The organism is Acinetobacter sp. MF4640, from assembly GCF_002018895.1.
Lineage (GTDB): Bacteria > Pseudomonadota > Gammaproteobacteria > Pseudomonadales > Moraxellaceae > Acinetobacter > Acinetobacter johnsonii.
This window is the reverse complement of the sequence record NZ_MVOM01000009.1, coordinates 1-57,671: the sequence shown is the minus strand read 5'-3', so window position 1 is coordinate 57,671 and position 57,671 is coordinate 1. Positions and strand designations below refer to the sequence as shown.

Annotated in this window: 59 protein-coding genes (1 of these 59 running past the window's edge); 31 read left to right on the top strand and 28 right to left on the bottom strand. The window is 40.1% G+C overall.

Annotated elements, in window-relative coordinates; translation table 11 throughout:
- Together MF4640_RS04710 and MF4640_RS04705 are read left to right on the top strand one after the other, a co-directional pair.
- On the top strand, nt 1–42 hold the end of the coding sequence (locus tag MF4640_RS04710) for a hypothetical protein (RefSeq protein WP_004696964.1). 192 nt of this gene lie to the left of the window's left edge; 42 of the gene's 234 nt are visible here — the last part of the coding sequence; its start codon lies beyond the left edge, outside the window; the stop codon is at nt 40–42.
- Nucleotides 43–295: 253 nt separating this feature from the next.
- Nucleotides 296–523, top strand: coding sequence for a hypothetical protein (locus MF4640_RS04705; protein WP_004696967.1), 228 nt, complete (start codon nt 296–298; stop codon nt 521–523).
- Between the two features lie 62 nt (nt 524–585).
- Here MF4640_RS04705 and MF4640_RS04700 read toward each other — a convergent pair whose 3' ends face one another.
- Nucleotides 586–1,305 (bottom strand): UDP-2,3-diacylglucosamine diphosphatase, encoded by a 720-nt coding sequence (locus MF4640_RS04700; protein ID WP_078388847.1) that lies wholly within the window; start codon nt 1,303–1,305, stop codon nt 586–588.
- Between the two features lie 118 nt (nt 1,306–1,423).
- A complete protein-coding gene (locus MF4640_RS04695) occupies nt 1,424–1,933 on the bottom strand; it encodes a peptidylprolyl isomerase (protein ID WP_004696971.1) in 510 nt (169 codons plus the stop codon).
- Between the two features lie 235 nt (nt 1,934–2,168).
- Here MF4640_RS04695 and MF4640_RS04690 point away from each other — a divergent pair, with 235 nt between their 5' ends.
- The 3 genes from MF4640_RS04690 (at nt 2,169) to MF4640_RS04680 (ending at nt 5,460) form a co-directional block, all read left to right on the top strand.
- The gene (locus tag MF4640_RS04690; protein WP_078388846.1) at nt 2,169–3,887 is read left to right on the top strand and encodes a glutamine--tRNA ligase/YqeY domain fusion protein; all 1,719 of its coding nucleotides are present in this window, start codon (nt 2,169–2,171) and stop codon (nt 3,885–3,887) included.
- A gap of 80 nt (nt 3,888–3,967) precedes the next feature.
- Nucleotides 3,968–4,879 carry a bestrophin family protein gene (locus tag MF4640_RS04685; protein ID WP_004696975.1) on the top strand — a complete coding sequence of 304 codons (912 nt, stop codon included), beginning with the start codon at nt 3,968–3,970 and terminating at the stop codon, nt 4,877–4,879.
- A 119-nt stretch (nt 4,880–4,998) separates the two neighbouring features.
- The gene (locus tag MF4640_RS04680; RefSeq protein ID WP_004696977.1) at nt 4,999–5,460 is read left to right on the top strand and encodes an SRPBCC domain-containing protein; all 462 of its coding nucleotides are present in this window, start codon (nt 4,999–5,001) and stop codon (nt 5,458–5,460) included.
- On the opposite strand, the gene MF4640_RS04675 is transcribed toward MF4640_RS04680, so the two are convergent.
- From MF4640_RS04675 to putA, 5 genes are all read right to left on the bottom strand, one after another.
- Nucleotides 5,454–5,993, bottom strand: a complete 540-nt coding sequence (locus MF4640_RS04675; RefSeq protein ID WP_004984706.1) for a lecithin retinol acyltransferase family protein — start codon at nt 5,991–5,993, stop codon at nt 5,454–5,456. The two genes, MF4640_RS04680 and MF4640_RS04675, sit on opposite strands and share 7 nt — an antisense overlap.
- A 201-nt stretch (nt 5,994–6,194) precedes the next feature.
- Nucleotides 6,195–6,443 (bottom strand): hypothetical protein, encoded by a 249-nt coding sequence (locus tag MF4640_RS04670; protein ID WP_004696981.1) that lies wholly within the window; start codon nt 6,441–6,443, stop codon nt 6,195–6,197.
- Between the two features lie 207 nt (nt 6,444–6,650).
- Nucleotides 6,651–6,875, bottom strand: a complete 225-nt coding sequence (locus MF4640_RS04665) for a hypothetical protein (protein ID WP_004984703.1) — start codon at nt 6,873–6,875, stop codon at nt 6,651–6,653.
- Between the two features lie 242 nt (nt 6,876–7,117).
- Nucleotides 7,118–8,200 carry a tRNA (uridine(54)-C5)-methyltransferase TrmA gene (gene trmA / locus MF4640_RS04655; RefSeq protein ID WP_078388845.1) on the bottom strand — a complete coding sequence of 361 codons (1,083 nt, stop codon included), beginning with the start codon at nt 8,198–8,200 and terminating at the stop codon, nt 7,118–7,120.
- 267 nt (nt 8,201–8,467) lie between these two features.
- Nucleotides 8,468–12,223 (bottom strand): trifunctional transcriptional regulator/proline dehydrogenase/L-glutamate gamma-semialdehyde dehydrogenase, encoded by a 3,756-nt coding sequence (putA, locus tag MF4640_RS04650; protein WP_078388844.1) that lies wholly within the window; start codon nt 12,221–12,223, stop codon nt 8,468–8,470.
- Between the two features lie 117 nt (nt 12,224–12,340).
- On the opposite strand from putA, the gene MF4640_RS04645 reads away from it, so the two are divergent.
- Complete coding sequence (locus MF4640_RS04645; RefSeq protein WP_004696989.1) at nt 12,341–12,835, top strand: Lrp/AsnC ligand binding domain-containing protein; 495 nt, start codon at nt 12,341–12,343, stop codon at nt 12,833–12,835.
- Between the two features lie 62 nt (nt 12,836–12,897).
- Here MF4640_RS04645 and putP read toward each other — a convergent pair whose 3' ends face one another.
- Nucleotides 12,898–14,421 (bottom strand): sodium/proline symporter PutP, encoded by a 1,524-nt coding sequence (putP, locus tag MF4640_RS04640; RefSeq protein ID WP_078388843.1) that lies wholly within the window; start codon nt 14,419–14,421, stop codon nt 12,898–12,900.
- Between the two features lie 1,121 nt (nt 14,422–15,542).
- On the opposite strand from putP, the gene MF4640_RS04635 reads away from it, so the two are divergent.
- The 4 genes from MF4640_RS04635 (at nt 15,543) to MF4640_RS04620 (ending at nt 21,695) form a co-directional block, all read left to right on the top strand.
- Nucleotides 15,543–15,908, top strand: a complete 366-nt coding sequence (locus MF4640_RS04635) for a hypothetical protein (protein ID WP_078388842.1) — start codon at nt 15,543–15,545, stop codon at nt 15,906–15,908.
- Nucleotides 15,909–16,048: 140 nt separating this feature from the next.
- On the top strand, nt 16,049–19,507 hold the full coding sequence (mfd, locus tag MF4640_RS04630; protein WP_078388868.1) for a transcription-repair coupling factor: 3,459 nt from the start codon (nt 16,049–16,051) through the stop codon (nt 19,505–19,507).
- Nucleotides 19,508–19,738: 231 nt separating this feature from the next.
- A complete protein-coding gene (locus MF4640_RS04625; protein WP_004696995.1) occupies nt 19,739–20,173 on the top strand; it encodes an HIT domain-containing protein in 435 nt (144 codons plus the stop codon).
- A 58-nt stretch (nt 20,174–20,231) separates the two neighbouring features.
- Nucleotides 20,232–21,695 carry an adenylate/guanylate cyclase domain-containing protein gene (locus MF4640_RS04620; RefSeq protein WP_058869684.1) on the top strand — a complete coding sequence of 488 codons (1,464 nt, stop codon included), beginning with the start codon at nt 20,232–20,234 and terminating at the stop codon, nt 21,693–21,695.
- 74 nt (nt 21,696–21,769) lie between these two features.
- Here the strand turns inward: MF4640_RS04620 and fdx are convergent, their stop codons facing one another.
- The 8 genes from fdx to MF4640_RS04580 all read right to left on the bottom strand — a co-directional run bounded on the left by fdx (nt 21,770) and on the right by MF4640_RS04580 (nt 27,958).
- On the bottom strand, nt 21,770–22,108 hold the full coding sequence (gene fdx, locus MF4640_RS04615; protein WP_004697000.1) for an ISC system 2Fe-2S type ferredoxin: 339 nt from the start codon (nt 22,106–22,108) through the stop codon (nt 21,770–21,772).
- A 16-nt stretch (nt 22,109–22,124) separates the two neighbouring features.
- Nucleotides 22,125–23,984 carry a Fe-S protein assembly chaperone HscA gene (hscA, locus tag MF4640_RS04610; RefSeq protein WP_078388841.1) on the bottom strand — a complete coding sequence of 620 codons (1,860 nt, stop codon included), beginning with the start codon at nt 23,982–23,984 and terminating at the stop codon, nt 22,125–22,127.
- A 37-nt stretch (nt 23,985–24,021) separates the two neighbouring features.
- Nucleotides 24,022–24,537: a Fe-S protein assembly co-chaperone HscB gene (hscB, locus tag MF4640_RS04605; RefSeq protein WP_004697004.1), complete on the bottom strand. Its 516-nt coding sequence runs from the start codon at nt 24,535–24,537 to the stop codon at nt 24,022–24,024.
- 119 nt (nt 24,538–24,656) lie between these two features.
- Entirely contained in the window at nt 24,657–24,977 is a 321-nt protein-coding gene (gene iscA / locus MF4640_RS04600) for an iron-sulfur cluster assembly protein IscA (protein ID WP_004697006.1), read from the bottom strand.
- Between the two features lie 36 nt (nt 24,978–25,013).
- On the bottom strand, nt 25,014–25,400 hold the full coding sequence (iscU, locus tag MF4640_RS04595) for a Fe-S cluster assembly scaffold IscU (RefSeq protein ID WP_004697007.1): 387 nt from the start codon (nt 25,398–25,400) through the stop codon (nt 25,014–25,016).
- Between the two features lie 104 nt (nt 25,401–25,504).
- On the bottom strand, nt 25,505–26,722 hold the full coding sequence (locus tag MF4640_RS04590) for an IscS subfamily cysteine desulfurase (RefSeq protein WP_004697009.1): 1,218 nt from the start codon (nt 26,720–26,722) through the stop codon (nt 25,505–25,507).
- A gap of 1 nt (nt 26,723) precedes the next feature.
- Nucleotides 26,724–27,197 carry an Rrf2 family transcriptional regulator gene (locus MF4640_RS04585; protein ID WP_004697011.1) on the bottom strand — a complete coding sequence of 158 codons (474 nt, stop codon included), beginning with the start codon at nt 27,195–27,197 and terminating at the stop codon, nt 26,724–26,726.
- Nucleotides 27,198–27,310: 113 nt separating this feature from the next.
- Entirely contained in the window at nt 27,311–27,958 is a 648-nt protein-coding gene (locus MF4640_RS04580) for a hypothetical protein (RefSeq protein ID WP_078388840.1), read from the bottom strand.
- 193 nt (nt 27,959–28,151) lie between these two features.
- Here MF4640_RS04580 and MF4640_RS04575 point away from each other — a divergent pair, with 193 nt between their 5' ends.
- The 3 genes from MF4640_RS04575 (at nt 28,152) to MF4640_RS04565 (ending at nt 31,057) form a co-directional block, all read left to right on the top strand.
- Entirely contained in the window at nt 28,152–28,619 is a 468-nt protein-coding gene (locus tag MF4640_RS04575) for a phasin family protein (RefSeq protein ID WP_078388867.1), read from the top strand.
- A gap of 168 nt (nt 28,620–28,787) precedes the next feature.
- A complete protein-coding gene (locus tag MF4640_RS04570; protein WP_004697018.1) occupies nt 28,788–29,060 on the top strand; it encodes an HU family DNA-binding protein in 273 nt (90 codons plus the stop codon).
- A gap of 131 nt (nt 29,061–29,191) precedes the next feature.
- Nucleotides 29,192–31,057: a SurA N-terminal domain-containing protein gene (locus tag MF4640_RS04565; RefSeq protein ID WP_078388839.1), complete on the top strand. Its 1,866-nt coding sequence runs from the start codon at nt 29,192–29,194 to the stop codon at nt 31,055–31,057.
- A gap of 82 nt (nt 31,058–31,139) precedes the next feature.
- Here the strand turns inward: MF4640_RS04565 and MF4640_RS04560 are convergent, their stop codons facing one another.
- Complete coding sequence (locus MF4640_RS04560) at nt 31,140–32,009, bottom strand: DUF2797 domain-containing protein (RefSeq protein ID WP_078388838.1); 870 nt, start codon at nt 32,007–32,009, stop codon at nt 31,140–31,142.
- A gap of 34 nt (nt 32,010–32,043) precedes the next feature.
- Between MF4640_RS04560 and MF4640_RS04555 the strand changes: the two genes are divergently transcribed.
- Nucleotides 32,044–32,511, top strand: a complete 468-nt coding sequence (locus tag MF4640_RS04555) for a DUF6231 family protein (RefSeq protein ID WP_004697025.1) — start codon at nt 32,044–32,046, stop codon at nt 32,509–32,511.
- Nucleotides 32,512–32,618: 107 nt separating this feature from the next.
- Nucleotides 32,619–33,239, top strand: a complete 621-nt coding sequence (locus MF4640_RS04550) for a YidB family protein (protein WP_062032773.1) — start codon at nt 32,619–32,621, stop codon at nt 33,237–33,239.
- 103 nt (nt 33,240–33,342) lie between these two features.
- Here the strand turns inward: MF4640_RS04550 and MF4640_RS04545 are convergent, their stop codons facing one another.
- The 3 genes from MF4640_RS04545 to MF4640_RS04535 all read right to left on the bottom strand — a co-directional run bounded on the left by MF4640_RS04545 (nt 33,343) and on the right by MF4640_RS04535 (nt 35,426).
- Nucleotides 33,343–34,440: a porin gene (locus MF4640_RS04545; protein ID WP_078388837.1), complete on the bottom strand. Its 1,098-nt coding sequence runs from the start codon at nt 34,438–34,440 to the stop codon at nt 33,343–33,345.
- Nucleotides 34,441–34,712: 272 nt separating this feature from the next.
- The gene (locus MF4640_RS04540) at nt 34,713–35,126 is read right to left on the bottom strand and encodes an HIT family protein (RefSeq protein ID WP_004697031.1); all 414 of its coding nucleotides are present in this window, start codon (nt 35,124–35,126) and stop codon (nt 34,713–34,715) included.
- Between the two features lie 30 nt (nt 35,127–35,156).
- A complete protein-coding gene (locus tag MF4640_RS04535) occupies nt 35,157–35,426 on the bottom strand; it encodes a YARHG domain-containing protein (protein ID WP_004697032.1) in 270 nt (89 codons plus the stop codon).
- A 693-nt stretch (nt 35,427–36,119) separates the two neighbouring features.
- On the opposite strand from MF4640_RS04535, the gene MF4640_RS04530 reads away from it, so the two are divergent.
- Complete coding sequence (locus MF4640_RS04530) at nt 36,120–36,839, top strand: SDR family NAD(P)-dependent oxidoreductase (RefSeq protein ID WP_078388836.1); 720 nt, start codon at nt 36,120–36,122, stop codon at nt 36,837–36,839.
- A gap of 72 nt (nt 36,840–36,911) precedes the next feature.
- Here MF4640_RS04530 and MF4640_RS04525 read toward each other — a convergent pair whose 3' ends face one another.
- Nucleotides 36,912–37,217 (bottom strand): putative quinol monooxygenase, encoded by a 306-nt coding sequence (locus MF4640_RS04525; protein ID WP_078388835.1) that lies wholly within the window; start codon nt 37,215–37,217, stop codon nt 36,912–36,914.
- 207 nt (nt 37,218–37,424) lie between these two features.
- Between MF4640_RS04525 and MF4640_RS04520 the strand changes: the two genes are divergently transcribed.
- Entirely contained in the window at nt 37,425–38,138 is a 714-nt protein-coding gene (locus MF4640_RS04520; protein ID WP_078388834.1) for a transglutaminase-like domain-containing protein, read from the top strand.
- Nucleotides 38,139–38,211: 73 nt separating this feature from the next.
- Here MF4640_RS04520 and MF4640_RS04515 read toward each other — a convergent pair whose 3' ends face one another.
- Together MF4640_RS04515 and MF4640_RS04510 are read right to left on the bottom strand one after the other, a co-directional pair.
- Nucleotides 38,212–39,084, bottom strand: coding sequence for an NAD(P)-dependent oxidoreductase (locus tag MF4640_RS04515; protein ID WP_078388833.1), 873 nt, complete (start codon nt 39,082–39,084; stop codon nt 38,212–38,214).
- Nucleotides 39,085–39,099: 15 nt separating this feature from the next.
- On the bottom strand, nt 39,100–40,191 hold the full coding sequence (locus MF4640_RS04510; protein ID WP_078388832.1) for an alpha/beta fold hydrolase: 1,092 nt from the start codon (nt 40,189–40,191) through the stop codon (nt 39,100–39,102).
- Nucleotides 40,192–40,333: 142 nt separating this feature from the next.
- Here MF4640_RS04510 and MF4640_RS04505 point away from each other — a divergent pair, with 142 nt between their 5' ends.
- The 9 genes from MF4640_RS04505 (at nt 40,334) to trpB (ending at nt 48,012) form a co-directional block, all read left to right on the top strand.
- Nucleotides 40,334–41,521: an O-succinylhomoserine sulfhydrylase gene (locus MF4640_RS04505; RefSeq protein WP_010326779.1), complete on the top strand. Its 1,188-nt coding sequence runs from the start codon at nt 40,334–40,336 to the stop codon at nt 41,519–41,521.
- A 28-nt stretch (nt 41,522–41,549) separates the two neighbouring features.
- Complete coding sequence (locus tag MF4640_RS04500; RefSeq protein ID WP_004697049.1) at nt 41,550–41,879, top strand: YbaB/EbfC family nucleoid-associated protein; 330 nt, start codon at nt 41,550–41,552, stop codon at nt 41,877–41,879.
- A gap of 16 nt (nt 41,880–41,895) precedes the next feature.
- Nucleotides 41,896–42,492 (top strand): recombination mediator RecR, encoded by a 597-nt coding sequence (recR, locus tag MF4640_RS04495; RefSeq protein ID WP_005401228.1) that lies wholly within the window; start codon nt 41,896–41,898, stop codon nt 42,490–42,492.
- A 207-nt stretch (nt 42,493–42,699) separates the two neighbouring features.
- Nucleotides 42,700–43,842, top strand: coding sequence for a ribonuclease D (locus tag MF4640_RS04490; RefSeq protein ID WP_078388831.1), 1,143 nt, complete (start codon nt 42,700–42,702; stop codon nt 43,840–43,842).
- A 129-nt stretch (nt 43,843–43,971) separates the two neighbouring features.
- The gene (locus MF4640_RS04485) at nt 43,972–44,280 is read left to right on the top strand and encodes a YcgL domain-containing protein (protein WP_078388830.1); all 309 of its coding nucleotides are present in this window, start codon (nt 43,972–43,974) and stop codon (nt 44,278–44,280) included.
- Between the two features lie 22 nt (nt 44,281–44,302).
- Entirely contained in the window at nt 44,303–44,686 is a 384-nt protein-coding gene (locus MF4640_RS04480) for a hypothetical protein (RefSeq protein WP_004697064.1), read from the top strand.
- A gap of 22 nt (nt 44,687–44,708) precedes the next feature.
- Nucleotides 44,709–45,560 carry an AAA family ATPase gene (locus MF4640_RS04475; protein WP_004697065.1) on the top strand — a complete coding sequence of 284 codons (852 nt, stop codon included), beginning with the start codon at nt 44,709–44,711 and terminating at the stop codon, nt 45,558–45,560.
- Nucleotides 45,561–45,573: 13 nt separating this feature from the next.
- Nucleotides 45,574–46,761, top strand: coding sequence for a vWA domain-containing protein (locus MF4640_RS04470; protein ID WP_078388829.1), 1,188 nt, complete (start codon nt 45,574–45,576; stop codon nt 46,759–46,761).
- Between the two features lie 42 nt (nt 46,762–46,803).
- Nucleotides 46,804–48,012: a tryptophan synthase subunit beta gene (gene trpB / locus MF4640_RS04465; RefSeq protein WP_078388828.1), complete on the top strand. Its 1,209-nt coding sequence runs from the start codon at nt 46,804–46,806 to the stop codon at nt 48,010–48,012.
- Between the two features lie 138 nt (nt 48,013–48,150).
- On the opposite strand, the gene MF4640_RS04460 is transcribed toward trpB, so the two are convergent.
- From MF4640_RS04460 to MF4640_RS04450, 3 genes are all read right to left on the bottom strand, one after another.
- The gene (locus MF4640_RS04460; protein ID WP_078388827.1) at nt 48,151–48,582 is read right to left on the bottom strand and encodes a CBS domain-containing protein; all 432 of its coding nucleotides are present in this window, start codon (nt 48,580–48,582) and stop codon (nt 48,151–48,153) included.
- A 131-nt stretch (nt 48,583–48,713) separates the two neighbouring features.
- On the bottom strand, nt 48,714–49,094 hold the full coding sequence (locus MF4640_RS04455) for a DUF2750 domain-containing protein (RefSeq protein ID WP_078388826.1): 381 nt from the start codon (nt 49,092–49,094) through the stop codon (nt 48,714–48,716).
- 140 nt (nt 49,095–49,234) lie between these two features.
- Nucleotides 49,235–49,468, bottom strand: coding sequence for a hypothetical protein (locus tag MF4640_RS04450; RefSeq protein ID WP_004697075.1), 234 nt, complete (start codon nt 49,466–49,468; stop codon nt 49,235–49,237).
- 217 nt (nt 49,469–49,685) lie between these two features.
- Here MF4640_RS04450 and MF4640_RS04445 point away from each other — a divergent pair, with 217 nt between their 5' ends.
- Entirely contained in the window at nt 49,686–50,045 is a 360-nt protein-coding gene (locus MF4640_RS04445; protein WP_004984633.1) for a hypothetical protein, read from the top strand.
- A gap of 376 nt (nt 50,046–50,421) precedes the next feature.
- Here MF4640_RS04445 and MF4640_RS04435 read toward each other — a convergent pair whose 3' ends face one another.
- Together MF4640_RS04435 and MF4640_RS04430 are read right to left on the bottom strand one after the other, a co-directional pair.
- Nucleotides 50,422–52,014, bottom strand: a complete 1,593-nt coding sequence (locus MF4640_RS04435; RefSeq protein WP_078388824.1) for a M16 family metallopeptidase — start codon at nt 52,012–52,014, stop codon at nt 50,422–50,424.
- Nucleotides 52,014–53,393 (bottom strand): M16 family metallopeptidase, encoded by a 1,380-nt coding sequence (locus tag MF4640_RS04430; protein ID WP_078388823.1) that lies wholly within the window; start codon nt 53,391–53,393, stop codon nt 52,014–52,016. Before MF4640_RS04430 ends, MF4640_RS04435 begins: the two co-directional genes overlap by 1 nt.
- A 194-nt stretch (nt 53,394–53,587) precedes the next feature.
- On the opposite strand from MF4640_RS04430, the gene ftsY reads away from it, so the two are divergent.
- The 4 genes from ftsY to MF4640_RS04410 all read left to right on the top strand — a co-directional run bounded on the left by ftsY (nt 53,588) and on the right by MF4640_RS04410 (nt 57,203).
- Nucleotides 53,588–54,694 carry a signal recognition particle-docking protein FtsY gene (gene ftsY, locus MF4640_RS04425; protein WP_078388822.1) on the top strand — a complete coding sequence of 369 codons (1,107 nt, stop codon included), beginning with the start codon at nt 53,588–53,590 and terminating at the stop codon, nt 54,692–54,694.
- Between the two features lie 359 nt (nt 54,695–55,053).
- On the top strand, nt 55,054–55,575 hold the full coding sequence (locus tag MF4640_RS04420) for a nitroreductase family protein (RefSeq protein ID WP_413772689.1): 522 nt from the start codon (nt 55,054–55,056) through the stop codon (nt 55,573–55,575).
- 173 nt (nt 55,576–55,748) lie between these two features.
- On the top strand, nt 55,749–56,342 hold the full coding sequence (locus tag MF4640_RS04415; RefSeq protein ID WP_078388821.1) for a nitroreductase family protein: 594 nt from the start codon (nt 55,749–55,751) through the stop codon (nt 56,340–56,342).
- A 198-nt stretch (nt 56,343–56,540) separates the two neighbouring features.
- Entirely contained in the window at nt 56,541–57,203 is a 663-nt protein-coding gene (locus MF4640_RS04410; protein ID WP_078388820.1) for a DUF2057 family protein, read from the top strand.
- Nucleotides 57,204–57,671 lie beyond the last annotated feature (468 nt).

The window sequence follows — 57,671 nt, the reverse complement described above, 5'->3', positions numbered from 1 at the left end:
GAAATTAAAAATTTAAAAGATCAAAATACCGATGTGCCTTAAACAAATCATTTTCTGGTTTATGCTAGTATTTACGCAAAGTGAGCTACTTTTGCTTAAATCTTGACAACCTAGTATAATGCAGACTATGAGTAGGTATTTGTTCCTACTTTTCTATGATATAGCTGATTGTGATCTATCTGAGTTCAGGCATTTGACTTGAATATCATCATTGTAACTACAGAATTATTATTCAAAACCCGTTTTATTAATCTCTTTGTTCCATCACAAAAAGCTCACTTAGTGAGTTAAAATTTTGACAACTTTAAATACATGGCGTGTTGCTACAGCCGTAAATGGTAGTGAAATCAATGTAAAATTGGTGCCACTTAAACGTCAACAGAATACAAATCACGGTTTAATTTGGGTTGAAGTGGGGCATATGATTCAACTTGAATCTGGCGAAACTCTTCCAATGAACTTAGATGGTTTGAGCTTTTATACCGGTGTTAATCAATTGTATCGTCTAAATGAGTTGAACTAAGGCGATAAGTACTTGAGTTAAGCATTATGTATAATATTGATTGGTATAGTAAAAAAATGGCATTAATACTGCCATTTTTTTAATGCCAAATTTTGTAGATGACCATTCGCATTAATTTCTAAAATCTGAGCTGAATCTTCTTTCCAGTCACCGAGTACAATTCTCTTTTTCCCATCGACATCATGAATATTGGCACGATGGGTGTGCCCGTGAATCAGTAAATCAGCATTGCTTAATGCTGATTGAACAGCATCTTGATTCACATCCATGACTTCATAGCTTTTAAACTGTTGCGCTTGACGGCTTTTTTTACGGAAACCATTAGCCAGTTTTTGTCGAAAGCCAAGAGGTGTACTTTTTAAAAACTTCAGCAGAAGTGGATTGCGGATGATTTTACGAAAACGCTGATAGGATACGTCATCCGTGCAGAGCAAATCACCATGTTCAATACGAATGGTGTGATCTGAAAGTTTGAGTGTGCAAACTTCAGCTAACAGTTGGCCATTAAATTGGTCGAGGAACTGCTGTCCTAGGGCAAAATCACGGTTACCTGTTAAGAAATAGATGTGATTGCCTGCATTTGAAAATTGCTTTAAAGCGCAAATGATTTCATCTAGCCAAGGGGCTGTGTAGTCATCACCAATCCATGCATTGAACCAATCGCCTAAAATATACAGCTGAGTATTCATGTTTTTATAAGTATCTAATAAATCTAAAAACCCCCGAACGAGTCGAGGGTGATCGGGTGACAAGTGTAAATCAGCGATAAACAAATAGGTCACGGAAGTTTCCTTTTAAAAATCCCTCCCGACCTCCCTTTAAAAAGGGAGGGTAATCTCATATTCGAATGAGAGTCTAGCTCCCTCCTTTATCAAAGGAGGGCTGGGGAGGATTTAAAAATTACTCAGAAATGATCTTAGCAGATTCAATCACAACGTTTTCTAGTGGAACATCAGCGTGGTAGCCACGGTTGCCAGTACGAACGCCTTTAATTTCGTTTACTACGTCTAGACCTTCAGTTACTTTGCCGAAAACTGCATAACCCCAACCTTGTGCATTTTTGCCAGAGTGGTTAAGGAACGAGTTGTTACCCACGTTAATAAAGAACTGAGCAGATGCAGAGTGAGGTGCTTGTGTACGCGCCATTGCAATTGTACCAAGGTCATTGGTTAAGCCGTTATCAGCTTCGTTTTCAATTGCATCACGTGTTGCTTTTTCTTTGAAGTTTTCATCCATACCACCACCTTGGATCATGAAGCCATCGATCACGCGGTGGAAAATTACGCCGTCATAGAAACCGTCACGTACGTATTCTAAGAAGTTAGCAACAGTAATCGGTGCTTTTTCGTTGTTAAGTTCAAGAACAATACGACCTTTATTGGTGTTTAATTCGACTTGAGGAAAACTCATTGTGTAATCTCCTAATCATGGACATCAAAGCCATGGGTTTTTTGGTTGTGAGAAGCATAAGCAAACTGTAAACTACAAGGCAAGTAAAAACGTTATTTTCTTTGTAAAATAGATCAAATATCGTTTAAGGGGCTGTAAAATATTCATAAATCGACTGATAGATCAGTTAGAATTATGCTCGTATAGCAGGACCCTATTTTTCCTTAATTTTTTTCATCAAAGTGATTTTTAAACTATGAAGCCGAATGATGTTGTTTCAACACTGCCAAATAACCCGACACCAAGTAACAATGCCTCTGTCGCAGCGCAGCAAGAACAACAGCCAGGCTTAGACTTTGTTCGCCAAGTGATTACCGATGATTTGGCTGAAGGTCGTACGCAAAAAGTAGTCACGCGTTTCCCGCCAGAGCCGAATGGTTATTTACACATTGGTCACGTAAAAGCAATTTGTCTAAATTTTGGTATTGCCAACGAGTTTGATGGTTTTTGTAACCTACGTTTTGATGACACCAACCCAGATGCAGAAGAACAAGAATATGTAGATGGGATCGCCAACGATGTTAAATGGTTAGGTTTTGAGTGGAATGGCGAACCGCGCTATGCGTCAAGCTATTTTGATCAACTCCATGCATGGGCGATTCAACTGATTAAACAGGGTGATGCTTATGTTGATTTGCAGTCGCCTGAAGAAATTCGTTTGAACCGTGGTAACTTTATTGAGCCAGGTAAAAACTCGCCTTACCGCGATACTTCAGTTGAAGAAAACCTTGCACGTTTTGAAAAAATGAACAATGGTGAGTTTGCAGAAGGTGAAGCTGTTCTGCGTGCCAAGATTGATATGGCATCTCCAAATGTGCATATGCGTGACCCTATTTTGTACCGTGTACTCCATTCAGAGCATCACCAAACAGGTGATAAATGGAAAATGTACCCAATGTACGACTATGCACATCCATTATCCGATGCAATTGAAGGCATTACTCACTCATTATGTACTTTGGAATTCCAAGACCACCGTCCGTTTTATGACTGGGTGGTTGAGAAAGTTCACTCGGAAGCAGTACCACGTCAGTATGAGTCTAGCCGTTTAAATATTGACTACACCATTACCTCTAAGCGTAAATTACGTAAATTGGTTGAAGGTGGTTATGTCAATGGATGGGATGACCCACGTATGCCAACCGTTGTAGGTATGCGTCGTCGTGGTTTTACCCCAGAAGGCCTACGTGACTTCTGTAAGCGTGTTGGTGTGTCGAAGTCAGATGGTATTGTTGATGTTGCAATGCTTGAATACTGCATCCGTCAGTCTTTGGAAAATACAGCTGCTCGTGGTATGGCAGTATTGAATCCACTCAAAGTCACACTCACAAATTTGCCTAACGATATAGATTTAACTCATTCACGTCATCCAAATGTAGACATGGGTGAGCGTGTAATTCCGTTAACCTCTGAAATTTACATTGACCGTAAAGACTTTGAAGAAGAACCACCAAAAGGCTTCAAGCGTTTAATTCCGGGTGGTGAAGTTCGTCTACGTCATGCTTATGTCATTAAGTGTGATGAAGTGATTAAAGATGAAAACGGTAAAGTGGTTGAGTTGAAATGTTCAATCGACCCTGAAACTTTGGGCAAAAATCCAGAAGGTCGTAAAGTTAAAGGGGTGATTCACTGGGTATCTGCGACTAAAGGCATTCCTGCTGAAGTGCGTATTTATGATCGCCTGTTTACAGAGTCGGACCCTGAAGTGGGCGATGATTTCTTAGCGAACTTGAATCCTGATTCATTGAAAATTGTAAACGCGGTGATTGAGCCTGCATTGGCGCAAGCACAGCCTGAAGACCGTTTCCAATTTGAGCGTGAAGGTTATTTTGTTGCAGATCAATACGACCATACAGCAGAGAAACCTGTGTTTAACCGTATTTTAGACTTAAAAGACAGCTTTAAGCCTAAATAAGCGCTGTTTGCTTGATTTGGATAGATATAAGGCTCAACTTCGGTTGAGCCTTTTCGTAGCGAAACCAATAGGAATATACTGTGATCGTTCGAGATAAAACCAATAGCTTTGCATTACTCTTTGCTTGGCGTGGCACCATTTTGCCGAAAGTGTTTCCGGCACTGATGGTCGGTGTTTTAATTTCAACTCTTTTGGTTTATCTAGCGACTCAACATTACGTGACAGCTCCTGCAGTGCCTGTCATTGGGTTTACTGTATTTGGTGTGATTCTTTCGATTTTCTTAAGCTTTCGAAATACAGCGTGTTATGACCGCTGGTGGGAAGGGCGTAAGCTATGGGGCGCAATGATTGCCAACGCACGGCATATGATCCGTGATAGTTATGTCTTAAATGATGCAGAGCGTACAGTTTTGATGTATCGCGTGATGTTATTTAGTCATTTGCTTCGAGATCGTTTACGGCAGCAAAGTCATACCTATGACCACTATCAAGCCAAAGTACAACTGACAGTAGAGCAGTGGGAGGTATTGGCTACGCATATTAATCCACCGCAATATCTATTAGAGCTTACGCAGAAAGATCTGGCGGTGTTGTATAAGCGTGGTGAGATTAGCGATATTATTTACAGTATGCTGACTAAGCATACGGTGGCAATGGGAGATATTCACGCTGGTTGTGACCGTATTTCATCTACACCTCTGCCATTTTCTTATTCAGTTTTGTTACACCGTGCCGTGTACTCTTTCTGTCTCATTTTACCTTTTAGTTTAAGTTCCAGTCTCGGTTTTTGGTCACCGGTGATCGTGGCCTTAATTGCCTATCTATTATTGGGTTTAGATGCGCTAAGTGCAGAGTTAGAAGAACCCTTCGGGCTTCAGGAAAATGATTTGCCTTTAGATGCTATTGTGCGGGGCATAGAGCGCGAAATGCTCAGTTCTTTAAATGAATCTTTGCCAGAACCAGTAAGTGCGCATAGAGCCAATTTAAGTTAAAGCAGTGAACAAATCCATAACAGAAAATGAGCGGATTGCCTGAGCCATAACAAATTTTCGATATGATTGGTTTGTTGAGATGTGCTATCACTAAGTTTAAAAGTGATAGGGATATAACAATGACTACCGTGATCGAAACTCAGATGTTGATTCGGCGTTCTGTCAATATTGTGTTTAACGCTTTTGTTGATCCACTCATAACCACCAAGTTTTGGTTTAGTCAGTCTTCCGGCTATTTAGAAAAAGGCGCAATGGTCGATTGGACATGGGATAAATACCAAATTACACATTCGACTCATGTCCTCCAAGTCGTTGAAAATGAGCTGATCTGCATCGAATGGGGCACGCCTAAAACTAAAGTTGATTTTGTATTTGAAAAAATCGACAGCATGAATACCTATGTGATCATTCGAAACTATGACATTGAGTTACAAGGTAATGAGCTGATTCATTACGTGATGGATGCAACAGGTGGCTTTACTACAGTGTTAGATGGTGCCAAGGCATGGCTTGAATACGATATCCAGCTCAACTTGGTCGAAGATAAATTTCCGCCTTTTCAACTGCGTTCACATCAGTGATCTTTTTTAGAGCGTTCCTCTTTAAACTCAAAATAGTTCCCAAGCTGCTGTTTGGCCTTATCACGTAATTTCTTTTTGATGTAGAGCACCAAGGCAAAACAGGTGGTGGTCAGCGTTAACATCAGGCTGTTCATGAAACTCATCATAGAGCTGACATAGCCAATAGTAGTAAGTCTGTTCATCATTTTGATGACTTGTGGGCTACTTTCAACGCCTGTAATGGCCCATGTGCATAAGTGTTCACAGTTATTGATAATAAGATGGTAGTTGTTTTCATGCATGCGTGAGCGCATACGGCGAACCACTTTACGGCCTTTATATTTGGGGGCTTGGTACTGATTAACTGTAATTTTACGTCCGTGGCTAAAGTTCTCGATGGAGGTGATTTCAATCGGATGCTTTTTAAAAAGATGCGCAAAACCTGAATAATGAATCACACGTCCACGCCCAGCATATATGCCGTGATGCGTATAGCCAAAATGTTTGACTATAAGATGAGCCCCCAAGGGGTAGTGGACTTTTTGTTGTTGCATGCCTAATACGTGCTAATTCATTACAGTTGTCTTTTATCTGTATTTTAAAGCTTCTGCTGGGAATTAGCGACTGTTTAGTGGGTTTCGGTTATTTGAGTTTACGATGATAGAAATAAAAGAGACCGATTGGAAAGGAGTATCTAGCTTTTGTGATCGCATTAAAAAAGGATGCAAGCATCCTCTTTTAAGATGAAGTAGTGTTTATTGATCTACTAGACCTAAAAGTGAATTTTGGGTACTGCACATGCGTGTTGCTTCTTCAGTGTTCATCGCTTTCACGTCTTCTTCAAATTTCTTTTTTTGTTCTTTGAGTTGTTCTTCAGGCAAACCCATCTGCTCGGCAAGTTTTTCCATTTTTTCCCAAGACTCAACACAAGCTTTCGGCATCTTGCTACATGCTGTTAAAGATAAAAGGGTAATACATGTGCTGATTATGAGTAGTTTTTTCATTACTTAACCTTTTAATTTCAAAAATTATTGATTTTTATATTGAGCCTGTAAGGTAACAAAAAATTCAGGCTTTGTATAATATTTAAACGTGCAAAGTGTGCTGTGCTTCATATATCTTGGTTTTTTATAAGGCGAATGATTTACAGACATTAAAAAAGGCACTTAGATCAATCTAAATGCCTTTTTGATGAATATTCAGTGACTCTACTACTGTAGAGGTCGATGCTGAAGTTCATTTAACTCCTTACGGCCATAGCCACGAGAAGCTAATACTTTTTTAATCCCAACAATCACGTCTTCATCGGTCGCTGTTTTAAGCTTTTCGATGAGCTGTTCATTGGTTTTACAAGAGCAGTCATTTTCAACACAAGCAATTTGATTTTTATGCTCGTTTTGCTGTTCATTCGAAAACAGCTTTTGCCAAAAACTCATATAGACTTCATTTACAACCTAACATAGGGTGAAATATAACCAATCTGTAAAATAATGCAAGTCAGCGTGAGAGATAAAAGCAGCGATCGATGTCGAAAAATTCCGATTATAGCGCAAGGTATTAACGTTATTATGACAGTTGAAATACTTGCATTTTATATAAGCTTATCTTTTTTCATGAAAATTAAAAAAGAAGCTCATTTGAGCTTCTTTTTTATACGGTTTAAGTTGCAACAAATTGTTTAAATTTTTTCCAGCAAAACCCCAGACTCGACATGGTGGGTATAGGGAAATTGGTCAAACAGCGCAAACTGTGAAATTTTATGGGTTTGGCTGAGTGTTTTTAAGTTGTCATGCAAGGTATCAGGATTACACGAAATATAGATAATCCGTTCAAAACGCTGAATCAATTTTAAGGTTTCACCATCAATGCCCGCACGCGGTGGGTCAACAAACACGGTATCGAACTCATAGCTGCTCATATCTATATTTGCTTCTTGTAAGCGACGGAATTCGCGTTCGCCGTTATAGGCTTGTGTGAAGTCTTCTGCTGATAAACGCGCGACTTGAATATTATCGATGTGGTTTTGTTCGATGTTCCACTGTGCGGCATACACCGAAGACTTAGCCAGTTCAGTGGCTAAGACACGGTTGAAACGGGTGGAAAGCGGTAGGGTAAAGTTACCATTGCCGCAGTAAAGTTCTAACAAATCTTTATTTGATTGCTGTGCAGCATTGCAGGCCCATTCGAGCATTTTTTGGCAGACTTGCGCATTGGGCTGTGTAAAGCTACTTTCAATTTGTTTGTATTGATATTTACGCTCAAAAACTTGCAGTTCTTCCACCACAAATTCATCGGTGAGTACCACTTTTTGACCACGGCTACGGCCAATCAACTTAATATTTAATTTTTCTGAAAGTTGTTTGGCTAAAACCTGCCATTGTTCATCGAGTGGGCAGCGGTAAATCAGGGAAACTAGCATTTCACCTTTTAAGGTCGCTAAGAAATGCACTTCAAATAGGCGTTTTGAGAGGAGATCATTGCTTTTCAATTCTGCCAATAAAACAGGCATGAGCTGATTAATACTGGCATCAGCGATTGGGAAGTCATCAATACGAATGACTTTTTTCTGATTGTCTTCATCGCGTTCAAACATGGCATAAAACATATCATCTTCGGTATGCCAAATACGGAATTCTGCACGCATGCGAAAGTTTTTTTCAGGAGATTGAAAAACTTCAAGCGAAGGTGGAGTGAATTCAGCAAATTGAGCTGTAATTCGTTCAATTTTGGCGTCAAGTTGTTGTTGATAAGAAGAAGTCATATGCAGTAAAAATCGCAAACATATAGAAAAAAGAGATGGTAACAAAGTTTGCTGAATTAGCCTAAAGATATTCAGCAAAAGCGTGGGGTTTATTCATGCTACAGATGGTTTGATACTTTGCTATATCGGAAATTTTTGAGTAGATTAAGTCAAACCGAGTCGCATAAAAAATGCCAAGTAAACAGACCAGGAGATGTTGACTTGGCAATAGAGGAAACATAGTAATAAACCTGCAGTCCCGATGAGGACTACAGGTTTAAATTGGGCTTAGTTCAAAGTCATGAGACTTGCATTACCACCAGCAGCTGCAGTGTTAACACTAATAGCGCGCTCAATCACAAAACGTTCTAAAGGAATGGCTGTTTGTGATGGGCTAAGATGAGTAATACCCACAATCGCACCTTGACGCTCAGCAATCTGCTGTTGCAACGCTAAAAGCTGCGCCGTTGTACCATGGTGCAATACCGCATCAAAAACATCAGTTTTGATGTCTTTGATAACATGGAAGGCTTGAGCCAATGCTTTAGGCATACTTGGCATGTGTTTTAACACAAAGCTGTTATCTGCAAGCACTGCTGGACGGCTACCAACTGCAAAAATCGCATTCAACTGTTGTAGTTGATCCGCTTCTTGTTCTGCTAATGACAACACTGCATGACGCGGAATCACCATGTATTGGTTGCTTTCACCAGTCGGACCTTGTAGCTCGTAATGATGGCCTGAACAGAAGTTCTCAATTTTTGCCAATTTCACTGCTGGGAAGGTTTTAGCTGCCCACTCAAGGAACAATGCAGAGTTGCTGAACTCAACCTGAGGGTTTAAATCAGCACCTGTAGCAAAAGGTTTATTCAACTTTTTCGCAGAACAGTTTTGCATTAGGCGATATAGATAAATTGGACCACCCGCTTTAGGGCCAGTGCCTGATAAACCTTCACCACCAAAAGGTTGTACACCGACAACTGCACCCACAATGTTGCGGTTGATGTAGAGGTTACCTACTTCAGCATGGGTCATTACAGTTTGAATGGTCTCATCAATACGGGTATGTAGACCCATCGTCAGGCCATAGCCTTTGCTGTTGATGTGCTCAAGTAACTGTTTGAGTGAACCTTGGTTAAAGCGAATCACGTGCAGCACAGGACCAAACACTTCGCGCTCTAAATCATTTAGATTTGGCAACTCTATTAGTGTTGGTGTAATGAACGTGCCTGCATTTATCTCAGTGTCTTGAGCATCATTAAGCATCAATTGGTGTACGCGATGACCTTTTTGGCGCATTTTGTCGATGTGCTTTTGAATGTTTTCTTGCGCTTCAGCATCAATGACTGGACCAATATCTGTTTTAAGTAGATATGGGTTGCCCACTTGAAGTTGCTGCATTGCGCCTTTAAGCATTTGAATTACTGCATCGGCATTATCTTCTTGTACACATAGTACGCGAAGGGCAGAACAACGTTGACCTGCGCTGTCATAAGCTGAGCTAACGACATCAAGTACAACTTGTTCAGTCAGTGCCGAAGAGTCAACGATCATGGCATTTTGACCGCCTGTTTCAGCAATCAGTGGAATGCTTTCACCATTTTTGCTTAAACGTTTCGCCACAGTTTTTTGCAAAATCTTAGCAACTTCAGTTGAACCTGTGAACATGATGCCTTGAACTTGCTCGGCTGCACTGAGTTGTGCACCCACAGTTTCACCACGACCCGGCATCAGCTGTACAGCAGCTTGAGGCACACCCGCTTGCCATAAGATTTGAATTGCTTGAGCTGCGATCAATGGCGTTTGTTCAGCTGGTTTAGCAATCACGGTATTACCCGCAACCAATGCAGCAGCAACCTGACCTGTGAAGATGGCCAATGGGAAGTTCCATGGGCTAATGCATAGCATCGTGCCTAAAGGCTCAACTTCTGCGTTTGCATCTAGATCAATCATTTGCGTTGCGTAGTAGCGTAAGAAATCTACAGCTTCACGAACTTCTGCAATGGCATTGGCATACGTTTTACCACTTTCACGACAAAGTAAAACCATCAGTTCTTCTAAGCGAGCTTCCATTAAGTCAGCAGCGCGAAGGAGGTAACTCGCACGGGTGTCTTTAGCCGTACGTGCCCAAATGTCTTGAACAGCCTGCGCATTGTTTAATGCTTGCTCAACTTGTTCAGTTGTTGCTTCTTGTACATAACCCACAACATCTGAGTGACGTGCTGGGTTGATAATGCTTTGCGGAGCAACGGCGTCATTGGTCTGAAAGTGCTCACCCATTGGTGCAGCAGACCATTGGTGCTTAGCAAACTGTTGAGCTGTTTGGTTCAGATGAATTAATGCAGAGTCATTTGCAAGATCTAAACCTTTAGAGTTTGCACGCAGTTGGCCATAAAGCTCAGCAGGAAGTGGAATCGAAAGGTGCTTTTGACCCACGATATTTTCACGTTTTGCACTGCTTAAGATGGTTTGAGTTGGATTTTCAATCAAATCATCAATCGCGAGTGACTTGTCTGCAATACGGTTTACAAAAGAGGTGTTTGCACCATTTTCAAGTAAACGACGTACAAGATAAGCCAATAGTGTTTCATGGTTACCGACAGGTGCATAAATACGGCAAGGTACACCTAGTTTTTTATCTAGTTTTTCGCCGACTACTTGTTCATACAGTGGCTCGCCCATGCCGTGTAAGCATTGGAACTCATACTGACCTACGTAGTATTTCTCTGGGTTGGCCATTTCATAAATAGTCGCCAAGGTTTGCGCATTGTGTGTTGCAAACTGTGGGTAGATTTGTTCTGGTGCAGCCAATAATTTCTTCGCACAAGCGATATACGACAAGTCTGTATGTACTTTACGGGTAAATACAGGGTAGTCAGTCATCCCTTCAATTTGTGCTTTCTTAATTTCGCTGTCCCAGTACGCGCCTTTCACTAAACGGATCATTAAGCGCTTTTCGCTACGTTTAGCCAAGTCTACGATGTAGTCTACCACGTAGAAACAACGTTTTTGATACGCTTGGATAACGAAACCAATGCCTTTCCAGTCTTTGAGTTCTGGTTCAAAGCATAGACGTTCAAGCATTTCTAAAGAAATTTCTAAACGCTCAGATTCTTCTGCATCAATATTTAAACCGATGTTATAGCCGCGTGCTAATTTAGCAAGCGTAAAGACTTTACCGTACAACTCTTCATGCATACGTGCAACTTGCGCACGTTGGTAGCGAGGGTGTAGAGCAGATAATTTAATTGAAATACCCGGACCGTCATAAACATCTTTGTCTTTTGACGCTTGACCAATGGCATGAATGGCATCGGTATAATCTTTCATATAACGATCAGCATCATGATCGGTCAGTGCTGCTTCACCCAACATGTCGTATGAATAACGGAAGCCTTTTTCTTCAAGACGTTCAGCGTGTTGTAATGCTTCACCAATGGTTTCGCCAGTCACAAACTGTTCGCCCATCATACGCATAGCTACATCAACTGCTTTACGGATGATGCCACGACCACTACGTGCCAATAAGCCTGTTAAAGTGCCTGATAAGCTATTTTGCTTTGGCGTTTCCATCAGTTTGCCAGTCAACATGAGGCCCCATGCAGCCGCATTGACAAACATCAGGTTACTTTGACCAACGTGTTCTTTCCAGTTGCCTTGGTTGATTTTGTCTTTAATCAATAGGTCACGTGTCGCCATGTCTGGAATACGAAGCAAAGCTTCAGCTAAACACATCAGCGCGATGCCTTCTTGAGAAGACAGTGCAAATTCTTGTAAGAGACCCTGTACAATACCTGCTTTACCGCTGCCGCTTTTACGTTCACGTAAAGTATGAGCCAAATCAAACGCAAGTTCATGAATGCGTTGATTCATCTCGTCAGAGATTTTGCTGTGGTCTAATAAGTTTTGAACACAGTCAGTTTCGGCACGTCGCCAAGCGGTATTGATTTCAACTTCAAGCTCACTTTTTTCTTTGAATTCGGTAATATATTCAAATTGAGTTTGAGCGTCGTTGAAATGCGTATTGCTTTCCATCATATTCATGCCTACATCCTGTGCATACAATAATGTGTTGAGAGATCTATAGTAATTAATTTATGATTACAGAAAGAATGCCGAATAACTCACTATAATTTGTATGCTATTTAGAGATTAATTCAGATGACGAGCCCAATTTTTAGTTTGGACCGAACAGATATCAAAATATTAGATATTCTTCAAAGAGATGGAAAAATATCGAATATTAAACTTGCCGAAGAAGTGAACTTGTCAGCGACGGCTGCTTTGGCTCGGGTGCAAAAATTAACTAAGGAAGGCTTTATTCTGAGTTATGAAGCACGCTTAAATCCAAACATGCTCAATGCCAGTTTTGTGGTTTTTGTGGAGATCCTTTTGGATAAAACCACGCCACATGTCTTGGAAGATTTTCGCCATGCCGTGCTACAGCATGATGAAATTGTGGAATGTCATATGACCAGTGGGGGCTTTGATTTTGTGGTGAAGATTCGCTGTGCCAGTATGGATGAGTTCCGAAAAATCTCAGGTCAAGTCTTGTGGCAACTGCCGGGTGTTAAAGAAACGCGCAGTTATCCAGTGATGGAAGTCATCAAAGAAAGCTCACGTATTCAACTCAAATACAAACCTTTGTCGAAATAATTGAGTACATGAGATGTAAAAAAAGGGGCTTAAAAGCCCCTTTTTTTGGTCTACACGTTCGATTAACGTTGTGTAGATTCTTCTTTCATTTCAGCCATCGCTTGTTTGTACATACTGTCTGCTTGTTCAAAGCGTTGTACTACTTCAGCTTCAGGGGCTTTACCCATTAAGCTTACCACTACAATGCTGATCCAAGAGAAGATGAAACCTGGAATAATTTCATATAGACCTAAGTGTCCTAATGCATTTTTCCACACAATCACGGTTACTGCACCAACAATAATACCTGCAATAGCACCATTCAAGGTCATGCGCTTCCAGAACAAAGACAAGATAATCAGTGGACCAAATGCCGCACCAAAACCTGCCCATGCATAAGCGACAAGGCCTAGAACTTTACTGTCAGGGTTGCTTGCTAAACAAATTGCAAGAACAGCAACAGCAATAACCATGAAGCGACCCACCCAAACCAATTCTTTTTGAGAAGCGGTTTTACGGATGAAGGCTTTGTACATGTCTTCTGTCAATGTTGTAGAACAAACCAATAGCTGACAGCTTAATGTACTCATCACCGCAGCTAAAATTGCAGCTAAAATGATACCCGCAATCCAAGGGTTGAATAAGAGTTTAGTCAGTTCCATGAACACAGTTTCAGGGTTTTGAGAAACCACAGCCGCCAGTTCAGGGTGTTGTTGGAAGTACGCGATGGCAATAAAACCAGCACCTACCGCACCACCTAGACATAAAATCATCCATGTCATACCAATGCGACGCGCAGCAGGAATCGTTTTCACAGAATCCGCAGCCATGAAGCGCACTAAAATGTGTGGCTGACCAAAATAGCCTAAGCCCCATGCCAATGATGACAGGATGGCAACAGTGCTGAGTTCAGAAACAATATGCATCGCTTGTGGGCGAGCCGTTTCAAGTAAGACTGTGAACTGTGCAGCATTACCATCAATCGCAAGGTAAGTCATGATTGGGGTAAGCAGCAGAGCAAAAATCATTAGACCTGCTTGGAAGGTGTCTGTCCAGCTAATTGCAAGGAAGCCGCCGATACACACATAACTGATGGTTGCAATTGCGCTAATCCAAAGTGCAGTGGTGTAGTTCCAACCAAAGATACTTTCAAATAGACGCGCGCCTGCGACCATGCCTGAAGCACAGTAAATCGCGAAGAATACTAAAATAACGACAGCTGAGATCATACGCAAGATACGTTTGCGATCTGCGAAACGACCTGTGAAATAATCAGGTAGGGTGAGGGCATTGTTTTGGACTTCAGTATGCACACGTAAACGTCCTGCAACCAATAACCAGTTGAGCCATGCACCAATGATTAGGCCTACGGCAATCCACGCTTCAGACAAACCAGACAAATAAATTGCACCCGGTAAGCCCATCAGTAACCAGCCACTCATGTCTGATGCACCTGCAGAAAGCGCAGTAACCACACTTCCTAAACTACGACCACCTAAGATGTAATCATCAAAGTTGTTTGTGGACTTGTATGCATACAAACCGATGCCAACCATGGCAATGATATAAACTAAAAATGTGACGAGGGTGGGGTTAATTTGACTCATAGGCATTCCTTGGCAAAATCCGACTTGGGAGATTTTTTAATCGCTTTGTTTGAGACGGCGATTCAAGCATAAAAATAAAATTACACTCTGTAACAGTTGTGATGTGTTTTTGTATGCTTTGTGTAATTATTAATTGTTTTTTAAAATTAAAGAATAAGTTGTTGAAAATATGTTATTTATTGGTCAATTATTATTCTTTTTTATAGGGTAAATGAGATTCTAAGCTTTTATTTCGTAAAATCAGCAAGCTAGTTATAATTTATGATTTTTTATTGCTTACGAAAAATTACATTACCTGCAGAGTAGGCGCATTTCCATATAAAATGTTTCATTTATGAAATGTATTTACAGTCATGAAATAGGTGAAAAAGACGAATATTTCACCATTAACCTAATTCTGTTAGGGCGTTTTTGCTTTGAGAGCATTGGAAAACTTTCAAATTTCTAATTAGAAAATAGGAATTCAATGGCATTTTCTGCTTGCTTTGGCACAAGTGAAAATAGAGTCGGTATAAATTAACTGCACATTTGGCAAAATCTCTCCTGAAATTGTGCAGACCATTGCGGTGGTATGTGATCAATTGAGCCAAACTATTGAAGGTTAGACATACGCTTTTCCCTATAGATGTCTATCAAGATAGAGCGGGCACCACAAATTAATATGAATAGCAACGAAGTGTTGACCAATTTTGCATTAAAGCATGTATTCCTTTCTTAGGGTAAATACGAGGTTATTCATCCAAATGACCTTGTCAATAAATCTCAATCGACCAATGATGTTTATCCAACGCCGCTGCGTTTAGCAATTTATTAATGGTATTGCAGCCTTAAATACCAAATATATTCAAGCCAATGAACACCTATGCTTGGATGTAGTCATGCGTAGTATTGGGGCAAGGGTTACTTACTCGGGAACCGTTAGGTCGCATTTTTTATTTGAAAATTTGGTTACTGAGGTGACGACGAAGGTTGTACCTTTAGCATAAGTTCGCTAAGACATTTATAACTATATATAGGTATAAAAGTAGTTAATGCGCTGCTTTTATACTTTTAAGCCAATCCGTGCTAACAAAAGGTAGCAGTTAGAAATACAATAAGCCTGAGTGAGGAACCATGATTAGATGTCTATGCTGAGTAAATTGAGCCAATTATTTAAATTAAAGAAAGATGCGCCAGAACAACTATTTTTGCAGCAGCATCAGATTGAATATGATGATGAAAAAGGCTTTATCATTGAAGGTATTGTACTAAATGCTATACATGCTGAACGTTTGGTCTATTTTTCAAATCGTAGAATTAGTCAGTTTGATGACCTCAATGCACTTTTTTATAGTGCTATGTTAATCAATGAAAAGATCGACTTGGAAATTGCCAATGAGCGATTTGTTGTACGTTTAGGCAATAATCTAGAAAACTTAATTGAGTTAAAGCGAATGATTAAGCTACTCAATGACTATTATTACCAGTTTATACGTGACAAAAAATAAGTCTTTTAAAAATCATAAATTTGAGTTGTAAAAAGGACTTAGCGCTAGATTGATGATGTTGTTGTCGTGAAAAATAACATGCAGCGTGAGGACATCATGCTAGTATATGACGCATGTTTTTAAACGCTAAAGCCATGTCCATGCTCCAAGAAGAAATCTCCCAACTGAATGTGCAACAACTAAAAGCAGGCGAAAAACGTTGGCTGGGAAATTTGCTCGGCTCTTCAGCTGCATTATTCATTCAAACGTTAAGTTCACAAAATAAAAAGCTCTTTGTGGTTGTGGCAAAAAATAATCAACACTTAGCACAACTCGAAAGTGAATTTGAATTTTACGGTATTCGACCGACCATTTTTCCAGACTGGGAAATTCTGCCTTATGACCGTTTATCTCCTCATCAGGATATTGTGTCTGAGCGTCTCGCAATTTTATCCAATATGCCGCAAACAGGCGTCTTACTGATTTCGGCTTCGACCTTGGCACAGCGTGTAGCGCCAACTTCGTGGGTGTTGGGAGAACACTTTGATATTCACATTGGTCAAAAGTTTGAATTGGAACAGCAAAAGAAGCGTTTGATTCAAGCAGGCTATCATTTGGTCGACACAGTATATGACCATGGTGAATTTGCGGTTCGGGGTAGCATTATGGATATCTATGCCTCAGGTCAAGCTGCACCAATTCGCATAGATTTGTTTGATGATGAAATTGAAACCCTTAAATTTTTTGACCCTGAAACGCAGCGCACTACGCAAAACTTAAAACAATTTTCAGTATTACCGGCTAAAGAGTTTCCGCTGAAAGAGGCACGCCGCATATTTCGTGATCGCTATGCAGAAATGTTTCCGACGGCAAATCCAAAGAAAAATCCAATTTATCAGGATGTGTTAGAAGGGATTGCATCACCAGGGATTGAGTTCTATTTCCCACTCTTTTTCAGTGCTGCGCAGATGGAAACCCAAAGTACACTGCTTTCGTACTTACCAAGTCATTCCATTGTCATTACAGATAAGCAGGTTGATGATGGTTTAGATATTTTTTGGAAAGAAATCGATCGCCGTTATGAAGACCGCCGCCATAATGTTGACCAGCCAATTTTAGCCCCTAACCATCTTTTTATTTCGACCAATCAAGTTTTAGAACAACTCAATACCTTTCCACGTATTATTGCTTCAGTCGAGGCTTTTGATCTAAAAGCGGGTGTGACCAATTTAAACACTGAACTTCCACCACGTTTAGCAGTCGATCCTAAAAATGAAAAGCCCTTTCACGCGGTTAAACAGTATATTGATGCTGCTAACCATCCAGTATTACTGGTTGCTGAAAGTGCGGGGCGTCGTGAAACTTTAAAAGATGCATTGCGCGCCACATTGGGAGAGATTCCTAATGTCGAGAATTTTGCTGAATTTCAAAAATCTTTACATGCCATTGCAATTACCAGTGCGCCATTGGAGCGTGGCTTGGTATTAAAAGACAGCATTAGCATCATTTCTGAAAATCAGTTGTATGAGCATCGTGTTGTACAGCGTCGTCGTAAACGCCAGCAAGAGGTTTCGGAAGAGTTTCTCATCAGAAGCTTGACTGAACTGAGTATGGGAGCGCCGGTGGTGCATATCGACTATGGTGTGGGGCGTTATGCGGGCTTAGTCACTTTAAGTATTGATGATCAAGACTATGAGTTCTTGCAGCTCGATTATGCCGATGCGGCCAAAGTTTATGTTCCTGTCACCAATTTACATTTGATCAGCCGTTATAGTGGCGGCGACCCAGACCTAGCACCCTTGCATAAACTGGGTACTGATGCTTGGAGCAAAGCAAAGCGTAAAGCGTTGGAGCAAATCCATGATGTAGCAGCGGAGTTATTGCATATCCAAGCCCGTCGCCAAGCCAAACCAGGTTTTGGTTTTGAGCTAGATCAAGGTCAATATATGCAGTTTGCTAGTGGCTTTGCCTATGAGGAAACACTCGATCAAGCCAATGCGATTGAGGCGACTTTGTATGATATGCAACTGGCTAAACCGATGGATCGCTTGGTCTGTGGCGATGTGGGTTTTGGCAAAACCGAAGTTGCGATGCGCGCAGCATTTTTAGCGGTACAGAACAATAAACAGGTAGCTGTTTTGGTGCCGACGACGTTGCTGGCTCAACAGCATTATGAGTCTTTTAAAGACCGTTTTGCAGACTGGCCTATTCGCATCGAAGTTTTATCACGTTTTGGCAGCAGTAAATCACATACCAAAACGATTGAAGACTTAGCTGAGGGCAAAGTTGATATTGTGATTGGTACGCATAAAATTCTACAAGAAAGTGTCCAGTTTAAAGACTTAGGCTTGATGATTGTGGATGAAGAACACCGCTTCGGTGTACGTGACAAAGAGCGGATTAAAGCAATGCGTGCAGATGTGGATATGTTGACTCTGACTGCAACTCCAATTCCACGGACTCTAAACATGGCCTTTAGTGGCATGCGTGATCTATCCATTATTGCTACACCACCTGCACGACGTTTAGCGGTAAAAACGTTTGTGCAAGAACATACGGGTGATTCAGTTAAAGAAGCCATCTTGCGTGAGTTACTGCGTGGTGGCCAAGTTTATTTCTTGCATAATGAGGTCGAAACCATTGAGCGTGCAGCGGAGAGTCTTCGAGAGTTGGTCCCTGAGGCACGTGTGGCTGTTGCACATGGTCAAATGCGTGAACGCGAGTTAGAACAAGTCATGCAGCAGTTCTACCATAAAGAATATAACGTGCTGGTCTGCTCAACCATTATTGAAACAGGGATTGATGTTCCGAATGCCAATACCATTTTAATTGAGCGGGCAGATAAGCTGGGTTTAGCGCAGTTGCATCAACTACGTGGGCGTGTAGGGCGCTCGCATCACCAAGCTTATGCCTATCTGTTGGTGCCATCCATCAAAGGATTAAAAGGTGATGCTGAAAAACGTCTGGATGCGATTCAGCGGGCATCGACATTAGGTGCGGGCTTTATGTTAGCGACGGAAGACTTAGAAATTCGCGGAGCGGGTGAGCTACTTGGCGAGCAACAAAGTGGTTCAATGCAAGCCATTGGCTATAGCTTATATATGGAGATGCTCGAAAAGGCGACCAAAGCCATTCAAAAGGGCAAAACCCCAAATTTCGATGCGCCACTCTCACTGACCGCAGAAATCAATTTACATATGCCGGCCTTGATTCCAGATGAATATCTGGGAGATGTCCATCAGCGTTTATTGTTCTATAAGCGTATTAGTAATACGGACAGTCAGGAAAAACTCGATAACATTCGTATGGAGTTGATTGACCGTTTTGGGATACCACCACAACCTGTAAAGCAGCTTTTTGCTGTACATCAGATGCGTTTGAAAGCAGAAACACTGGGCATTACCAAAGTGGATATTTCTGCCAATGGTGGTACGATTGAATTTTCACCAGATACTCCTGTTCAGGCAATTAGTATTATTCAGATGATGCAAAAACACCCGACCTTTTTTAGGATGGAAGGTGGTCAGCGCTTAAAGGTCATGGTCATACTAGAGGAATATGAAAAACGGATTCAATTTATCAATGACTTATTGGAAAGTTTGTTGAAAGAGTTGCATTAAAATTTAGTTTTAATTTGCTGTGATTTCATACAGATATCTGGTCTTTCTTGCGCACTTGCGCTATAAAAAGAAAGACTTGATTTTTTGATGAAATTTATTAAAGTAATAAATGTGATGTGGTTCAAAGTAAAACGTAGTTTATTTGTGTTGAAACACATTGCTTACAATATTCACCTCTGATTGGATGTGATAGTATTAGCCATTATTCTAATTTGCATCATTTATAAAGATATGTTTAGTTTGCATCCACAACTTGCTCAAGATACGTTTTTTGTAGGCGACTTTCCACTTTCAACATGTCGCTTAATGAATGATATGCAATTTCCGTGGTTAATTTTAATTCCACGCGTGCCAGGCATCACTGAGTTATATGAACTCAGTCAAGCCGACCAAGAACAGTTTTTACGTGAGTCAAGCTGGTTATCAAGCCAATTGGCTCGTGTATTCCGTGCTGACAAAATGAATGTTGCTGCTTTAGGTAATATGGTTCCGCAGCTCCATTTTCACCATGTTGTACGTTATCAAAACGACGTCGCATGGCCAAAACCAGTTTGGGGTACTCCCGCTGTTCCTTATAGCAATGAAGTGCTTGCGCATATGCGTCAAACTTTAATGCTTGCACTACGTGGCCAAGGTGATATGCCATTCGATTGGCGTATGGACTAATACACGTGAGAAATCAAATCAGGGATGATTTGATCGTGCGCATAATGGGGAACGAGCAGTGCCATTAGATCATTGGTTATCTAAAGAGCCCAAACAATTTGTGTATTTCCATCGTGCGATGGGATATGGCATGCTGTCTTTAATAACCATCGTCTATCATTATACGATGGCAGATACTCAATATCAGATTTACGTGCCGCTGCTGTTGCTCATTGTATTATTGATCACCCCCCCATTTTCAAGGTGGTTAGGTTATCGCTTCAATAATAAGATGCGACGCGGTGTAATGTTTGTTATTGATATTGTCATTACTGCGATCATTTTAGCCGCTGTACATCTCAGTATCGTACTCACATTTTTAACCATTTTTGCTATGCTTTACACGGCTATTAGCAATAAAATTTCTTTTTTGATGGTGTCTTTGGCCAGCCTGATTGGGGTGGTTGTCTTTTATATCTCAATTATCTTTGTCTTCGGTTTTGGTGAGTATTTCGAGGCTACCAGTACCGAACTGATCGTATTGGGTTTTTTGTGCCTCACCACTTATTTTGGCGTGGGTAGCTATTATCAGCGCAACCAAATGCAAGACATATACCGCCGCAAAAATCACTATTTCGATCAGATGAACCGTTATATGGAGTTTGCCAATCAGCTGAGTCGCTATGCACCAGTTCAGTTGTGGCAATCGATTATGAAGGGTGAGTCTGAAGCGAAAATTGAATACAAGCGTAAGAAACTGACAGTTTTCTTTTCAGATATTCAGGGTTTTACAGAGCTTTCTGAAAGCTTAATTCCGGATGATTTAGCATTCCTACTCAATGATTATTTAAAACACATGACCGAGATTGCGAAGCAATATGAAGGTACTGTGGATAAATTCATGGGGGATGCAATTTTAGTGTTCTTTGGTGACCCTAATTCTGAAGGTGTAGAGCGTGATGCTCAAAACTGTTTGGAAATGGCTATGGCGATGCGTCAGCAAATGAAAATCCTGCGCGAACGTTGGGTGAAAATGGGTTATCCACCATTGCATATTCGTATGGGAATTTCTACAGGGTATTGCCACGTAGGGAACTATGGCGCATCGCACCGTATGGCTTATACCATTGTTGGTCGTGATGCAAACCTTGCTGCACGCTTACAAAGTGCAGCGCAAGTGGATGAAATCTTAATTTCGGACGATACACATAATTTAGTAAAAAATGATTATCTTTGTGCACCGAAAGCGCCAATTTTCCTTAAGGGGATTAAAGGTGCTGTGAAGACGTGGCAAGTCGTTGAAAAATATACCTCGCAAAAATCAGACTATCAACGCTGGTTTGATTATGAATATAAAGGGTTTCATTTACTGCTGAACTTAGATGAAGTGCAAAATTTTGAATATCCGCAGTTAATTCAAGTCTTAGAAAAAATGATTCAACGCATTCAAACCCAACAGAAGATGACCAACTCGCAGGGTATCGTCAAACTTAATCTTGAAGATGAAGTAATAGAGCCTGTTCAAAAAAATGAATATCATTAAGTTGATAGGATGAGATACAAAGCGAGACTCGTAAAAAAGCCACTACAATGAGTGGCTTTTTTATGCTTTGAAAATTAGTGATTTTCAGACGCGTGGTTAATTGTGTATTTAGGAATTTCAACTTCTAAGTCTTCATCCACTAACTTCACTTGGCAAGACAAGCGAGAGTCAGGTTCTAAGCCCCAAGCACGATCTAGGAGGTCTGCTTCAACATCATTCATTTCTTCTAAGCTGTCGAAGCCTTTACGTACTACAACGTGACAGGTTGTACATGCAGCGGACATATCGCACGCATGTTCAATCTTGATCCCATTTTTCAGTAAGCTTTCACATAGATTCGCATTCTGTTCAACTTCAAACTCAGCACCTTCTGGGCAGATTTGCGCATGTGGGAGAACTTTAATACGTGGCATAGTCTTTACCTATAAATTAGTTTGAGTTTGACCAGTCGTCGAGTTTTGTGCCTTTCAGCGCTGCATCGATATGCTGATTCATACGTGCTGCTGCAAAAGCATCACTGTGTATTTTAAGCTGTTCAACAGCAGATTCAATTGCTTTGATTTCTGTTGTTTCAAGTGTTGCTTCTAATGAAGTTTTGGCCGCATTTAATGCAACTTGTTGTTCATTCGTGAGCAGGTGAGCATCCACTTTTAGGGCTTGCTCTAAAGCTTCGAGTTCGCGTTTTGCTTCAACTTTGGTTTCTTGTAAGTGACGAAGATTTTTATCTTCTTCAGCAAACTTATAACCATCAAGCAGTAAGCGCTCCATGTCACTATCAGCCAAACCATATGATGGTTTGATGTCAATTTGTGCATGTACGCCAGAGGTTGTTTCTTTAGCTGAAACTGTCAGTAGGCCATCGGCATCCACTTGGAAGGTTACTTCAATACGCGCTTGACCCGCAGTCATTGGTGGAATACCGCGAAGGACAAAACGACCTAAGCTACGGCAATGCTCAACCAAATCACGCTCACCTTGAACCACATGAATCAGCATCGCGGTTTGGCCATCTTGGTAGGTGGTGAACTCTTGGCGACGTGCAACTGGGATTGCGGTATTACGTGAAATAAGACGTTCAACCAAGCCACCCATGGTTTCTAGGCCTAGAGAAAGCGGTGTTACATCAAGCAGTAATGCGCCATCGGCTGTGTTTCCAATCAGCTGATTGGCTGTAATCGATGCACCGATAGCAACAACTTCGTCTGGGTTGATGGTACACAATGGCTCTTGAGCGAATACATCGCGTACAGCGTTTTGTACAGCATAAGAGCGAGTTGAGCCACCGACCAAAACCACGTTTTGAATGTCGCTGAGTTCAAGCTTCGCATCACGGAGGACGCGTTTACACACACTAATTGTTTTATCTAAAGCAACTTTGATAATGCCTTCAAATGTCGCACGATCAAGCGTTAAGCTGTGCTCTAGGACTTGTAAATGAACGCTTTCTGCATCGGTTAAAGCTTCTTTAGCTTTACGTGCAGCAACTAAAACGTGTGCATATTCAGTGTCATCGAACTGCTCAATGTTGAGTTCTTTTTTCGCCCATTTTACGATTAAGCGGTCAAGATCATCACCGCCTAATGCGGTATGGCCACCCGTTGCTAACACTTCAAACACGCCTTGTGAAAAGCGTAAAATTGAAACGTCAAAGGTACCGCCACCCAAGTCATAAATCACATAGTTGTGATCATGCGCAAGATTGGTTTCTTGGTCCAGACCATACGCAACTGCAGCAGCAGTAGGCTCATTTAAAAGTCGTAGTACATTTAAACCCGCAAGTTGTGCGGCATCGCGTGTTGCTTGACGTTGAGCCTCATCGAAGTATGCGGGAACGGTAATCACTGCACCATTGACTTCATTTTTTAAGCTCGCTTCAGCACGATCTTTTAGTTGCTTTAAAATTTCAGCGGATACTTCAACAGGAGTTTTGCGGCCCTGAGCAGTTTCAAAAGCAGGCATTTGATTATCTTCACCCACTAAAGTGAAGGGGTGTTGAAATTTAATGTCGGCTTTAGAGCGTCCCATAAAACGTTTGACTGAAACGATGGTGTTTTTAGGATCGGCAGTCAAAAATGGTTTCGCTTCGTCGCCATATTGGGTTTGGTTTACACCATAATGCGCGATCGATGGGAGTAAGACACGACCTTGTTCATCATGCAAAACCTTTGCTTTGCCTGAAAGTACAGTTGCAACTAGAGAGTGAGTTGTACCTAAGTCGATACCAATGGCAATACGGTGTTCATGTGGCGCACTTGATTGTCCAGGTTCTGCAATTTGCAAGAGAGCCATGTGTTACATCCTTTGAGCGTCAAAAATTAAAAATAAGTTAAAATTCATCATCTAAATCAAAGCTATCGTCATCTTCAAAACGATCTTCAGCTTTATCTATGTCATGCATGACTTTTACAAAGAAGCGAAGTTTGCGGACATCATCACGTGCCTCAGCCCAATCTTCCTCTTCAAAATCAATTTTGAATTCGCGGACTAAACCATCAATCCATTGTTGAACGTCTAATTTGAGTGATTGTAATTCATCTGCTGAACGTGCTTCATCAAGTTGTTCACGGATTTCTAAGGCAGACTGGAGAAATTCAAAATCATTGATGGATTGATCAAGATGATAATCTTGTTTTTTTAATCCTAATAAATATCCTGCACGGCTATCAACCTGAGATAAAACTTTAAATGCTTGATTGATCTCACTTGATTTTATGAGGGCTTGATCTTTATCGAGAGCTTTATCTGGGTGATATTGTTGCTGCAACTTTAAAAATTCTGATTTTAAGGTTGCTAAATCAATATCGAGTGCTACTGGGAGGTTAAACAACTCAAAATGATTCATAGGAGAGGGATTCCGCGCTAAATTGGGGGTCATTGCGAAAGCAAAAACACTCTATGTAAATGCAATTAAAACAGTGTGATACACACTGTTTTAATGTTGAAAGGCAAGTTGATGAACTGTTATACGGTGAAGGATTCACCACAGCCACATTCGCCTTTTTTGTTTGGGTTGTTAAACTCAAAGCCTTCGTTTAAACCATTTTTCACGTAGTCCATCTCCATACCATCGAGATAAACCAAGCTTTTTGGGTCTACAAATACTTTCACCCCAAACTGCTCAAAGGTGGTGTCATGTGCATCGATTGAATCGACAAATTCAAGCACATAAGCCAAACCAGAACAGCCTGAAGTTTTCACGCCAACGCGAATACCTTCACCCTTACCGCGATTTTTTAAATAATTGCTGATATGAGTTGCAGCATTTTCAGTTAAGTTGATCATGAAAACTCCCTAATCTTTCTTTAAAATGCGAAGCAATTAAGCTTTAGATTTTTTGCTGCGGTAGTCTTCAACAGCAGCTTTAATAGCATCTTCAGCCAGTACCGAACAGTGTACTTTTACTGGAGGAAGAGCAAGTTCAGTTGCGATATCAATGTTTTTGATCGCTTGAGCTTGATCTAAAGTTTTGCCTTTTAGCCATTCAGTCACTAAAGAGCTAGATGCAATAGCAGAACCACAACCATAAGTTTTGAAACGTGCTTCTTCAATCACACCGTTGTCATCTACTTGAATCTGTAAACGCATAACGTCGCCACATGCAGGTGCTCCGACCATACCTGTACCTACGTTTTCAGCATTTTTGTCTAATACACCTACATTACGAGGGTTTTCGTAATGATCAATTACTTTTTCGCTATAAGCCATGATGCGTCTCCAAACCTCGGGGTCAGCGTTAATATTAAATATGGGGTCAAAACTTGATTTTTCAATGAAGCCCTCCAGTATGTGGATGACTTCAATAGGAAAAATTAGTGTTCAGCCCACTCAACTGTAGAAAGGTCGATACCGTCTTTGTACATGTCCCAAAGTGGAGAAAGTTCACGAAGTTTCTCGACCGCAGAACGCGTCACTGTAAGTACATGGTCAATGTCTGCTTCAGTGGTGTATTTACCAAAACTGAAACGAATTGAACTGTGCGCAAGTTCGTCAGACAAACCTAGTGCACGTAATACATAAGAAGGTTCTAATGTTGCTGAAGTACAAGCTGAACCCGAAGATACAGCAGCGTCTTTCAACGACATCATTAACGATTCACCTTCAACAAAGTTGAAACTTACGTTTAAGTAGTTCGCAACGTTTTGTGTTGGGTGGCCGTTTAAGAAAATTTGTTCTAAGTCTTGTAAGCCATTCCAAAGCTTGTCACGAAGTACGCGAATGCGTGCTTGTTCAGAAGCTAAGTTTTTACCTGCAAGTTCAAATGCTTCACCCATACCAACGATTTGGTGTGTTGCAAGTGTACCAGAACGCATACCGCGTTCATGACCACCACCATGCATTTGCGCTTTTAAACGAACACGTGGAGTACGACGTACATAGAGTGCGCCAATACCTTTAGGGCCATAAATTTTATGAGCAGAGAAGCTCATAAGGTCAACTTTCATGGTTGAAAGGTCAATTTCAACTTTACCTGCAGCTTGCGCCGCATCGACATGGAAGAAGATCTTGTGTGCACGAGTAATTTCACCAATTGCCGCAACATCAGTCACAGAACCAATTTCGTTGTTTACCATCATAAGTGAAACAAGAATAGTGTCTGGACGAATAGCTGCTTCAACCATTTCAGGGGTAATTAAACCCGTGTTTGGAAGTGGCTCAAGGTAAGTGATTTCAAAACCTTCAGACTCAAGCTCACGGCAAGTGTCTAAAATAGCTTTGTGTTCAATTTTACTTGTAATAATGTGCTTGCCTTTAGACGCATAGAATTGTGCTACGCCTTTAAGAGCTAAGTTGTCTGATTCAGTTGCACCTGAAGTCCAAACGATTTCGCGTGGATCTGCTTTGATCAAGTTCGCAACTTGTTCACGTGCATATTCTACTTTTTCTTCTGCCTGCCAACCGTAAGCATGAGAACGAGATGCTGGGTTGCCAAATGTGCCGTCAAATGTCAGACATTCCATCATGCGTTCAGCGACTTGCGGGTCTACAGGAGTTGTTGCTGCATAATCAAGATAAATTGGACGTTTCATGTCAAATACCTGTTACCGATAAAAGGGCTGAATCTGAAGGTGCTGTGTTTTGGCGAATGGCAACTTTTTGAACGTTGTCACGTGCTACAAGGTCAGCAAGAGTGATTTTAGCGAGATAGTCGGCAATGTGATGGGAGAGTTCTTGCCATAAATCGTGAGTTAAGCACATTGCGCCATTTTGGCAGTTGCCTTTATGGTCACAGCGAGTGGCATCAACTGTTTCGTTTACAGCTTCAATAACTGCTAATACCGTGATTTCATCAGCGCGACGAGCTAAATGGTAACCACCGTTGGCACCACGAATACTAGAAACTAAGCCGTGGCGCTTTAATTTCGCAAATAACTGCTCAAGATAAGCAACAGAGATAGTTTGACGAGCTGCAATTTCTGCAAGCGTGATCGTTTGTTCAGTTGGCTGCAAAGCTAAATCAAGTAGAGCAGTCACTGCGTAGCGTCCGCGAGTTGTTAAGCGCATGATTCGATACACATGATTAGACTAGATGTGCTGATTTTAAGAATCCTGACTAAAATAGTCAAGTTTTTTTAATAGGGATTGTGCGTATTTAATTTGCTTGAAATATTATGTAGTTATGCAAGCCAAATATTATATAGCAATAAGCTAATCAAAAGTATAGAAAACACAAAAAATGTGACATTTATACGTTTTTGACGTTGCTCGATACGGCGAATACGATTTTTGTATTGTTTCACTTCAACCTGTAGAGTGTTGATTTTAGAACGTTGTTCTTCAATTTTCTCTAAAAGAGGTGCAATACGTTTTTTGGATGCAACGATATTTTGTGGATCAGTTGGTTCAGTTAACCAGTTTTTCCAATCGGCAAGAACTTTAGGTGCACTAAAATGTAAAATTAAATCTCGGAACTCATCTTTTAAGGTGATGTCACCATCAATACGCATAGTTTTAATACTACGACGGTTTCCAAAGACGAAAATTTTAATTAAATCCATCAATGTGGTGCGTACATCTAGGTCGACCGGTTTTTCAGGTGCTTTTGCGTCAAATAAAACACCTTGAGCGGTAAAGGTGATATAGAAGTCAAAATAAGGTAGGTAGCTATTTATTTTAATCGCAATATTTTGCTCAACAAACTTTTTACAGTGAAGTGCAACCACACGGTCGTGTTTTAAAATAAGAGAAAAGATCGTCTCAAGAACAATCATCACCATAGTGAGTAGCATATGTGTTTGATTGTGTTCTTTTTGAGAATCACTCATAAGTAGTAACCTAAATCCTGACCTGAAATGAGCATCCTGCTCGCAAAAACTTCAGACTTAAAAATAAAAATGTAATAAAGATGCTTTGTAGAACAGTTTTACAAATCGATCAAGTCTAATATTTGCTAGTATAGTGCAATCTATAAGATTTTTTGGATGTTTTTGCACATAAATCATGCAGGAGATGGTGCTAATGGAAAAAGCAGATATAAAGTTAGATGATATTTCGCAAGAAGATGAAACACTAAAAAAAACAAAAACTAAGCATCATTTTCACCGTAAAAATAGTTTAGATTTTAGAAAGTATACCAAGCAAATCTGGTTGGCCGGTTTGGGTGCTTTTTCACGTGCAGAGGAAGAGGGGAATAAATTATTTGACTCGTTGGTCCAAGTCGGCGAAGAGTTAGAATCTAAAACAACAGAGATTGCTGACCAAACGGTTGAAAAGGTATCTGAAAAAGCGCGTGAATCGGTGACGGATACTAAAGATAAGGTTGAGAAGATCGTGGATCGTGGGGTAAATCACTCCTTAAACCGGATTGGATTGGTCACGGTTAAAGATATTCAGTACTTAGAAAACCTGATTCTTCAACTGAATGATAAAATCGATGTTTTGATTGAAGAAAATAAGAAGTTAAACGAAAAAGTGAATAAAAAGTGATCTGGTTGTGCTTTTGTACCTTTTTCAACGTTTTTTTGTGATTTATTTTCCAAAAAAGCATATACAGAGTATTGCGTTTTCACCTAAAGCATTGCTATAAAGGCGTTACGGTAATTTATACTAAATTTTTGGACCTTAAATAAACGATATTAAGAGGACGCGATCCACATGAATAAATCAGAATTAATTGATGCAATTGCAGAGAAAGGGGGATTGTCTAAGACTGATGCTGGTAAGGCCTTAGACGCTACAATTGCTTCAATCACTGAAGCGCTTAAGTCTGGTGATACAGTTACACTTGTTGGTTTTGGTACTTTCAACGTGAAAGAACGTGCTGCACGTACTGGCCGTAACCCACAAACTGGTGCTACTTTAGAAATTAAAGCAAGCAAAGTACCAAGCTTCAAAGCTGGTAAAGGTTTAAAAGATTCTGTTGCTTAATCTTTTAAATAAATACTAAACGCGCCTTTTCGGCGCGTTTTTTATTAAACATTAGAAAATGTGTCGATAACACATTCATTCATTGCTGCTTTTCAGTTAAAATCTCGGGCAAATAAAATATTGGAATACTTATGGAATCTTTTCGTAAAGTTATTAAGGGTTGGTTGGGCAAAGCTTTGCTCATTTTGTTTTTGACCCCTTTAGCACTTGTAGGTATTGAAGGATATTTTAGTAGCGGATCAAAAGACGCTGTAAAATCAGTCAATGGCCAAGATATTTCTGAAAAGGAATTAGAGACCTTAACCGCTTCCTTTAAAGAACAATTCTTAGCTTATGCCAATGGGGATGAAACTTTACTCAACCAAAGCTTTATTAAAGATAAAGCGATGGACCAACTGATTGCTAATACTTTGTTATTGCAACAGGCTGAAAAGCTGGGCATTTCACTCAGTGATACTCAAATTGAACAGATGATTGCTCAACAGCCAAGTTTTCAAGAAAATGGAAAATTTTCAGAAACGCGTTATTCAAGCTATTTGCAGTCTGTGGGTATGAGTAGTGATGCGCTCGTTGCAAACTTACGTCAAGACCATGCATTAAAAATGATGCGTTCGACTTTTGTTGATTATGCATTGGTGAGTAAACTAGATATTCAACAAATTGCTAACTTACAAACAGAACAGCGTACTGTGCAGTTTGCCAATGTAAATCTTGATGAATATAAAAAGAACGTCAAGGTTTCAGCACAAGAGATTGAAAACTATTACAAACAACACCCAGCTATGTTTAAACAAGTGGCAAGTGTAGATGTTGACTATGTGTTGTTAACACCAGCCAATGTTCCTGCTGCTGCTTCACCTGTTACAGATGCGGAGTTGCAGCAAGCCTATACACAGTTTGTTGAAGCACAAAAAGATAATGTTGCGCCTTTGGTTAAACATATTCTGATTACGACGGATGCACGTACAGATGCTGAAGCGAAAAAACGTGCAGAAGAAGTTGTGGCAAAAATTAAAGCAGGAACAAGCTTTGCAGCAGCTGCGGCTCAATACTCTGAAGATACTGCATCTAAAGCGAATGGTGGTGCTTTAGCAGTTTATAACAAAGGCACTTTTGGTGATGCTTTTGACCAAGCTGTAGCATCGCTTAAATCAGGTCAAGTGTCAGCACCTATCAAAACTGAGTTTGGTTACCATGTCATTGAAACTGATGCGCCAGCTGTTAAGTTGCCATCTTTTGAAAATGAAAAAGCACGTTTGACTGCGGAAGTTCAAAAGAATAAAACAGCCAATGCATTCTCTGATACTGTAAACAGCTTAAATGAACTGGTTGTAGACTCAGATGCTTTAGATGTGGTGTCTCAAGAAGTTAAAGGTGTACAAGTTCAAACTGTGAAAGGGATGACCTTATCTACACAGCATCCTGTATTAAGTAATGCTGCGGTGAAAGTGAAACTGTTTAATGATGACGTTAAAAACGGTGATCGTAACGCGACCAGCAGCATTCAACTTCCAAATGGGGATGTGGTTTGGGCAAAAGTACGTGATTATCATGCGGCAGGTGTCCAAACGTTTCAAGAAGCAACACCACGTGTGAAAGCAAAATTGGTTGAACAAAAAGCTTATGATGCTGCTAAAGCCAAAATTGCTCAAAGTTTAAAAGACTTTAAAACTCAACCAGCGGCATCAGTAGTTGCCAAGAGCGGTTTGACCTTTACTGCACCGCAAGTGTTTATTCGTTCACAAGGTTTACCGCGTGCAGTTGAGCGTGCGGCGTTTAGCCAAGCGGCACCAAAAGCAGGACAGTGGTCTGTAACAACAGCATTATTGCCAACAGAAATGGTGGTGGTAGCGGTATCAAACGTAAACAAGACGACGTCTAGTGCGTTGACGGATGAGCAATTGGCTGAGCTTTCGAAGTTATATCAACAACTTCGTGGTCAGCAAGAAGCTGAAGATTATGTGCAATACATAAAAGCACATGCAAAAATTAAATAATCGTATGACATAAAAAAACCTGCATTCGTGCAGGTTTTTTTATGTGTGTAGATAAACAAATTTTATTTAAGGATAAACAAGCTTAGGCACGAATTTTGAGCTCATAACCTGAATATTTACGAATATTAATCACGCCTGTATCTAAAATCAGATACTGACCTTTAATTCCTTGTAACTTACCGCGAATAACTGGGGTTTTATCCAGATTGTGGGATTTAATTTTCTCAGGATATTGCTCAACTGGATAAACAAACTCGCGTGGCAGTTCAGTATTCAAAAGCTCAACTGTTTCATTGAACTCAAGGTTTTGACTAAATTCCTCACGAATGGCTTGGATTTTAGGTGCAAATTCTTCGATGAGTTGTTCGCGAACTTCAATCAAGTCGAGTGGTTCTGCTTCGCCCTTGAGCAATTTACGCCAATCGGTTTTGTCTGCCACTTGTGTCCCAAACATAATTTCGAGTTGGCCTGAAAGGCGACGCGAACCGACTTTTATAATCGGGAGTGCTTGAGTTGCACCTTGATCGAGCCAACGGGTTGGCATTTGACTAATCCGTGTAATCCCAACCTTTAGGGCACTTGAGTTAGCTAAATAGACAATATGTGGCTGGAAACAAACTTCATGCGCGAAGCTATCTTCGCGGCAGGTGCCTAAATGGTAGTGACAGGTTTCAGGTTTCATAATGCACATGTCACAAGAGGCTTTGGTTTTAAAGCACTTGAAGCAATGGCCTTGCGAAAACGATTTAGATGTTTTCGCACCACATGAAACACAGAAGATTTTACCAGTCCATTCAATCTCGATTTCTTGACCCAAATTAAAAGGAAGGTCAACTTCTGCACGATCTAGGATAAATTTATATTCAACATTTGCCTTGTGTGTATGTTGATCAGTTACACTAAGGTCTTTAAGACCTATATGCATTTTATGGCAAATGCCTTGAAGTTCCATACAGAATTACTCACTCAATATTAAGGATGCGGTTATGGCTGAACTGAACGTCATTACTTCTATGCTAGACGATTTATCTCAAGAACAGCCTATTTCAACTGCATTGTGCATTGGGCAGGATCTAAGCCCAAATCATCATCAATCTATTCAATGGCAATATTTTAGCGTATCTGACTTTTTAAGTCTGCCTTTTACCCAGCGCTATGATTTAGGTTTTGTGCTTTTTGACACAGCAGAAATGCAAAATATAAGCTCACAACAAAAATCACAACTATTGGTGCGTTTAAGAGATTTGATGGCAAAGCGTATTGTGGTGGTGAGTCAATTGCAGGATGAACAACTACTTCGTGCTTTAGGTTTTACTCAACTAATCGATAAAACGACGCATGGTAAAGACTTTGCTTTATGGCAATTTAATATTTTGACCTATAAGCATGTGCCTGACTGGTTTAATTCAAAGTTTTGGGCGAATCCTGAAAACTGGAATAAATTCCGTTGGTGATTCGACTGCGACTGTATTTTTCCATTCATAGCAAAAATTAACAATTTATCTCTATAGGGTTTTTTTAAACATCGTATGCTGTTTAAAAACCTAGAAAGGATAAAGTGATGACGAACCTGAATAATATTATAGAAATTTTAGCAAAGCAGGCCATGGGCGGTCAGCAACAGTCAAACCAACAAAGTGGTTTGGGTGGAATTTTGGGTTCGGTGCTTGGACAACTTGGAGCGGGTGGTACAGGCCAAACACAACAGGGTGGTCTGGGTGATATTTTAGGCTCGGTGTTGGGTGGTTTGACTGGTGGGCAGTCGCAGCAGGCGCCAAACTCGCAGAACTCAGGATTCGCAGGCGGTGGAAAAAGTTTATTGATTGCGGTGTTGCCTTTGATTTTGGCATGGATTCAGCAGCAAGGTGGCTTGCAGGCAGCTTTAGATAAACTCAAAGGGCAAGGTTTAAGCAGTCAGGTTGAGGACTGGGTTTCTACAGGACCTGGAGAAAATGCTAGTGTAAATCCAGAGCAAGTACAAAACTTGTTTGATGATGCCGCGGTGGAGCAAGTTGCAGAGCAAGCGAATGCACCTAAACAAGATGTGTATAGTGCTATTTCACAAGTGTTACCGCAAATTATTGACTCACTCACCCCGCAAGCAGGACAAACTAATCCTCAAGAAGCCAACGCGGATATTCAACAGGTATTAAACTTGGTTTCAGGTTTCTTAAAGCGCTAAATCCGAAATAAAAAGCTATCATAGAATGGCTGTTTTATTACTTAAAATTCTAAATTAAAAAACACGCCGAAGCGTGTTTTTTAATTTTTAGGGGAGCGTTAACTTAGAAGTCGTAACGGAAACCTAAAGAAAGTGCTGTAGCATTTTCGTCTTTTTCACCACTAACAGAGTATGAGCGGCCCTCTTTCCATGGAGTAAGATTAGCATTCTTATCATTTAGCATGGTTGCAAGGTTGGCATAAACACGTACTGCTTTATCCAAGCGGTGCTCAACACCAATTGCAACTAAACTTGAATTTGCATCATCAGCATCGACATCACGGTAGAAGTATTCACCACGTAGAGCTGTTTTTGGCGTAAGTTTGTATTCACCTGCAATACCGAATACTTGAGCATCAAAATCACTTAGATCATCATGATCGTATTGAGCAATTTGATACATTGCACCTAGGTTAAAATCAGGTGTGATTTTGTATGAACCAGCTAGTCGGAAAGCATCGCGTTCAGCTTTAATTCCTGTTGATGAAACATTCTGCGATGTCGTTGCAGAGTTGTCTTCATATTTCTCATATGCTGCTGCAAAGTCGACATTACCTTCTTTGTAAGTTAAAGCTAGATCGTAAGCTTTATTGTCCTCAACGCCTTCTTTTGTTGTTCCATCTTTAGCGATAGATGTACCCTTGTGCATTGAAAGTGCTGCAAGTACATTGAAGCCACCACCAAATTTAGGTGATTTATATTCAATAGTGTTGTCATTACGCTCATCAAACTTCAAATCACCAACACGTGTTACGTTACGTACGTCACCAACCATGTCACCAAAGAAGTTGATTGGACCGCGTGCAGCCTTGAATGGGCTGTCAAAACGACCTACACGTGCTTGACCGAAGCCACCTTTTAAACCTACGAAAGTATCACGTGTTGCAAAATCTACGCCTTTATCATCAGCAGAGCCGCTTGCGAAGTTAACTTCTTGCTCAATTTGACCAAATACAGTCATGCCATTTTCAAGTTCTTGCTCTACTTTGAAACCTAAGCGTGAAGAGTTTGAAGAGATTCCAACTTCGTTATAGTCAGCGCCATCATCCAGATAGTCTAAAGAAACATGCGCACGGCCATAAATTTTTACGTCAGCAGCCATCGCTAAAGCTGGTGTAAGTAAAGTTGCCCCAACTGCTAATGCGCAAAGTGTTTTTTTCATGTGTAGCTCCAAGAAAGACTTTTTGTTGATTCGTCTATAAAAGGTTATTCAGTCGTCTTTTTATTCATCAGACTTCTGTCTCTTGGCGCTCATTATTGATTACAAATAAGTCATTAATATTAAGGGAATATTACAAAAATATTAAACAATCCAATGTCAAATGCATTTCCGAGATAAATTGTTAAGCTTGATTTTGAGAACTTAGATTATTGATTCTATTTACTTTTAGACCTAAAAAAAGGAGCCGAAGCTCCTTGATTGAATAGGTGGAATTACAAAGCAGCGCGAATTTTTTCTGCTTGTGCTTTGATTTTTTCTTGATCACCCATCTGTAATGCATGCTTACCTAGCTCATGTACCGAACTCGGAATGAGGTGGAAATGTACATGGGGAACGGTTTGGCCAGCAGCAGCTCCAGACAACTGCATGAGGACAATGCCTTGGGCATCCAAACCGACTTCAATGGCTTTTGCTACTTTTTGTACCACTTGAATGGTGTAGGCAGCAGCATCGGCAGGGAGGTCGAGTAAAGTCACCGCAGGTGTCTTGGGTATGACTAAAGTATGACCGTCTGCTTGAGGCATAATATCCATGAATGCAAGAACTTGGTCATCTTCATATACTTTAATGGCTGGAAGTTCACCACGTAAAATTCGTGCAAAAATGTTTTGCTCATCGTAAGCCATGTCTATTCCTTAAGTTTCGCTTAAACTGATTTACTTACAGTTTAATTCTTTTTGACGTTCTTTAATGGCGTCAAGACGTTGTTGCTCTTTTTCAGAGAATTTCGGTTTAGTGGTGTAGCAATTATCATTGCCAAATTTTGCTTTCGCTTCAGGGTCCTTAAAACAGAAACCTTTAGATGCATAAATGACATCATGATCATCTTTTAATTTTTGACACTCTTGCTCAGGTGATGCCGCAAAACTTTGCGCCCCGATTAATGTTGCAAGACTGGCAAAAACCGCTACAGTCAACTTTTTCATGAGAATTTCCTCAGTTTGTAACATTGTATGTAGTCACGCTATTACTTTATAGGGGTTTGTTCTGTTTATTCAATGGTGAGTTCTTACTCAATTGTAATTTTACTTCATAATTACTGCATATAATACATAAAATTTATATATATCAATAGCTTTTCAAATTCCAGATAGAAATGGATATTTCAGTTTTTTATGTAATTTAGTCTATTTTTACAACTTTTCTTAGGCTCTAACATTTTAAATTTTATTGAGAGGGTCACAGTGCTTCGGTATGTCAGCATTTTTAACCTTTAATGTTCGTCTCATCTCAAATGCTATTTCAGGTATTTTTATACGATTAGCAATGAATTTTTTAAGTTATTCATTTTTTCTGAATTAAGTACTTATGCATCATTATCATTTAATAATATTTTCTGTCTTAAATGGACTCTTTTGCATGCTTGTTTTAGACAGTCTAAAAACTTCATTTATTGCTATTTTATTATTAAATGCCTTGTGCTGGGGATCTACTCAAAATAAGTGGGTGGAAAATAAATTATGGAAATGTAATTTATTTTCTGTGGATTAGAGAATTATAGCCTTTAAGAGCTAAATATAAACCATCGAGTAAAATATAAAATGATGAATAAAGCTTGATTTAAACTTAACTTAAGTTTAAATCATTATGCAGTTGGTTATGAAAGGATGAATTAAAATATGAATGGTTTAGGTCGAACATTTCTAATTTATGGCGCAAGTAGAGGCTTAGGCAAAGCGATTGTAAACTTAGTGCCTGAAGCTCAGGATAAAGTTTATGGTGTCTCTCGTTCTATTCCTAAAAATAATGCTCAATTGAATTGGATTTGTGCAGATTTATCTACTCCTGAAGAGGCGGTGGATAAAGTAAAAAAAGCAGTCAAAGAAGAGAAAATAGATGTTCTTATTTATAATGTTGGAATTTGGGAAAATAATGCTTTTACAGAGAATTATAACTTTGAAGAGGTTTCATCTGCCGAGTTAAATACCATTCTAAATACAAACATTAATACCTGTATTCAGTCTCTGCAGTCCTTGATAGAAAATTTAAAGTTATCGGATAACGCTAAAGTCATATTGATTGGTTCTACATGGGGTGTAGATAATCATAATGGCAAAGAGTTGGTCTTTTCTGCAACGAAATATGCTTTGCGTGGAATTGCTCAATCATTGCGGGAGATTTTGCGTAACGACCTGATTGGGGTGAGTGTTTTAAATCTAGGGTATTTGGCGACAGAATATGAAGCAGATGTTCCAACCGCAACTGTATTGGCAGAAACCAAGCATACTTTAATTCCTTTGTCCGATGTTATTTTAGCCATAAAATTTATCATCTCTACCAGTAATGCATCTTGTGTTAAAGAAATTCTCATGCCTGCAATGAAAGATGAAAATATTTAATCGAGATGTTTGGCTGTAATTTTACATGGACGTATTTATCGGATAGTTTAATTTTTCGATACCATATTCAATCTAGGTGAAGCTACTTTGGTGTGAAAGCTCATCCATCAATATATAGGTTCCTGCAGCTCTTTGGTATTGGTCAATCAACGGTACTAGTCTTTTAAAATGCTCCGTTTCGCAATGCGCATCTAGCGCAGCGCGATCAGGCCATTCTTCAATAAATATAAAATGCCCAACGTCTTTCTGATCAATAAATAGGTCATAGGATATACATGTTGGTTCGGCTTTTGTTTTTTCTACAAGTTCACGATATAAAGGCATGACTCTATCAAGATGTTCTAGTTTAATAAAATCTTGAGCAATGACTTTGAGCATAAATTGTTTATCCTAAATTTAATTCGGTTTTTTTTATACAGAAAGTATATGTGCTGAATTAATTGAGTATACAGAACTCTGCTATAAAATTAATCAAGCTCAAAACAATCTTTAGTCTTAATTCATTATAAAAGTGGGCAGTAAAAATATTGACCTTGGATTAACTCCATAGTTTTAAATCAAAATGACTAGACTGGAGAGCTGAGTATGCTAAGGCTATTAGAACAGACGCCGATTTTAGATTATCACCATCCATCGATTCAAAATTTGATTGAACAACGCAAATGGAGAGATCTTGATGAAGTTAATAAGGTGAGGAATATTTATAACTTTGTTCGTGATGAAGTTCAATTTGGCTATAACACGGGAGATACGATACAGGCATCTCAAGTCCTAAGGGACGGTTATGGTCAGTGTAATACCAAAGCAACCTTATTGATGGCGTTACTTCGAGCGGTGGGTGTAGCCACTCGGATACATGGGTTTACCATCGATAAAGCCTTACAAAAAGGCGCAATCCAAGGCATTTGGTATAAGTTATCGCCCAAGAATATTTTACATAGTTGGGTCGAAGTTCATGTGAATGGACAATGGTATATTTTGGAGGGTGTAATTCTTGATCGAACCTATCTAGAAAAATTACAAAGTATAAATAAGCATCAAGCAAAAACCTTTTGTGGTTTTGGGGTATTTACCGAGAATTTTGAAAATCCACCTATTGATTGGAATTTGAATGATACTTTTATCCAAGACAAGGGGATTAACCAAGATTTTGGTTTATTTGATAGCCCAGATGATTTTTATAATCTACATCAACAAGAGCTCAGTCCGATACAGCGTATAATTTTTAAATATGTAGTTAGACATTTAATGAATCAAAACGTCAATAAAATTAGAAATAAACAAAAAGCCTCTTTATGAGGCTTCTTGTTAGCGTTCATAGAAATAACTTAACTTATGATTAAAGTTAAAGTACGACTTATTGTGATAAACATTACTCTAAAGTAATTTTGCTCCATGACTCATATAGTTTAACTGCGGAAGAAAAATCGCTGTCTGCTTCAGATAAATCACTGGCACTTTGAATTAAACTTTGAGCCAGTCCAATCACAGGTGCGGATAGTTTTGCTTCGCGGACTAAATCAACGGCAATGCCCGTATCTTTTGCTAATAGGGGGAGTGCAAAAGTAAGCGGGAAGCTGCGGTTGAGAATGCGCTGGGGCAAAACAGTTTCAGTGACGCCACTTTTACCACTCGATGCATTAATGCAATCCAATGCTTCGTTTAAGTTTACGCCATGAGCCTTTAGTGTGGTAAACCCTTCGGCAACAGCACAGAGGTTCACAGCCAAAAGCATATTGTTTACGGCTTTAACTGCAAAACCAGCACCCGATTCGCCCACGTGTTTAATCAGTTTACCAAACGCTTGAATCGCTGGTAGTGCGCGTTCAAAAGCTGCGGCATCACCACCGATCATAACCGTAAGGGTTGCATTATCAGCGCCAATGGTTTGACCACTCACAGGTGCATCTAAAAAGTCGACACCTTGCTGTTTAAGCAGTTCAGCTACTTTTTTTGCAGAAGAAGGTACACCGCTGGTGCAATCGACCCAAATACTGCCTGCTTTAAGCTCAACTTGTGCAAGTAAGTCTTCAATATCTTGACTGGTTGGAAGGCAAGAGAAGATTACATCGGCCTGAACTGCTTGCGCAAGTTCGACCGCCTGCGTGCCATAGGCTTCCGCATGTTGTTTTGCTTTATCAAAATTGCGATTCCATACCCACACGTGCTCAAAGTGTTTAGGTAAGTGTGATGCCATGCGATAACCCATGGCGCCTAGACCGATAAATGCAACTGACTGAATCATCTCAAACCTTAGTATTTAAATTTTACTTGAACGTTCACTTAACCACTGAGCCAGTTGTGGCCAAAACTCATCGGCACTACGCTTACTCGACATCAGTCCTAAATGTCCCCCTGGGATAAGAGTAAACGTGACATCGGTACTACTTGTCAATTGGGTTAATGGCTGAGCTGCCTCTGCTGTAACAAGTTGGTCTGTTGTCCCTGCAGCTACAAGCAATGAGCACTGTATATTTTTTAAAGCTATGCTTTTCTCATTTAATGTGATTAGTCCAGTTTTGAGTGGATTACGCAGCCAAACATTAAAAAGCATGTCTTGGTTAATGCCGCCGGGATAATCAATCATACGATTGAGAAAACCGCCGATGGTGGCATGCTCATACAAGGTTTCATGGTCATCTAAATTAAGTAGCAGATTCTTATGACTTTGAAACCAGCCGATAGGATCAATGATTTTAAAACCAAAAGTATTTAACCCTCCAGAGGTATGAAGCAGACGCTTCGGTATTTTGCCCTGATAAATTTGTTGTTGTATTGCTTTGCTTTTTGAAATGATTCGATTGAGATATGCAAAGAACTGTCCATTTCGCCCAGATTTATAACTGTCAATTGGGCTCCCTAAAACCATTAAATTTTTCACAAAATTGGGTTGATGTAGGGCGGTATACAAGGTCACGAAAATGCCAGCCATACTCCAACCATGCAGAGAAATTTGCTCGCTATCACTATGTTTTAAAATGCTTTGTATACAGAGTGGAATATAATGATCAATAAACGTCAGAAAGTTAAAATGACGGTTATGAATATTTAATTTCCCCCAATCAATCACATATACGGCAAAGCCTTGCTGTTGGAAGTACTTCACCAGTGAGCGATAAGGGTAAAGGTCGTAAATAGACATATTGATGGCTAGCGGGACCACAAAAACCAAGGGTTCTTTATACTTACGCACTTCAGGTGCGTAATAGCGAATTTGGGTCAGATCAAATGTTTCAATCACTTCATAAGGTGTGCTTTGTGACAAAATGAGTGACTTTCCATTAAAAATGCGCGTAGAAAGATTCTTTAATTTATTTTGATGTGTTGAAATTTTAGTTTTTAAAGAGTGCATATAGGTCTTAGATCTCAAATAAGCAGAAAGTTTGATCGAAGTCTAATCAATATTCGCGTATTTTACCTTGACCTTAAATAGCCTAGACGCTCAAAATGTTGGCAATTCTTTACAAAGGCAGTCTGTCGACTGAACCAGAGCCATGAGCCTACAAGACGAATTTGAATACCAATTAGATACCTTAGCCATTCGTACTGGGCATACGCGTAGTTTCGAGGGAGAACATGGCGAACCTATCTTTCTAACTTCATCATTTGTCTATGAAAATGCAGCAGAGGCCGCAGCAAAATTTTCAGGTCAAGAGCCAGGGAACATCTACTCGCGTTTTACCAACCCAACTGTTGCAATGTTTGAAAAACGCCTTGCAGCTTTAGAAGGTGCAGAACGTGCAGTGGCAACCAGTTCGGGTATGGCTGCAATTATGGCCGTGGCAATGTCATTTTTAAAACTGGGCGATCATGTGATTTGTTCTCGTGCGGTATTTGGTTCGACCGTGTCTTTGTTTGAAAAATATGTGGCTAAGTTTGGTGTAACTGTCGACTTTGTCGATTTAACAGATTTAGATGCATGGAAAAATGCCGTTAAGCCTGAAACTAAATTACTCTTTGTTGAGTCTCCGTCGAATCCTTTGGCTGAAGTGGCAGACGTTCAAGCACTTGCTGATATCGCACATGCCAATGGCGCACTTTTAGCGATTGATAATAGTTTTTGTACACCCGTTTTGCAGCGTCCAATTGAGTTTGGTGCGGACTTGGTGATTTATTCAGCGACGAAGTATTTGGACGGTCAAGGTCGTGCTCTTGGTGGTGCAGTAGTGGGTAGTTATAAACTACTCGAAGAAGTGTTTGGTTATGTGCGTACTACAGGGCCTTCAATGAGTCCTTTTAATGCATGGGTATTTTTAAAAGGCTTAGAGACTTTACGTTTACGTATGCGTGAGCACTCAGCAAGTGCGCAAAAGCTGGCAGAATTCTTAAATACACACCCGAAAGTCGAAAAAGTGTATTACGCAGGTTTACCAGAGCATATTGGGCATGAACTTGCAGCGAAGCAACAAACAGGCTTTGGTGGGATCGTTTCTTTTGAAGTGAAAGGCGAGCGCGAAGGGGCATGGACTGTTATTGACAATACTCAGTTTATTTCAATTACAGGCAACTTGGGCGATGCCAAATCGACCATTACCCATCCTGCAACGACTACCCATGGCAAACTTTCACCAGAAGCGAAACAAGCCGCAGGAATTCGTGAAGGTTTAATTCGTGTTTCTGTTGGTTTAGAAGATATTGATGATATTATTCGCGATATCACACGTGGTTTAGACTTAATCTAATTTTTTAATTTTATGTTCGGAGATTTTAATGAACATTAATATGTTAATGCAGCAAGCTCAACGCATGCAAAAAGACATGGAAAGCAACATTAAAAAAGCTAAAGAAGAGCTTGCGCAAACTGAAGTGCATGCTGAAGCTGGTGGTGGTTTGGTTAAAGTGACGATGACTTGCCGTAATGTGGTAAAACGTATCGAAATCAATCCTGAATTATTGCAAGATGATGCAGATATGATTGAAGACTTAATTGCTGCGGCAATGAATGATGCTGCACGTCAAGCCGAAGTAATCACTGAAGAGCGTATGAAAGCTGCGAACTCAGGTGCAGGCTTACCACCGGGTCTAGCTGGTTTATTCTAATTAAGGAATACGTATAGTGTTTAGCGATCGTTTTGATCAATTGGTACAAGCTTTACGTATTTTGCCAAGTGTTGGGCCGAAATCGGCTCAGCGCATGGCGCTTCATCTGATTATGAAAAATCGTGAAGGGGCTGTGGGTCTTGCACATGCTTTGAACGAAGCCACCAGCTATATTCACGAATGCAGTTTGTGTCACTCACTGACTGAAAACGAAGTTTGTGATATTTGCATCTCGCATGAACGTGACGATCAACTACTTTGTGTGGTTGAGTCTCCAGCAGATGTGATGGCGATTGAGCAAAGTGGCAGTTTCCGTGGTAAGTATCATGTATTGGGTGGGCATTTATCCCCACTTGATGGTGTTGGGCCTGAAGAGATCGGCATTCCTTATCTAATCCAGCGTTTAGGCGACGGTAAAGTAACAGAAGTGATTTTGGCGACCAATGCAACGGTAGAAGGTCAGGCCACAGCGCATTATTTGGTTGAGGCAACGAAACATTTACCGATCCAAATGACGCGTATTGCACAAGGCGTACCACAGGGTGGTGAACTTGAATATGTCGATAGCCATACCTTAAGCCAAGCTGTACATAATAGAATGCGAATGAAATAAGTATTTCGATACTTGTTTCATTTTTTAGTTGAGCTACAAGATTGAAATCTTGAGTAAGATAAAAAAAAATATTAATTTGAATCTAGTTGTATAAAAAAATCACAAAAAACGGCAAATAATTAAAAAACCCTTAGAAATCTTGATAGCTAAATGATCTTATTCAGGTAAGATAGCCCAAAGAGCATCTAGCATTAGACGCAGTAGGATATGTTTCAGTTTATTCAGCAGCAACAAGACTTAACACCAGTCTTAGAAAAAATGGATCGTAACGAAGTCTATGGACTCGATACAGAATTCATCAAAGTCGATACCTTATGGCCGAAGTTAGGCGTATTTCAAATCAATGTCGAAAACAATGTCTATTTACTCGATGGTACGACACTCGATTTAACTGAATTTTGGAATAAACTTTTTCGCGCACAACAAAATGTCTTTCATGCCTGTAGTGAAGATATCGATCTGATTTATCACTATGCACAGCATAAAACCTTAAACAATGTATTTGATACCCAAGTGGGCATGTCTTTCTTAGGACATGGCTTACAAGTGAGCTATCAAAATGCATTGAAACAAATGCTGGATGTCGATATCGACAAAGGGGAAACGCGCTCAAACTGGTTGGCACGTCCATTAAGCCCTGCACAATTGAGCTATGCGGCAAACGATGTGCTGTACTTAATGAATCTCTCAAAAAAAGTTAAACAAGAACTAGATTCAAAGTCACTCCTAAACTTTGCTCTTGAAGACTGTCAGCATCTGACGCAAGAAATCGCGACAGAAACGCCTTTGCATTTGCTCTATCAAGATATTGGTAACTATCGACATTCACGTCGTCAGTTAATGCAGTTACAGCAGTTGGCAGTGTGGCGTGAACAGATGGTAAAAGCGCTTAATACGCCACGTAGTTTCATTTTGAAAAACTCAAGCATGATTGATTTGGTTGAGAAAAATCCAAAAAATGCTTTTCAGTTATCGGGTGTAAAAGACATACGTCAAAACGTTGTCCGCGAGCACGGCAAAACCATTTTAGATTTGGTGAAGTTCTTGCCTGAGCAAGCGGATTGGCCGCTACGCATGGCACGTCCGATCCGTCATTCTTCAAAAGATGTGGGAGAGAAGATTGATCACTTAATTCAAAATGTGGTCAATGAAACCAGCATTCCTAAAGAAGTGTTAATGCGCAAAAAGTGGATGAACGCACTGCATCAACATGTGGTTTTTCATAATGATGAGCAAGACTTGCCTGATTATTTATTAGGTTGGCGCTATGATTTGCTAACTCAACCTTTAATTCAACTCCTACGCCGTGATGAAAGCTATCTTTCAACGCAAATGAAAGTCATGGATTAAGAATTAGTCAATTGGTCTGAAGTTTGAATATTTATACAAAATCACGACTGATGCGTTAATTATGACTAATGTCAGCTGCTTTTATTTGATGTATCCTGTGGCTTGAGTTATTTGAGTGCTGTTTTAGATATGCAATGTTCTATTTATAAATCAAGTAAAAAAGATGAAATGTATCTTTATATTGCTTGTCCAACTGAAGCCGATCAAGCCGCTGAAGATTTTAGCCCATTGAATGTTTTACCTGAAGCTGTTCGTGTTGCATTTGGTCGAGCGACTTTTGTGATGTCATTAGAGCTGAGTGAAGCGCGTAAATTGGCCCGTGTAAATGTATTGCATGTCATGGATTCGATTCAAACTCAAGGCTTCTTCCTACAAATGCCGCCAGAGGGATTAATCAATCCGAACGCTACGGCACCAGAAGGCCTTCGTGGCGCATAAAGCATAATTCAGGAGTTGCACCGTGGATAGTTTTCTTTCAATGCTCGATTCAATTCCTGAAGACAGTATTGCTGTCACAGTTTACCTTTTGGGCAGTTTGCTAATTTTGTGGTGTTGGTATTCCATTGCCACACGCCTGCCGAAGCTGTTGGGCGGCATCACATGGATGATGATCTTTGCCATTTTATTGACGCCAACGGTTTCCGAAGGTCCAAACTCATCGATTGCACCCGCTATTTTTGGCTTGCTTTTCGGTGTGTTAACGAAAGAATCAGCACTCATTTGGTCAAATTTGTCACTGATTCTCTTTGTCATGGGTGTGGGGCTTGTGATCGGTTTCTTTTGGTCAAAATATGTGGCTAATAAAACCAAAGCAGTTGTTAGTAACAATCATTCACCGTTGTAATTAATAAAAATAAGGTTTAATCATGTCTGTTGAAACACAACAATTTACGGGTACAGATCAGTACATCGCTACCGATAGTTTAAAACTTGCTGTAAAAGCTGCACGTAGCTTACAAAAGCCTTTATTGGTCAAAGGTGAGCCGGGTACGGGAAAAACTTTACTGGCTGAACAAGTGGCTGAGAGCTTAGGCTTAAAATTATTGACTTGGCACATCAAGTCAACCACAAAAGCCCAGCAAGGTTTATATGAGTATGATGCGGTTTCACGTCTACGTGACAGCCAACTGGGTGACGACCGTGTTTATGACATTAAAAACTATATTAAACCGGGTAAATTGTGGGAAGCGTTCACCAGTGAAGAACGTTGTGTTTTATTGATTGATGAAATTGATAAGGCGGACATTGAGTTTCCAAATGACTTGTTGCATGAATTGGATAAGATGTCTTTCTATGTCTATGAGACGGGCGAAACCATTACTGCATCACAACGTCCTATTGTGATTATTACTTCAAATAATGAAAAAGAACTTCCAGATGCATTCTTGCGTCGTTGTTTCTTCCATTATATTGAATTTCCAGATGATGCAACCATGCGTGAAATTATTGATGTTCATTTTCCGCAAATTTCAACGGCATTGGTCAATGAGGCATTACAAGTTTTCTTCAAGCTACGCCAAGTTCCGGGCCTGAAAAAACCACCTTCTACCTCGGAGTTGATCGACTGGTTAAGTCTGTTGATGGCAGATGACATGCCAGAAGATGTGCTGCGCAATCATGATAAGTCTAAAGCGATTCCGCCTTTGTATGGTGCGCTGATTAAAAATGAACAAGATGTGCAGTTGCTTGAACGCTTAGCCTTTATGTCGCGTCGCTAAAGGAGAAACACGCATGTTTGTGCGCTTGTTTTATACCTTACGAAAGTACGGTGTTCCCGTTTCGACACGTGAACTGATTGATTTGAATGAAGCCGTCGCTTCAGGTTTAGTCTTTGCCGATCAAGAAGAATTTTATCAACTCGCTAAAACCGTTATGGTAAAAGACGAGCGCTTCTTTGATAAATTTGACCGAGGTATGAAAGACTATTTTGATGGGATTTCGACCTTTGACCTAGACGATTTACTGAATCAAGTTCAAAAACTGCCGAAAGATTGGTTTGATCTGGAGCTTTTAGAAAAGCATCTAACTCCTGAGCAGCGTGAAGAGTTAAAGAAAGCAGGTTCATTAGAAGAACTCATGAAAATGCTGGAAGAACGCTTGCGTGAACAGCATAAGAAACATCAGGGTGGTAACAAGATGATTGGCACTGGAGGAACCTCTCCTTTTGGTGCTTATGGTGATCATCCTGAAGGGGTGCGTATTGGTGGGCCGGGACGTAAACGTTCTGCTGTAAAAGTTTGGGAACAACGTAAATATCAGAATTTGGATGATGATCAAATTCTCGGAACGCGCCAAATGCAGATGGCATTGCGTCGTTTACGTAAGTTTGCTAGACAAGGTGCTGCTGAAGAGTTAGACATCGACGGTACAATTCGTGAAACCGCGAAGCAAGGCATACTCGATGTGCAGCTCGTGCCTGAGCGTCGTAATCGTATTAAGGTGCTGATGTTGTTTGATGTGGGTGGATCGATGGATTCACACATTGCGCAATGCGAAAAACTGTTTAGTGCGGCAAAAACTGAGTTTAAAACCTTAGAATATTTCTATTTCCATAACTGTTTATATGACTATGTTTGGAAAGACAATGTGCGTCGCTCAAGTACCCGTATAAATACATGGGACTTGTTCAATACCTACGGACGCGACTATCGTGTAATTGTGGTTGGAGATGCCTCTATGGCACCTTATGAACTCAATTCTGTGGGTGGTTCAGTTGAATATATGAATGATGAAGCAGGCAATGTCTGGCTACAGCGTTTACGCAATCATTTTGAAAAAACAGCATGGTTGAACCCAGAAGAAGATCGTTATTGGCATTACACCCATACGATTGGTTTGATTAAGCAGATTTTTGAAGACCATATGTACCCAATGACCCTCAAAGGCGTTGAGGATATGACCAAGTATTTAGCACGATAACGCTGGAAAGAAAGCACATTTTAAGAATAAGGATCATAAAAAATGGATCATCAAATTAATGGTATTGCTTTGCCTAATGAAGCGGGCTTTTTTGGGAACTATGGTGGTCAGTTTATCCCACCCCACTTAAAAGAGGCAATGGATGACATTAAAGTCGCTTACGAGCAAATTCGTGCAACAGAAGAGTTTCAAACTGAACTTGCTGAATTGTTTGCGCACTATGTTGGTCGTCCAAGTCCTTTGTTTTATGCAAAACGGTTATCTGAACAGTTGGGTGGGGCACAGATCTATCTAAAACGTGAAGACTTAAACCATACAGGCGCACATAAAATTAATCACTGTTTGGGTGAAGCGTTGCTTGCAAAATATATGGGTAAAACCAAAGTTATTGCAGAAACAGGTGCAGGCCAACACGGCGTGGCATTAGCAACAGCCTGTGCTTTGGTCGGGATTCCGTGTGAAATTCATATGGGGCAGGTGGATATTGAAAAAGAACATCCCAATGTCGTCAAAATGAAAATCCTTGGAGCAAAACTCATTTCAGTGACACGTGGTACTGCAACGCTCAAAGATGCTGTGGACAGTGCCTTTGAAGAGTATTTAAAAGATCCAACCAATTATATCTATGCTATTGGTTCGGTTGTTGGGCCACACCCATTTCCAATGATGGTCCGTGACTTTCAGTCGATTATTGGTAAAGAAATTAAAGCACAAACCCATGAGCGCTTTGGTGCGAACCCAGATTATGTGGTTGCATGTGTGGGTGGTGGTTCAAATGCTATGGGTGCTTTCACCGCATTTTTAAACGATGCAGATGTGAAACTAATTGGTGTCGAACCAGCAGGTCATGGTCTAGATACCGACATGCACTCGGCAACGTTAACCTTAGGTAAACCAAGTCAAATTCATGGTATGGCGTGTTATGTACTTGAAAATGATCAAGGTGAACCGTTACCAGTACACTCGATTGCTTCAGGTCTAGACTACCCTGGCGTCGGGCCACAGCACAGTCTGCTGAAAGACTTGGGTCGTGTCGAATATACCACTGCGACTGATCAAGAGTGTTTGGATGCGTTTATGCGGTTGTCACGAGTTGAAGGGATTGTCCCTGCGCTTGAAAGTTCACATGCCGTGGCGTGGGTACTTCGCGAAGCTCCAAAGTTGGCCAAAGATATTAAAATTGTGGTGAATGTATCTGGTCGTGGCGATAAAGATGCAGATTATGTCGCTGCAAAATTAGGTCTGAATTAAGGTTCAAGTTTTTCATATTTACATATAAAAAAATCCCTGCTTAGTGCAGGGATTTTTATATGATTTCGGCTTTATATTTTTATCATTAGTAGCCAATGCTGAGTATACGTTCATGATTGAACACCTAAAAATTAAAACTTAACCTGAAATATACTGTTGTAGTTGCTCAATCAGTTTCTTTTGATCATCCATTGCCGCTTTCACCAAGTCACCAATAGAAATGAGTCCCAATAATTTATCTTGTTCAACCACGGGCAAGTGACGAAGGTGGCGGTCTGTCATCAGGTCTAAACATTCTTCAACCGTAACTGCTGTTGTGACCGTCAGTACTTTTGCTGTCATAATTTCATTGACTGTGGTTTGCTTTGAAGTACGTTCCATCAACATGACTTTGCGCATATAGTCACGTTCGGACAATATACCTACAACGCGTTCTTCGTGTGTGACCACAAGTGCACCAATGCCTTTATCTGCCATAAGTGAAATTGCTTCAAGAACCGTGGCTTCAGGGCTGATGGTGTAGATTGCTTGATGTGCTTTATCTTTTAATACTTGAGCAACATTGGTCATAGGGCATATCCTCAGTTGTGGTTATTGTTTTATATTTAAATTAGCGCGATTTAAAAAAAAAGCAAATACTTTACAGTCATAGCTCTCAATAAAATAATAAGTTAATTGAACTTTATTGTTCTCAATGAGCTTTAAACTGGCGCTAGAATACGGTCATTGAAGAAAAAGTGACGCATTTGAGACGTACTGAGCTTCATACGCTTTGTGCCATTACATAGCGCAGGGGTGACTTTTAAGCGTGACAGAGTAGGCAGTAATGCGCTTTGGAAATCCTGTGGCGTGATTTTTTTAGGAATATAGTTTGGCCAGTGCAATTGAGCATATTGGTGTGCGTGTAAGCCATTGAGCCAAAAAGGGAAAACATAGTCATCATGATCTGAGGTCATCGCCCAGCCTTGCTGTTCAGTGTTGTAAAGCCCCCAAAGAATACCGCAGTACATCATGCCTCTTAGAATGTTGATTTTTAAATATAAATGATTTGAAATCGGTTGTAGTTTCAAAATTTTGTACATAGCGTTATGTCAGTAAGGAATATGACGCTATTTTAAATAATTAAGATGAAAGTTCAGTTTAAGCTTTGCATAACTATGTAAATAAATATGTCATATCAAAATGTTAGGCTCAAAAAAAACGCCACCTAGGTGACGTTTTATTATGCTTTCATGGTGGCAAGCTGTTGCCAGTATTGTGCTTTCAGCGAGTCACGTTCTACGCGGAAACCTTGATAATAAAGTTCTGCCAAAAATAGTGCTGCTTTACCGTGACCAGCGCGTGCAACGCTTTCTAACTGTTGTACTGCTTCTACGAAGTTCATTTGTGATTGAATGGTGTTTACTGCATCCGCATACGCATGTTCTAAGTCATGATGAGAGATTTGTTGAATCATATTAAGCTCCTTATTCTAATTATGATCACTTAAAGGTAATTTTACCTTTAGATATAAATATCACGCTAATGTTAAATATTTATTACAAATTGATGGAATTGTCAAATATATTGTCGAGTATTCTTCATCTTATTTTGTTTACATGATTAAACAATGAACAATCAAAAGATTGAATATGATAATAAAACAGGAAACTGTATTTTATAAGGAGAATAACATGACAAATACATTAGACGGTTTTGATTTTGATATGCCTCCAACTGTTTCTCAAATTGTAGCGTTGGCGCAATATCACCGAACACTATTAGATGAAGCAGTTTTCCATCAAGAAATTCATCTTGGGGATTTTTGTTTGGCACAACGTAAACGAGTTTATGATTTCACACGTCAGCTTGATGAAAATCAACGGGTTGATTTTTATGAAACATACAATGGGGAGCTAAGACGTATTGCAGATGACGATCCTGCACACCCTGCAGATGCAGAAAATGGTGTTGGGGCTTTCGCCATTATGATTGCATTGGGGGTAATTGCCTTGGTGCTCTATTTTGCAGTTATTCGTAGCATTGTTGGTTAAACTTCTGCTTTACAAACAATCTGATTTGCTGAAATTATGTCCTCTTTAGCATTAATGGGGGCATTTTTCAGCATTTCAACTTGTGATTATGCAATTGGCTACTTACACTAGTTTCACTAGAGGTAGGTTATGCACATTGCGATCCAAAAAATTCTTAAATTAAAATCACAGATTACGCTTGTACAAATTTATAATGGTCTGATGGCATCGATCATTATGCTTATTGTCATTTTATCGAGTATTGCTTTATCTCGAACCATTTCTCCAAGCCAATTTGAAAATGTAAGTCGCTTATCTCATCAAGCGACTTTCCCAGAAACACAAGAGATGGCTCAAGATCTGGTTTTGGAAAACCAGATTTCCTATATTGATTACTTTAGATTAATGCAGGCTCATCAGTTTGAGCAGAATCGGGCGAAGCAGCTTCCGGCATTGGCTCCGGAGGTTCAATAATCGCAGGAATTTGATCAGGATGCGGCATGCTTTGCTTAATATTCGGGTCAAGATTCAATTCTAAAATATGTCGAAGTTGCTCTTTATCTAAAGCATTACTGACAATCACAAGGGTAAGACTTTCAGGGTGAATGTGTTTACGTATTGCATTTTGGACATCTAAAGGCGTGATCGCAGCTAAACGTTTTGGGTAGTCGGCTAAATAATTCGCATCTTGTTGATAAAACCCTATAGAGCCCAGTTGTGCGTTGATGTTTGCATTGCTGCTATAGCTGTTAGGTAGGCTGCGTAACATACCGGCTTTAGTTTCTTCTAACTGCTGTGCATCAATTGGTTGATGGACAAAGTCAACTAGGGCTTTATGCGCCACTTGTATGCTGTCCATGAGCTGATCTTGCTGGGTTGAATAACTTAGACTAAAACTTCCAGCCGCTTGGCTAAATGTAAAAGCACTGTTTGCTCCATAGGTGTATCCACGCTTAACGCGTAGTTCTTTCATTAAAATGGAGCTAAATCCACCCCCACCCAACATACGGTTAGCCAGTTCGAGTGCTAAACGATCCGGATCATCCCGCGTGGTTGATAGATGTCCCATGGTGACATGGGCTTGAGTTGAATTAAACAGAATGTGTTGAATATCAAAGTTGGGTTTATCTTGTGGTACAGCAAGTGGCTTTGCTGCTTCACCTTGTGGGAGGGCTGCACTTATTCGTTCAGCCAGTTTCTGTGCTTGTTTCACACTGAGTTGGCCTGTCAGTGCAATATTCATATTTTGACTAACAAGGAATTCGTCTCTGAATTTTTTTAAGTGCTGAGTCGTAATTTTTTTAATACTGCCATTGGTTCCTGTAATCGGTTCAGCATAAGGGTGCGAACCATAGAGTGCGCGATAAAAGCGAATACTCATCAATCGACTCGGACTTTCTTTCAACTGTTTCTGACCTACTTGGGTATTACTTACCATCAAACTAATACTGTTATTTTTAAAAGTAGAGTCTTTTAATACTTCAAGCATCGTACTTACCGCAGCATCTAGTTTTTTAGGGTCAGACAGAGAACGCAGTCGAACCACAAACATGTCACGGTGTACAGCTACGCTAAAACGAGCCCCGACTTGCTCAAAGGCATTCGCGATTTCAACTGCATCATGTTGCGTAGTGCCTTCATCGATGAGTTGTGCTGCCATATTGGCAACACCATATAGGCCTTTTTCTACTTCTACATCTCGTGCAGAGCCTGCATTAAAGGTAAGTTGAATATCCACCATAGGTAAGGCGGGTGACTCAACAAATAGACTTCGAACTTTGTATTTGTTCTTAAGTTCGTGTACATGTGGTGCTGTATGAAGGTCGCTGGTTTGAACCTGTTTTAAGCTTTGTAGAGAAGCAATAGACTGTAATGTACGTGGGTCATCATTGCTAATACTACTTGTACTTACATCTGCAATTACATTGGTAGTGCAAAAGGTAGACATGGTAATAAATAACAGGTGAAAGATGGTCTTTTGTTTTTTCATTATTTTGTGGCCTTCTTTTCTGGTTGAAGGTACAAGGTACTTAAGTTATCTCGTACAAAAGCGGTTTGGGCAACGTGCTGAATATCTTCAGGTGTAACCGCTTCAAAATGCTGTGGAAGCTGATCCATTAGCCGATAATTCAAGCCATTCACAGCTAAGTTTCCAATCATCTTTGCTTGCCCGATAATGTCATCTTGACCATAAATTAAGTTTGCAACAAAGCGTGTGCTAATCCGTTCAAGCTCTTGTGGTTGAACAAGTTCTGTTTTGAGTCGCTCAATTTCATATTCAATGGCTTTTTGTAGCTCAGGAAGTTCCACGCCAGTGACTGGAAGTGCGGAGATACTAAATAGACTGTCTCCACGGTTATAAGGGTCATAACTGACACTCAGTGCGGTCGCTAATTTTTTGTCGCGTACAAGGCGCTGTTGTAATCGAGAGCTGATCCCGCTATCTAATAAGCTTCGAATAAGTGTGAGCGCGTAAATATCTTCTGGATTGGCTGTTGTTGCAAGCGATTTCACATTCCAAGCCATATATAAATTTGGCACTTCAACATTGGTATTTTGTTCCATGTGACGGTAACCAATGTTCTCAAACTCAGTCACATCATTGCGTACAGGTGTTGGATGACTTTTGATGTCGCCAAAGTATTTTTGAACTTGTCTGAGGGCGGATTCTGCATTGACATCACCCACAATCACCAAGATCGCATTGTTTGGGCTATACCATTTTTGATACCACTGCTTCACGTCATCTAGACTTATGTTTTGCAAGTGTTTCATGTGCCCAATGACGGGTTGACGATAGTGACTTGTGGGATACGAAATCCATTTGAAGCGTTCGAAAGCAAGTGAGCGTGGGTTGTCGTCGGTACGCAGGCGTCGCTCCTCCATCACCACTTTAATTTCAGGGTCAAAGTCTTGTTTCCGTAGCAAGAGATTACGCATACGATCTGCTTCAAGCTCTAGAGTCATCGGGAAGTAGGTTTTAGGATAAAGCTGATAGTAATTGGTGTAATTGGTAAATGTTGCGGCATTTACTGTACCACCATAGATTCGACTTAAGCGACTGAATTCGTCATTGGGAACTTTGGATGTGCCTTTAAACATCATATGTTCCAGTACATGCGAAATACCCGTTATATTTCCAGACTCATCAGTGCTACCGACTTTGTACCAAATTTGGGTCATGACCATTGGGGAGCGGTGATCTTCACGGATAATCACCTGCAAGCCATTGCTTAAAGTAGTTTCAAAACTACTGCGGGTAAGTTCACTGCGTATTTGTGCATGAGTAGTTATAGGTAAACAAAGTAGAGTTAAACCCAGTGCAACTAAACTTTTTTTATAAGAATGCGTGACTAATAAGTGATGCATATAAAATTTGGGCTCAGGTTGAAGTGAAGTTAAAGCATTTCAATAAATAACCATTCTTAAGAAAAATGCGAAGTAGATCAAGCGCCAGAAGTATTGATTTGTTAAGTGTTTACATAAAGTATTGTTGCTAAGCGAAAGCCTATCTTTTATGGTAGAATCCGTCTTTTTAACGCAGTGCTTTTCAAGGATTCGGCATGCAACAGCAATCTAATGAGCAGAACAAATTTTTGATTGATGCTGATATCGGGGATGACGATGTCACATTACCAAGTTTACCTGTGGTCAATGTGCCAATCGTTGAAACAAAAGAGCAAACAGTTGTTAGTCCAGTTGTGGTTGCTGAAACAAGCGCAGAAGAAGCAGATGCATCTGTAAAAGGCGGTTTCTTTAGCCGCATGAAAGAAGGGTTAACCAAAACCCGTAAAAACCTTGCCGATGGTATGGTCAATATTTTGATCGGTGGTAAGGAAATTGATGACGAACTGCTTGAAGAAGTTGAAGAGCAGCTTTTAGTCGCAGACATCGGTGTTGATGCAACGAAAACCATTATTACCAACTTAACTGAACGTACTGCACGTGGCGATTTAATTTACTCGCACTCGCTCTATAAAGCACTTCAGGAAGAGTTGGTGGCATTACTTGCACCACGTGTGAAACCTTTACATATCGATCCGAACAAAACGCCTTATGTGATTTTGGTGGTGGGTGTAAACGGTGTGGGGAAAACCACAACCATTGGTAAATTGGCAAAACGTTTACAAGGTGAAGGCAAGAAAGTAATGCTTGCTGCGGGGGATACTTTCCGTGCGGCAGCGACTGAGCAGCTTCAAATTTGGGGTGAGCGTAATAATATTGCCGTAGTAGCCCAAGGCCATGGTGCTGATAGCGCTTCCGTAATTTTCGATGCGTTTGAAAGTGCGCGTGCGAAAGGTGTCGATGTTTTGATCGCAGATACCGCAGGTCGTTTACATAACAAAGGTCATCTTATGCAAGAGTTGACCAAAGTAAAACGTGTCATGCAAAAAATCGATGCGACTGCGCCACACGAAGTTATGTTGGTGGTCGATGCAGGAACAGGTCAAAATGCGATTAATCAAGTAGAAATGTTTGATGAGGCAGTTGGTTTGACAGGCCTGACGATTACCAAGCTCGATGGTACTGCGAAAGGTGGTGTACTATTTAATATTGCCAGTCGTACGCATGTTCCAATTCGCTTCATTGGTGTCGGTGAGAAAATTGACGACTTACGTCCTTTCTCTGCAAAATCCTTTGTTGCTGCTTTGTTCGAAACAGAGAAATAAGATTGAACAGCACAGTTTTAAAGTGTTAGATCAGTCACATAAACTCCGCTAAATGCGGAGTTTATTTTTTGATTCAATTTGTTTGTTTTAAAAACAAGCATTTAGAAATCACGTAATGAATATAAGTGATTCTCCTGAGATTACACTAGCACCTAATACAATAGGCATCACTGTACATTTTGGGGAACACGGTATGGCTTTATTACATAAAATTGGACAAGTTCTAACAACGGATTTAACCAAAGATTTAAAATTTAAAAAAAAATCACGAAGAAGACCTAAAACAAACCACATTTATCGATCAACTAAAAAAGCGACGTAGTATTTATGTTTTAGGGAAGCGTGTACATTTAAGTCAGGTGTATTTAGCTGAATTGATCCAAGAGGCTGTGCGAAGTTGTCCTTCGGCACATAATTCACAAAGTACTTGTATTGTGATTTTAATGGGCGATTCACATCATCACTTTTGGAATGTCGTAAAAGAAGTGCAGCGCAAGTTAGTCCCCGCGCATATTTTTGCTGGTGTAGAACTGAAGGTTGATCAATGCTCGGCAGGATTTGGTACAGTTCTATTCTATGAAGATCAGCAGATCATTCAAAAATTACAAAAGAAAATTCCTTTTGATGCGGCAGAATTTCCAGTTTGGTCAGAGCAAGTTTCAGGTATGGCCCAATATGCTGTATGGACTTGTTTAGCAGATGCAGGTTTGGGTGCGTCATTACAACATTATAACCCGAGTATTGATGCTGATATCTCCAAGGTTTTTGAGATTCCAAAACATTGGCTGTTACGTGCGCAATTGGTCTTTGGTTCGATAGAGGAAAAAGCCGCTGAAAAAGAACATTATAAAGATGAAGAGCGCTTTATGATCTATGCATAATGACACGGAATAATCTTTAGTGGTTTCTAGATCAAGTTTTGTAATGTTATGGCATATTGTTCTATTTTTAAGACACTATGTCGCTGAACTAAGCATGTTCAAATTCAAAATATTAGCTATGATGAATATGAATCTGCATATAACAAGATCGTGAGATCGCTGAGGAAAATAACATGTCATTTTTAGACCACATCAAACAACGTCGTACCATTTATGCTGTTGGTAAAAATGTACCATTAACACCAGAACAAATTGAATTTGTGATTAAAGAAGCGGTAAATCACAGTCCTTCTGCATTTAACTCACAGACTTCTCGTATTGTGACTTTGTTTGGTGAGTCGCATTTACAGTTCTGGAATATCGTACGTGAAACTTTACGTAAAATTGTTCCAGAAGCTGCTTTTGAAGGCACAAATACCAAAATTAATAGCTTTGCTGCGGGTTATGGCACGGTTTTATTTTACGAAGACCAAGACGTTGTAAAATCATTGCAGGAACAATTTGCGCTTTATGCAGATAATTTCCCAGTGTGGTCTGAACATTCTTCTGCAATTGCTCAATTTGCCGTATGGACTGCGTTATCTGAGCAAAATATTGGTGCGTCATTACAGCATTACAATCCAATCGTAGATGCTGAAATTGCAGAAATCTTCGATATCCCTGCGAATTGGAAACTTCGTGCACAACTTGTTTTTGGTTCGATTGAAGCGCCTGCGGGTGAAAAAACATTTATGGCTGAAGCGGATCGCTTTAAAACATTCAATTAATAACTGGTTTTTAAAATGAAAAAGAGCAGAATAGATCTGCTCTTTTTTTTGTTTAGTGATTTATCTTTAAAATATCAAAGCTTAGCACTATATATTGTAGTGCTGAGCTGGTTCTAAGCTCAGAAATTGTCATAAAATTGTCATTTATACACTGCATAGTGCAACTAAACTTTAATAAACCATCGATAGAGTGTAAAAATGACCTTACGCATAACCCTTGCAACAGCAGCATTGATGTTGAGTACTTCAGTATTTTCAGCAGTGACTATTACTGCCCCAGAGGAAATAAAAATTGAAGGCTTAAATGGGCAAGAGGTTAAGAGTCGTTTATTCAGTTCTGACAATAAATATAATATTGATGCAGGTGAGAATATTATCAGTGTTCGCTATACCCAGTTTTTTGAAGAGCATCCAGGTATTGGCTCACACGATATCGTTCGCTCAGGGATTGTGAATATTAAGACCCCAATTTTACAAGACCAACAGTCTTACCGTTTGGCACTGATCAGTCCTCCGCAAAACCATGATGATGCCAAGGCTTATGCTAAGCAGCCGATTTTTGGTCTCTACAATGCCAAGAATCAGTTACTGGTTGAGCAAAAGGGCAGTAAAACTCAAAATGCAGGCATTCTTCAAAATTTATTTAGCGACGCACCAACCGATTTAACTCAAAAAGCAACGATAGTGGTAGAGCCTGCACCGGTCTATACATCACAAGCTGTTGTGGCTAAAGCTGGGACAGGGAAACAAAAAGATCTACCAAGCCCTAGCAACGCTCAACAATTAATTAATACTTGGAAAAGTGCATCTAAAACTGAACGACAAGCGTTTATGGCTTGGCTGGCTGAACAAGCACAGTAGCTTTTACATAGTCTAAATAAAAACAGCATTAGCTGTTTTTATTATTTGGATAGCGCATTTATATAGTGAATAAGTCGACAATATTGTACATGGTTTAATCAAAATCAAGTGTTTTGATTTAAAAATAATCAATCAAATGGTTTTTTGGAGCTATTTGTATGAAATGACTTGCGCTGCAAATAAATCTGTATAGAATACGCAGCATACCAACGCAATGCAGTGAATAACTTGAAGCGAAGGCCTTGCTGATGACGAATCAGTAAGAAGATCATTAAGAGATTATGAAGAACAACTTGTGTGGATTTTTACTGATTGATCGATCGAAAATATTTCATTGATTGATGGTAAAAATTACTCGAAGTTTATTTGAGAAATATTTGTCAGAAAATTGATGAGCCAAGATTTGTAGCCATAAGCTACTAATGATTTTTAACTGAAGAGTTTGATCATGGCTCAGATTGAACGCTG

Coding starts and splice junctions, on each gene's coding strand:
- MF4640_RS04475 (WP_004697065.1), top strand. CDS start 44,709: ATGTCTGTTGAAACACAACAATTTACGGGTACAGATCAGTACATCGCT.
- MF4640_RS04665 (WP_004984703.1), bottom strand. CDS start 6,875: ATGAGTTTTTGGCAAAAGCTGTTTTCGAATGAACAGCAAAACGAGCAT.
- iscA (WP_004697006.1), bottom strand. CDS start 24,977: ATGATCAACTTAACTGAAAATGCTGCAACTCATATCAGCAATTATTTA.
- MF4640_RS04520 (WP_078388834.1), top strand. CDS start 37,425: ATGCTAAGGCTATTAGAACAGACGCCGATTTTAGATTATCACCATCCA.
- MF4640_RS04680 (WP_004696977.1), top strand. CDS start 4,999: ATGACTACCGTGATCGAAACTCAGATGTTGATTCGGCGTTCTGTCAAT.
- MF4640_RS04485 (WP_078388830.1), top strand. CDS start 43,972: ATGCAATGTTCTATTTATAAATCAAGTAAAAAAGATGAAATGTATCTT.
- MF4640_RS04445 (WP_004984633.1), top strand. CDS start 49,686: ATGACAAATACATTAGACGGTTTTGATTTTGATATGCCTCCAACTGTT.
- hscB (WP_004697004.1), bottom strand. CDS start 24,537: ATGAATCATTTTGAGTTGTTTAACCTCCCAGTAGCACTCGATATTGAT.
- MF4640_RS04500 (WP_004697049.1), top strand. CDS start 41,550: ATGAACATTAATATGTTAATGCAGCAAGCTCAACGCATGCAAAAAGAC.
- MF4640_RS04670 (WP_004696981.1), bottom strand. CDS start 6,443: ATGAAAAAACTACTCATAATCAGCACATGTATTACCCTTTTATCTTTA.
- MF4640_RS04525 (WP_078388835.1), bottom strand. CDS start 37,217: ATGCTCAAAGTCATTGCTCAAGATTTTATTAAACTAGAACATCTTGAT.
- MF4640_RS04570 (WP_004697018.1), top strand. CDS start 28,788: ATGAATAAATCAGAATTAATTGATGCAATTGCAGAGAAAGGGGGATTG.
- MF4640_RS04435 (WP_078388824.1), bottom strand. CDS start 52,014: ATGAAAAAACAAAAGACCATCTTTCACCTGTTATTTATTACCATGTCT.
- mfd (WP_078388868.1), top strand. CDS start 16,049: ATGCTCCAAGAAGAAATCTCCCAACTGAATGTGCAACAACTAAAAGCA.
- MF4640_RS04415 (WP_078388821.1), top strand. CDS start 55,749: ATGTCATTTTTAGACCACATCAAACAACGTCGTACCATTTATGCTGTT.
- MF4640_RS04565 (WP_078388839.1), top strand. CDS start 29,192: ATGGAATCTTTTCGTAAAGTTATTAAGGGTTGGTTGGGCAAAGCTTTG.
- MF4640_RS04455 (WP_078388826.1), bottom strand. CDS start 49,094: ATGTACAAAATTTTGAAACTACAACCGATTTCAAATCATTTATATTTA.
- MF4640_RS04560 (WP_078388838.1), bottom strand. CDS start 32,009: ATGGAACTTCAAGGCATTTGCCATAAAATGCATATAGGTCTTAAAGAC.
- MF4640_RS04470 (WP_078388829.1), top strand. CDS start 45,574: ATGTTTGTGCGCTTGTTTTATACCTTACGAAAGTACGGTGTTCCCGTT.
- trpB (WP_078388828.1), top strand. CDS start 46,804: ATGGATCATCAAATTAATGGTATTGCTTTGCCTAATGAAGCGGGCTTT.
- MF4640_RS04410 (WP_078388820.1), top strand. CDS start 56,541: ATGACCTTACGCATAACCCTTGCAACAGCAGCATTGATGTTGAGTACT.
- MF4640_RS04530 (WP_078388836.1), top strand. CDS start 36,120: ATGAATGGTTTAGGTCGAACATTTCTAATTTATGGCGCAAGTAGAGGC.
- MF4640_RS04580 (WP_078388840.1), bottom strand. CDS start 27,958: ATGAGTGATTCTCAAAAAGAACACAATCAAACACATATGCTACTCACT.
- MF4640_RS04515 (WP_078388833.1), bottom strand. CDS start 39,084: ATGATTCAGTCAGTTGCATTTATCGGTCTAGGCGCCATGGGTTATCGC.
- MF4640_RS04690 (WP_078388846.1), top strand. CDS start 2,169: ATGAAGCCGAATGATGTTGTTTCAACACTGCCAAATAACCCGACACCA.
- MF4640_RS04535 (WP_004697032.1), bottom strand. CDS start 35,426: ATGAAAAAGTTGACTGTAGCGGTTTTTGCCAGTCTTGCAACATTAATC.
- fdx (WP_004697000.1), bottom strand. CDS start 22,108: ATGCCACGTATTAAAGTTCTCCCACATGCGCAAATCTGCCCAGAAGGT.
- MF4640_RS04635 (WP_078388842.1), top strand. CDS start 15,543: ATGTCTATGCTGAGTAAATTGAGCCAATTATTTAAATTAAAGAAAGAT.
- trmA (WP_078388845.1), bottom strand. CDS start 8,200: ATGACTTCTTCTTATCAACAACAACTTGACGCCAAAATTGAACGAATT.
- MF4640_RS04545 (WP_078388837.1), bottom strand. CDS start 34,440: ATGAAAAAAACACTTTGCGCATTAGCAGTTGGGGCAACTTTACTTACA.
- MF4640_RS04585 (WP_004697011.1), bottom strand. CDS start 27,197: ATGCGCTTAACAACTCGCGGACGCTACGCAGTGACTGCTCTACTTGAT.
- MF4640_RS04625 (WP_004696995.1), top strand. CDS start 19,739: ATGTTTAGTTTGCATCCACAACTTGCTCAAGATACGTTTTTTGTAGGC.
- MF4640_RS04645 (WP_004696989.1), top strand. CDS start 12,341: ATGACGAGCCCAATTTTTAGTTTGGACCGAACAGATATCAAAATATTA.
- putP (WP_078388843.1), bottom strand. CDS start 14,421: ATGAGTCAAATTAACCCCACCCTCGTCACATTTTTAGTTTATATCATT.
- MF4640_RS04695 (WP_004696971.1), bottom strand. CDS start 1,933: ATGAGTTTTCCTCAAGTCGAATTAAACACCAATAAAGGTCGTATTGTT.
- MF4640_RS04590 (WP_004697009.1), bottom strand. CDS start 26,722: ATGAAACGTCCAATTTATCTTGATTATGCAGCAACAACTCCTGTAGAC.
- iscU (WP_004697007.1), bottom strand. CDS start 25,400: ATGGCTTATAGCGAAAAAGTAATTGATCATTACGAAAACCCTCGTAAT.
- MF4640_RS04575 (WP_078388867.1), top strand. CDS start 28,152: ATGGAAAAAGCAGATATAAAGTTAGATGATATTTCGCAAGAAGATGAA.
- ftsY (WP_078388822.1), top strand. CDS start 53,588: ATGCAACAGCAATCTAATGAGCAGAACAAATTTTTGATTGATGCTGAT.
- MF4640_RS04555 (WP_004697025.1), top strand. CDS start 32,044: ATGGCTGAACTGAACGTCATTACTTCTATGCTAGACGATTTATCTCAA.
- putA (WP_078388844.1), bottom strand. CDS start 12,223: ATGAATATGATGGAAAGCAATACGCATTTCAACGACGCTCAAACTCAA.
- MF4640_RS04675 (WP_004984706.1), bottom strand. CDS start 5,993: ATGCAACAACAAAAAGTCCACTACCCCTTGGGGGCTCATCTTATAGTC.
- MF4640_RS04460 (WP_078388827.1), bottom strand. CDS start 48,582: ATGACCAATGTTGCTCAAGTATTAAAAGATAAAGCACATCAAGCAATC.
- MF4640_RS04430 (WP_078388823.1), bottom strand. CDS start 53,393: ATGCATCACTTATTAGTCACGCATTCTTATAAAAAAAGTTTAGTTGCA.
- MF4640_RS04505 (WP_010326779.1), top strand. CDS start 40,334: ATGAGCCTACAAGACGAATTTGAATACCAATTAGATACCTTAGCCATT.
- MF4640_RS04510 (WP_078388832.1), bottom strand. CDS start 40,191: ATGCACTCTTTAAAAACTAAAATTTCAACACATCAAAATAAATTAAAG.
- MF4640_RS04550 (WP_062032773.1), top strand. CDS start 32,619: ATGACGAACCTGAATAATATTATAGAAATTTTAGCAAAGCAGGCCATG.
- MF4640_RS04540 (WP_004697031.1), bottom strand. CDS start 35,126: ATGGCTTACGATGAGCAAAACATTTTTGCACGAATTTTACGTGGTGAA.
- hscA (WP_078388841.1), bottom strand. CDS start 23,984: ATGGCTCTCTTGCAAATTGCAGAACCTGGACAATCAAGTGCGCCACAT.
- MF4640_RS04450 (WP_004697075.1), bottom strand. CDS start 49,468: ATGATTCAACAAATCTCTCATCATGACTTAGAACATGCGTATGCGGAT.
- MF4640_RS04490 (WP_078388831.1), top strand. CDS start 42,700: ATGTTTCAGTTTATTCAGCAGCAACAAGACTTAACACCAGTCTTAGAA.